At 61.1% G+C, this 56268-nt stretch carries 55 protein-coding genes and 8 pseudogenes; 29 read left to right on the top strand and 34 right to left on the bottom strand.

The features are described from left to right. Positions 1 to 27 precede the first annotated feature (27 nt). Positions 28 to 420: a hypothetical protein gene (locus NKI72_RS22465; RefSeq protein WP_353016357.1), complete on the top strand. Its 393-nt coding sequence runs from the start codon at positions 28 to 30 to the stop codon at positions 418 to 420. Between the two features lie 626 nt (positions 421 to 1046). On the opposite strand, the gene NKI72_RS22460 is transcribed toward NKI72_RS22465, so the two are convergent. Continuing rightward, positions 1047 to 1265 carry a hypothetical protein gene (locus tag NKI72_RS22460; RefSeq protein WP_352474340.1) on the bottom strand — a complete coding sequence of 73 codons (219 nt, stop codon included), beginning with the start codon at positions 1263 to 1265 and terminating at the stop codon, positions 1047 to 1049. A gap of 98 nt (positions 1266 to 1363) precedes the next feature. Continuing rightward, positions 1364 to 1489 (bottom strand): annotated as a pseudogene (locus NKI72_RS22455) (major capsid family protein); the annotation flags it as partial. Between the two features lie 417 nt (positions 1490 to 1906). On the opposite strand from NKI72_RS22455, the gene NKI72_RS22450 reads away from it, so the two are divergent. From NKI72_RS22450 to NKI72_RS22415, 8 genes are all read left to right on the top strand, one after another. Then, positions 1907 to 2818, top strand: a complete 912-nt coding sequence (locus tag NKI72_RS22450; protein ID WP_352850933.1) for a carbohydrate ABC transporter permease — start codon at positions 1907 to 1909, stop codon at positions 2816 to 2818. Next, entirely contained in the window at positions 2818 to 3717 is a 900-nt protein-coding gene (locus NKI72_RS22445; RefSeq protein WP_352620264.1) for a carbohydrate ABC transporter permease, read from the top strand. Before NKI72_RS22450 ends, NKI72_RS22445 begins: the two co-directional genes overlap by 1 nt. A 47-nt stretch (positions 3718 to 3764) precedes the next feature. Further along, entirely contained in the window at positions 3765 to 5294 is a 1530-nt protein-coding gene (locus NKI72_RS22440; RefSeq protein ID WP_352474344.1) for an ABC transporter substrate-binding protein, read from the top strand. A gap of 65 nt (positions 5295 to 5359) precedes the next feature. Further along, entirely contained in the window at positions 5360 to 6889 is a 1530-nt protein-coding gene (locus NKI72_RS22435; RefSeq protein ID WP_352850932.1) for a xylulokinase, read from the top strand. After that, on the top strand, positions 6882 to 8207 hold the full coding sequence (locus tag NKI72_RS22430) for an iron-containing alcohol dehydrogenase (RefSeq protein ID WP_352850931.1): 1326 nt from the start codon (positions 6882 to 6884) through the stop codon (positions 8205 to 8207). The genes NKI72_RS22435 and NKI72_RS22430 overlap by 8 nt, the downstream gene beginning before the upstream one ends. Before the next feature lie 77 nt (positions 8208 to 8284). Next, entirely contained in the window at positions 8285 to 9367 is a 1083-nt protein-coding gene (locus NKI72_RS22425; RefSeq protein ID WP_352744618.1) for an ABC transporter ATP-binding protein, read from the top strand. After that, the gene (locus tag NKI72_RS22420) at positions 9368 to 10423 is read left to right on the top strand and encodes a hypothetical protein (protein WP_352850929.1); all 1056 of its coding nucleotides are present in this window, start codon (positions 9368 to 9370) and stop codon (positions 10421 to 10423) included. Between the two features lie 97 nt (positions 10424 to 10520). Next, complete coding sequence (locus tag NKI72_RS22415) at positions 10521 to 11519, top strand: sugar-binding transcriptional regulator (protein WP_352850928.1); 999 nt, start codon at positions 10521 to 10523, stop codon at positions 11517 to 11519. Positions 11520 to 11571: 52 nt separating this feature from the next. Here the strand turns inward: NKI72_RS22415 and NKI72_RS22410 are convergent, their stop codons facing one another. From NKI72_RS22410 to NKI72_RS22390, 5 genes are all read right to left on the bottom strand, one after another. Beyond that, positions 11572 to 12303: an ATP-binding cassette domain-containing protein gene (locus NKI72_RS22410; RefSeq protein ID WP_254819755.1), complete on the bottom strand. Its 732-nt coding sequence runs from the start codon at positions 12301 to 12303 to the stop codon at positions 11572 to 11574. 2 nt (positions 12304 to 12305) lie between these two features. Then, positions 12306 to 13286, bottom strand: a complete 981-nt coding sequence (locus tag NKI72_RS22405) for an ABC transporter permease (RefSeq protein WP_352503300.1) — start codon at positions 13284 to 13286, stop codon at positions 12306 to 12308. 194 nt (positions 13287 to 13480) lie between these two features. Then, positions 13481 to 14464, bottom strand: coding sequence for a sugar ABC transporter substrate-binding protein (locus tag NKI72_RS22400; protein WP_502895713.1), 984 nt, complete (start codon positions 14462 to 14464; stop codon positions 13481 to 13483). A gap of 39 nt (positions 14465 to 14503) precedes the next feature. Then, the gene (locus tag NKI72_RS22395) at positions 14504 to 15709 is read right to left on the bottom strand and encodes a mandelate racemase/muconate lactonizing enzyme family protein (RefSeq protein ID WP_352503248.1); all 1206 of its coding nucleotides are present in this window, start codon (positions 15707 to 15709) and stop codon (positions 14504 to 14506) included. Positions 15710 to 15723: 14 nt separating this feature from the next. Next, entirely contained in the window at positions 15724 to 16443 is a 720-nt protein-coding gene (locus tag NKI72_RS22390; protein WP_352474355.1) for a FadR/GntR family transcriptional regulator, read from the bottom strand. 353 nt (positions 16444 to 16796) lie between these two features. On the opposite strand from NKI72_RS22390, the gene NKI72_RS22385 reads away from it, so the two are divergent. Next, positions 16797 to 17786: a Tim44 domain-containing protein gene (locus tag NKI72_RS22385; protein ID WP_352850944.1), complete on the top strand. Its 990-nt coding sequence runs from the start codon at positions 16797 to 16799 to the stop codon at positions 17784 to 17786. Between the two features lie 86 nt (positions 17787 to 17872). On the opposite strand, the gene NKI72_RS22380 is transcribed toward NKI72_RS22385, so the two are convergent. The 6 genes from NKI72_RS22380 to NKI72_RS22355 all read right to left on the bottom strand — a co-directional run bounded on the left by NKI72_RS22380 (position 17873) and on the right by NKI72_RS22355 (position 22705). Next, the gene (locus NKI72_RS22380) at positions 17873 to 18964 is read right to left on the bottom strand and encodes an AI-2E family transporter (RefSeq protein WP_352850927.1); all 1092 of its coding nucleotides are present in this window, start codon (positions 18962 to 18964) and stop codon (positions 17873 to 17875) included. A 227-nt stretch (positions 18965 to 19191) separates the two neighbouring features. Then, entirely contained in the window at positions 19192 to 19605 is a 414-nt protein-coding gene (locus NKI72_RS22375) for a type II toxin-antitoxin system VapC family toxin (RefSeq protein WP_352850926.1), read from the bottom strand. Next, positions 19602 to 19850, bottom strand: a complete 249-nt coding sequence (locus NKI72_RS22370) for a plasmid stabilization protein (protein WP_352455498.1) — start codon at positions 19848 to 19850, stop codon at positions 19602 to 19604. The genes NKI72_RS22375 and NKI72_RS22370 overlap by 4 nt, the downstream gene beginning before the upstream one ends. Positions 19851 to 20270: 420 nt before the next feature. Continuing rightward, positions 20271 to 21413, bottom strand: coding sequence for a Fic family protein (locus NKI72_RS22365; protein ID WP_352850924.1), 1143 nt, complete (start codon positions 21411 to 21413; stop codon positions 20271 to 20273). Positions 21414 to 21606: 193 nt separating this feature from the next. Beyond that, on the bottom strand, positions 21607 to 21777 hold the full coding sequence (locus NKI72_RS22360; RefSeq protein ID WP_352850923.1) for a hypothetical protein: 171 nt from the start codon (positions 21775 to 21777) through the stop codon (positions 21607 to 21609). A 466-nt stretch (positions 21778 to 22243) separates the two neighbouring features. Further along, positions 22244 to 22705, bottom strand: coding sequence for a cupin domain-containing protein (locus tag NKI72_RS22355; protein WP_352771252.1), 462 nt, complete (start codon positions 22703 to 22705; stop codon positions 22244 to 22246). A 159-nt stretch (positions 22706 to 22864) separates the two neighbouring features. Here NKI72_RS22355 and NKI72_RS22350 point away from each other — a divergent pair, with 159 nt between their 5' ends. The 3 genes from NKI72_RS22350 to NKI72_RS22340 all read left to right on the top strand — a co-directional run bounded on the left by NKI72_RS22350 (position 22865) and on the right by NKI72_RS22340 (position 25174). Next, a complete protein-coding gene (locus NKI72_RS22350) occupies positions 22865 to 23077 on the top strand; it encodes a hypothetical protein (protein WP_352831906.1) in 213 nt (70 codons plus the stop codon). Between the two features lies 1 nt (position 23078). Next, complete coding sequence (locus NKI72_RS22345) at positions 23079 to 23342, top strand: hypothetical protein (RefSeq protein WP_352850922.1); 264 nt, start codon at positions 23079 to 23081, stop codon at positions 23340 to 23342. A 605-nt stretch (positions 23343 to 23947) separates the two neighbouring features. Next, positions 23948 to 25174: a pilus assembly protein TadG-related protein gene (locus NKI72_RS22340; protein WP_352831905.1), complete on the top strand. Its 1227-nt coding sequence runs from the start codon at positions 23948 to 23950 to the stop codon at positions 25172 to 25174. A gap of 360 nt (positions 25175 to 25534) precedes the next feature. Here NKI72_RS22340 and NKI72_RS22335 read toward each other — a convergent pair. Both NKI72_RS22335 and NKI72_RS22330 read right to left on the bottom strand, forming a co-directional pair. Further along, positions 25535 to 25615: pseudogene (locus NKI72_RS22335) on the bottom strand (carboxyl transferase domain-containing protein); the annotation flags it as partial. Positions 25616 to 25617: 2 nt separating this feature from the next. Continuing rightward, a pseudogene (locus tag NKI72_RS22330) lies at positions 25618 to 25837 on the bottom strand (aminoglycoside phosphotransferase); the annotation flags it as partial. 540 nt (positions 25838 to 26377) lie between these two features. On the opposite strand from NKI72_RS22330, the gene NKI72_RS22325 reads away from it, so the two are divergent. The 3 genes from NKI72_RS22325 (at position 26378) to xth (ending at position 29498) form a co-directional block, all read left to right on the top strand. Further along, complete coding sequence (locus NKI72_RS22325; RefSeq protein ID WP_352483816.1) at positions 26378 to 26800, top strand: KTSC domain-containing protein; 423 nt, start codon at positions 26378 to 26380, stop codon at positions 26798 to 26800. A 968-nt stretch (positions 26801 to 27768) separates the two neighbouring features. Next, positions 27769 to 28107, top strand: coding sequence for a hypothetical protein (locus NKI72_RS22320; RefSeq protein ID WP_352831902.1), 339 nt, complete (start codon positions 27769 to 27771; stop codon positions 28105 to 28107). Positions 28108 to 28709: 602 nt separating this feature from the next. Next, positions 28710 to 29498 carry an exodeoxyribonuclease III gene (gene xth / locus NKI72_RS22315; protein WP_352771259.1) on the top strand — a complete coding sequence of 263 codons (789 nt, stop codon included), beginning with the start codon at positions 28710 to 28712 and terminating at the stop codon, positions 29496 to 29498. Between the two features lie 73 nt (positions 29499 to 29571). On the opposite strand, the gene ligD is transcribed toward xth, so the two are convergent. After that, positions 29572 to 31350 (bottom strand): DNA ligase D, encoded by a 1779-nt coding sequence (ligD, locus tag NKI72_RS22310; RefSeq protein ID WP_352850921.1) that lies wholly within the window; start codon positions 31348 to 31350, stop codon positions 29572 to 29574. A gap of 384 nt (positions 31351 to 31734) precedes the next feature. Here ligD and NKI72_RS22305 point away from each other — a divergent pair, with 384 nt between their 5' ends. Beyond that, positions 31735 to 31896 carry a hypothetical protein gene (locus tag NKI72_RS22305; protein ID WP_352850920.1) on the top strand — a complete coding sequence of 54 codons (162 nt, stop codon included), beginning with the start codon at positions 31735 to 31737 and terminating at the stop codon, positions 31894 to 31896. Between the two features lie 102 nt (positions 31897 to 31998). On the opposite strand, the gene NKI72_RS22300 is transcribed toward NKI72_RS22305, so the two are convergent. The 5 genes from NKI72_RS22300 to NKI72_RS22275 form a co-directional block, all read right to left on the bottom strand. Then, a complete protein-coding gene (locus NKI72_RS22300; protein WP_352850919.1) occupies positions 31999 to 32211 on the bottom strand; it encodes a hypothetical protein in 213 nt (70 codons plus the stop codon). After that, positions 32204 to 32491, bottom strand: coding sequence for a PilZ domain-containing protein (locus tag NKI72_RS22295; RefSeq protein ID WP_352474370.1), 288 nt, complete (start codon positions 32489 to 32491; stop codon positions 32204 to 32206). The genes NKI72_RS22300 and NKI72_RS22295 overlap by 8 nt, the downstream gene beginning before the upstream one ends. 629 nt (positions 32492 to 33120) lie before the next feature. Continuing rightward, positions 33121 to 33525 carry a TadE/TadG family type IV pilus assembly protein gene (locus NKI72_RS35485; protein WP_502898563.1) on the bottom strand — a complete coding sequence of 135 codons (405 nt, stop codon included), beginning with the start codon at positions 33523 to 33525 and terminating at the stop codon, positions 33121 to 33123. Next, positions 33515 to 33934: a TadE/TadG family type IV pilus assembly protein gene (locus tag NKI72_RS22280; RefSeq protein ID WP_352474371.1), complete on the bottom strand. Its 420-nt coding sequence runs from the start codon at positions 33932 to 33934 to the stop codon at positions 33515 to 33517. Before NKI72_RS22280 ends, NKI72_RS35485 begins: the two co-directional genes overlap by 11 nt. 26 nt (positions 33935 to 33960) lie before the next feature. Further along, entirely contained in the window at positions 33961 to 35196 is a 1236-nt protein-coding gene (locus tag NKI72_RS22275) for a pilus assembly protein TadG-related protein (RefSeq protein ID WP_352850918.1), read from the bottom strand. Positions 35197 to 35802: 606 nt separating this feature from the next. On the opposite strand from NKI72_RS22275, the gene NKI72_RS22270 reads away from it, so the two are divergent. The 3 genes from NKI72_RS22270 (at position 35803) to NKI72_RS22260 (ending at position 37145) form a co-directional block, all read left to right on the top strand. Further along, positions 35803 to 36048 carry a type II toxin-antitoxin system VapB family antitoxin gene (locus NKI72_RS22270; protein ID WP_352850916.1) on the top strand — a complete coding sequence of 82 codons (246 nt, stop codon included), beginning with the start codon at positions 35803 to 35805 and terminating at the stop codon, positions 36046 to 36048. Continuing rightward, positions 36048 to 36476, top strand: coding sequence for a type II toxin-antitoxin system VapC family toxin (locus tag NKI72_RS22265; protein WP_352685439.1), 429 nt, complete (start codon positions 36048 to 36050; stop codon positions 36474 to 36476). The genes NKI72_RS22270 and NKI72_RS22265 overlap by 1 nt, the downstream gene beginning before the upstream one ends. Positions 36477 to 36659: 183 nt before the next feature. After that, entirely contained in the window at positions 36660 to 37145 is a 486-nt protein-coding gene (locus NKI72_RS22260) for a sensor histidine kinase (protein ID WP_352850915.1), read from the top strand. Between the two features lie 5 nt (positions 37146 to 37150). Here the strand turns inward: NKI72_RS22260 and NKI72_RS22255 are convergent, their stop codons facing one another. The 8 genes from NKI72_RS22255 to NKI72_RS22220 form a co-directional block, all read right to left on the bottom strand. After that, entirely contained in the window at positions 37151 to 37486 is a 336-nt protein-coding gene (locus NKI72_RS22255) for a hypothetical protein (RefSeq protein ID WP_352693916.1), read from the bottom strand. Positions 37487 to 37618: 132 nt separating this feature from the next. Then, positions 37619 to 38734 carry an ABC transporter substrate-binding protein gene (locus NKI72_RS22250; protein WP_352450614.1) on the bottom strand — a complete coding sequence of 372 codons (1116 nt, stop codon included), beginning with the start codon at positions 38732 to 38734 and terminating at the stop codon, positions 37619 to 37621. A gap of 73 nt (positions 38735 to 38807) precedes the next feature. Then, the gene (locus NKI72_RS22245; RefSeq protein ID WP_352850914.1) at positions 38808 to 39743 is read right to left on the bottom strand and encodes an SMP-30/gluconolactonase/LRE family protein; all 936 of its coding nucleotides are present in this window, start codon (positions 39741 to 39743) and stop codon (positions 38808 to 38810) included. A gap of 29 nt (positions 39744 to 39772) precedes the next feature. Further along, a complete protein-coding gene (locus NKI72_RS22240) occupies positions 39773 to 40828 on the bottom strand; it encodes an ABC transporter permease (protein WP_352450612.1) in 1056 nt (351 codons plus the stop codon). 19 nt (positions 40829 to 40847) lie between these two features. Next, on the bottom strand, positions 40848 to 42389 hold the full coding sequence (locus NKI72_RS22235) for a sugar ABC transporter ATP-binding protein (RefSeq protein ID WP_502908985.1): 1542 nt from the start codon (positions 42387 to 42389) through the stop codon (positions 40848 to 40850). A gap of 37 nt (positions 42390 to 42426) precedes the next feature. Further along, positions 42427 to 43311, bottom strand: a complete 885-nt coding sequence (locus NKI72_RS22230; RefSeq protein ID WP_352450610.1) for an NAD(P)-dependent oxidoreductase — start codon at positions 43309 to 43311, stop codon at positions 42427 to 42429. Beyond that, a complete protein-coding gene (locus NKI72_RS22225) occupies positions 43308 to 43883 on the bottom strand; it encodes a gluconokinase (protein ID WP_352693926.1) in 576 nt (191 codons plus the stop codon). Before NKI72_RS22225 ends, NKI72_RS22230 begins: the two co-directional genes overlap by 4 nt. Further along, positions 43852 to 44589 (bottom strand): SDR family oxidoreductase, encoded by a 738-nt coding sequence (locus tag NKI72_RS22220; protein WP_352850943.1) that lies wholly within the window; start codon positions 44587 to 44589, stop codon positions 43852 to 43854. The genes NKI72_RS22225 and NKI72_RS22220 overlap by 32 nt, the downstream gene beginning before the upstream one ends. A 172-nt stretch (positions 44590 to 44761) precedes the next feature. On the opposite strand from NKI72_RS22220, the gene NKI72_RS22215 reads away from it, so the two are divergent. Next, positions 44762 to 45682 (top strand): 2-hydroxyacid dehydrogenase, encoded by a 921-nt coding sequence (locus NKI72_RS22215; protein WP_352850941.1) that lies wholly within the window; start codon positions 44762 to 44764, stop codon positions 45680 to 45682. 14 nt (positions 45683 to 45696) lie between these two features. Next, the gene (locus NKI72_RS22210; RefSeq protein WP_352850911.1) at positions 45697 to 46728 is read left to right on the top strand and encodes an L-idonate 5-dehydrogenase; all 1032 of its coding nucleotides are present in this window, start codon (positions 45697 to 45699) and stop codon (positions 46726 to 46728) included. A 40-nt stretch (positions 46729 to 46768) separates the two neighbouring features. Here the strand turns inward: NKI72_RS22210 and NKI72_RS22205 are convergent, their stop codons facing one another. Continuing rightward, a complete protein-coding gene (locus tag NKI72_RS22205; RefSeq protein WP_352850910.1) occupies positions 46769 to 47083 on the bottom strand; it encodes a heme-binding protein in 315 nt (104 codons plus the stop codon). A 132-nt stretch (positions 47084 to 47215) separates the two neighbouring features. Further along, positions 47216 to 48208 (bottom strand): LacI family DNA-binding transcriptional regulator, encoded by a 993-nt coding sequence (locus tag NKI72_RS22200; protein WP_352850940.1) that lies wholly within the window; start codon positions 48206 to 48208, stop codon positions 47216 to 47218. A gap of 579 nt (positions 48209 to 48787) precedes the next feature. Here NKI72_RS22200 and NKI72_RS22195 point away from each other — a divergent pair. The 4 genes and pseudogenes from NKI72_RS22195 to NKI72_RS22175 all read left to right on the top strand — a co-directional run. Then, positions 48788 to 49090 carry a BrnT family toxin gene (locus NKI72_RS22195; RefSeq protein WP_352474884.1) on the top strand — a complete coding sequence of 101 codons (303 nt, stop codon included), beginning with the start codon at positions 48788 to 48790 and terminating at the stop codon, positions 49088 to 49090. Beyond that, on the top strand, positions 49074 to 49346 hold the full coding sequence (locus NKI72_RS22190; protein WP_352474883.1) for a BrnA antitoxin family protein: 273 nt from the start codon (positions 49074 to 49076) through the stop codon (positions 49344 to 49346). Before NKI72_RS22195 ends, NKI72_RS22190 begins: the two co-directional genes overlap by 17 nt. Before the next feature lie 237 nt (positions 49347 to 49583). Beyond that, positions 49584 to 51142, top strand: a pseudogene (locus tag NKI72_RS35480) (MFS transporter). 139 nt (positions 51143 to 51281) lie between these two features. Next, positions 51282 to 51732 (top strand): annotated as a pseudogene (locus NKI72_RS22175) (GyrI-like domain-containing protein); the annotation flags it as partial. 12 nt (positions 51733 to 51744) lie between these two features. Here the strand turns inward: NKI72_RS22175 and NKI72_RS22170 are convergent. After that, positions 51745 to 51912 (bottom strand): annotated as a pseudogene (locus NKI72_RS22170) (MarR family transcriptional regulator); the annotation flags it as partial. 74 nt (positions 51913 to 51986) lie between these two features. Here NKI72_RS22170 and NKI72_RS22165 point away from each other — a divergent pair. The 3 genes and pseudogenes from NKI72_RS22165 (at position 51987) to NKI72_RS22155 (ending at position 53306) form a co-directional block, all read left to right on the top strand. Continuing rightward, positions 51987 to 52160, top strand: a complete 174-nt coding sequence (locus tag NKI72_RS22165) for a hypothetical protein (protein ID WP_352850906.1) — start codon at positions 51987 to 51989, stop codon at positions 52158 to 52160. Positions 52161 to 52202: 42 nt separating this feature from the next. Beyond that, positions 52203 to 52977 (top strand): annotated as a pseudogene (locus NKI72_RS22160) (DUF2130 domain-containing protein); the annotation flags it as partial. A 125-nt stretch (positions 52978 to 53102) separates the two neighbouring features. After that, positions 53103 to 53306, top strand: a complete 204-nt coding sequence (locus tag NKI72_RS22155; protein ID WP_352478587.1) for a CsbD family protein — start codon at positions 53103 to 53105, stop codon at positions 53304 to 53306. Between the two features lie 96 nt (positions 53307 to 53402). Here NKI72_RS22155 and NKI72_RS22150 read toward each other — a convergent pair. Further along, positions 53403 to 53675 (bottom strand): annotated as a pseudogene (locus tag NKI72_RS22150) (hypothetical protein); the annotation flags it as partial. 762 nt (positions 53676 to 54437) lie between these two features. Next, positions 54438 to 55571, bottom strand: a complete 1134-nt coding sequence (locus NKI72_RS22140; protein ID WP_352618874.1) for a coiled-coil domain-containing protein — start codon at positions 55569 to 55571, stop codon at positions 54438 to 54440. Positions 55572 to 56268 lie beyond the last annotated feature (697 nt).

The raw sequence follows: 56268 nt of genomic DNA, 5'->3' as shown, positions 1-56268 counted from the left end.
TTGGGCCTGTGCGCCCATAGTCACGGCATGAAGGCGGAGTATGTTGAACTGGTTTTGCTGGAGCAATCACTTGCCAATACAGGCGGTATGAATCGGGCGTTTTCCGACCGAGTGGATGACATCGCGGAGAAAACTGGCGGATCCGTCTTGTTCGACGTTCGCGTGGACGGCGATTCTCGCATTCAGAGGATGGCGGCGATTGGGTACGGCGCAAACGACACCGTGGTAGCAATCATGATGGATAAAAACGGACAACTTAGATCCGCGCCGGTGGACGCAGACAACGACTTTCTGGTGGCCGAACTAACCGTGTGGAGTTCGCTGCCGATGGCCGAGCAGGCCTCTGCCAACTACCACGGCGCGGCAGAGAGCTTGCTTGCGAAGCTTCGCAAATCGGGCCGTTTCGACCGGTCTACCTGATCTTTCTCAAAGTCGGATGGCGGTGGCGTGATGGCGAGACACACGGTAGCGCGTCGTGTGGGTCATGTCCCACGAGTCTGAATGTCCCACGAGTCTGAACCAAAAAGAATGTTTGATATCAAGCTCTTTACCGCGTCGGTGGCCCGCAAGGGCGAATTGGGACCTACGAGTTCAGCAATGATGGGCAAATTGTCCGCGTCGGTCTGAACTACCATTTCTAATCACTCTCAGAAATATCAGACCGGCTTTTCTTCTTTAGGGCCGATCTGAACGCTGCCTTCGGCACCGTCGATGGTGGGCTTGATTGTGGCACGGTAGTTGCCGCCCACAAGGATTTTGACGGTGACTGTCCTGGCCGTTCCTTTCGAGTTGCTATTTGAGAGATTGCCCGGAACCGCCGGGCGCGGGTTGCTAAGGCGCTTCCGGGGTCAGCGGCGTCAGCGTTGCCGGCGCCGGAACGATGTCGAAATAGACGGTCGGCGCGGTCACCTCGATCGGGAAGGCCAGCTTCTGCACGCAGGTGTAGGTGAAGCGCGCCTCTTAATGCGCCCGGCCGAGCGCGGTCGCCAGCGGGATGGTGATGGAGCGCTGATAGGTCTCGCGGCCCTCCGGCGGATAGCAATCGATCAGCGGCCGCGCAACTTCGCGTCAACGAGTTCCTTAAGCTTGTCGGTCGGGACGTTCTTGCCATGGTCGATGCCGAGCTGATTCGCCTGCTTGGTGAGGTCCTCGCGTTCCGTGTCGGTGCCCTTGCCTTGGAGGAATTCGTCGGATTGGGACGAATTCTTACCGGCAAAGGGGAACCAGCCGGTTGCCTTGGCAACTTCCACTTCGGCTGCGCTCACGTCGACATCGGCGGTCTGGCCGGATCGAGGAAAACCGGACCGCTGGTGGTGTTGATACCGCGGGCCTGCCTGGTTGTTGGTGTTTCATCATCGCCTCCTTAGATGCCGTCGAGATAGCGGATCGACTTCGGCCGGCGGATATCGACCACGCCGAGACGGAAGATGCCGGGCACGTCGAACTTGATCGGGTCTGCCATGCGGGCCAGGAACCGGAAGGGCGTCGGTGAGTTGTCCGCGGACAACTAAGCTCGAAACGGCATCAGGGTTAAGCATTTGTAAATTCGTAAGAAAAAGGGTCTTATTGTAACTGCGCAGTTTATCGCATCTTAGCGCTAATTGCGCAGTTCGAGGGCCAAGGATGTTGCAGCCAAAATTGGCGGCGGCCCTGAGCGCGGTTGAGGCTGGTGCACGGCATTTGCCGGCGGCGTTTCCTCCAAAACGACTCCATACCCGGCGATCACGGCATCCTCTGGGACCACGAGCAAATCCCTTGAGCGCTGACGGAACCGACTTGACAATTCGGCGGCCGTCCGACACGTTCTTAACAAAAGGCACAACAAACTTACAAAAGTTCAAGTTGGCACAATCTGGCCGATAGGGAGAAGGCCGATGCGTCTGTGTGACCGAGCGGAGATTTGCGCGTGAGCACGGTGACCGTGACCCGCGAAGCGCCCAGATGGGCCCTTCCCCGGTTCATGACGGCCGAGCATCCTTTCCCCTGGCTCGCGCCGATCACGGTGATGCTTCTCGTTTTCGGCATCTATCCCCTCGCCTATTCGGTCTGGCTGTCGCTTCACAAACGCAATGTCGTCTCCCGGCAGCTCGACTTCGCCGGGCTCCACCAATGGACGCGCGCCTTCTCGGATGCGCGTATGTGGCATTCGCTGGAAACCACGCTGATCTATACCTTCGTCGCGCTTGCGGTTCAGCTTGCGCTCGGCATCCTCATCGCAATTCTGCTTGACACCGATCGCAAAGGTTACGGGGTGCTGCGGGCGCTGATGACACTGCCGCTGGTGGTGCCGCCTGCGGTGACCGGAATGATGTTCCTGCTGATGCAGGACGGCTCTTTCGGCGTCCTGTCGTTCTACCTGTATGCCCTCGACCTGATCTCGCCGGCACAGCCGATCCTGACGCAGCCCGGAACCGCATTGGCGGCGATCCTGCTGGCGGACATATGGCAATGGACGCCGTTCATGGTGCTCATCATCCTGGCAGGGCTCAGGGCGCTGCCGAAGGAACCTTTCGAGGCAGCCGCGATCGACGGTGCCAACGGCATCCAGACGTTCTTGCGGCTCACATTGCCGATGCTGCGCAAGGTGATAGCGGTCGCGGTGCTGATCCGCGGCGTCGATCTCTTTCGCATCTACGACTACGTCTACATCATCACCGCCGGCGGGCCAGGCACGGCCACCGAGACGCTTTCGTTCTACGCTGGCCGTATCTACTTCACCGGAGACTTCCCCTATGCCGCAACCCTGTCGCTGATCGTGCTCGTCGTCTTGATCGTCGTGTCGAACCTCTTCGTCAGGCTGTTCAAGGTGAGGTTCTGATGGAGTCGTCGCGCGCCCAAACGATCGCCCGCGACGTGCTCGCCGTCCTGGTGGTGGCGATCTTCATGTTCCCCATCGCGTGGTGGGCCCTGTCGTCTATCAAACCCTATTCGGCGATCTTCGACCGCAGCGGACCGGTCTACACCGGTTTCACGCCGACGCCGGACAATTACCGCGTGACGTTGCTTGGCGTCTCACGCGTCGACATCGGCATGGAACAGGGCGGCGAGGCGGCCGGGGTGATCAAGGGGGGCGCCAGCTCCTACGATTCGCGCCAGTCGTTGCTCGACAGCGCCATCATAGCCGTCGGATCGACTGCGCTGACGCTGCTGCTGGCCACGCTGGCCGCCTATTGCCTGTCGCGAATGCAGTTCAGCGGCCAGCAGTCCTTCCTGTTCTGGATTCTGTCGCAGCGCTTCATGCCGCCAATCGCGATCGTCATTCCGATCGTTTTCATGTTCCGCGATCTCGGCTTGCGCGATACCTATACGGGCCTCGTCCTCGTTCACAGTTTGATCAACCTGCCGCTGGCGGTTCTGCTTTTGAAGTCGTTCTTCGACGATGTTCCGCGCGAGGTTGACGAGGCGGCGCTTATTGACGGCGCGACGCGCTGGCAGACGTTCCGACGCGTGGTCCTTCCCATGGTCAAGGGCGGCATCGCTGCGACGGCGGTGCTGTGTTTCATCTTTTCGTGGACCGAGTTCCTGCTCTCACTGTTCCTGACAACGTCGATCCGCACTGTGCCGGTGAAGATCTCGACCTTTGTCACCTCGACCGCGACCGAGTGGGGCTACATCACAGCGCTCGGCACGTCCGCGATCATACCCAGCTTCATCTTTATCCTGCTGGTTCAACGGCATCTGGTCCGCGGCCTCACCCTCGGATCGCTGAAGGAGTGAGGCGCAGACGAGAAGAACGACGACAGAAACGCAATGGAGGAACGATCATGAGCTTCAGTGAACACGACAAGAAGACATTCGTCGCCGATACCTGCAATGACTTTACGGCGCGCCGGATAACCAAACGCGACTTCATGAGGAAGATGGCGCTCGCCGGTGTCGGCTTTTCCGCCTTCGGATCGGCCATGCTAGGTGGTGGCCGCACCAATCGGGGGATGCTGGGCCTCGGGGTTGAAGAAGCCCGCGCCCAGGACGCCGATATGCTGAAGTGGCTGGCCGACGTCGGCAAACCATATGCCGGCACCAAAATCCGCTACACTTCGGAAGCGACGCCGCCAACGATTGTTGCCAACCAGCTTGTCGCGGGTGAATTCACCAAGGCAACGGGCATTGAGGTTGAAGTCGAGATCGTGCCGCTGGAGCAGGTTCTCGCCAAGGCGACGCAAGACGTACAGGGCCAGCTTGGCACCTACGACGTCTACTATCTCGACCAGTCCTGGATGGCGACATTTGCCCAGGATGTCGTCGATCCGCGCGAGTATTACGACCAGAACAAAGAACTGGCGATGCCCAACTTCGACTGGGACGATTTCTCCAAGCCGCTGGTCGAGGGCATCGCCATGTACAACGGCAAGCAGTGCGGAATTCCATTCGATATTCCGATCTTCATCCTGATGTACCGCAAGGATCTTTTCGACAAACACAACATTGCGCTGCCGACAGACCTCGACGCCTACCTCAAGGCCGTGCAGGCGCTCACAGAGGCAGAAAAAAGCAACGGCATCTTCGGCACCGCGTGCCAGGCGAAGTCCGGCCACTATTCGCTGGAATGCGACTGGACCTTCGCATTGTGGGGCCATGGCGGTTCTGTCTTCAACAAGGACAAGAAGTTTGTCGGCAATGACGAGCGCGGCGTGGCCGGGCTCAAATTCTATCAGGAGCTGGTCAAGAACTCGCCGCCGTCGGCGACGACTTGGACCTGGGACGGCCAAGGACAGGCCCTGACACAGGGACAAGCCGCCATGGCAATCACCTGGGGCGAGGATTTCCCCGGCTTCGATGCCAACGATTCCAAGGTCAAAGGCCTGTTCGAGGCCCTGCCCGCGCCCAAGGAAGTTCCTGGCCGTCGCGCCGCTGCCGATTGCGGCTTCAACGAAATCCCGGCCGTCGGCCACCAGGGCGGCTCGACGATCTCGCTGTCGCAATATTCCAAGAACAAGGAAGCGGCATGGCTGTTCATGCAGTGGGTCTGCTCGAAGGATGTCATGGCGCGGGTATCGACGCTCGGCGGCGGCGCCTCGCCGATGCGCAATTCCTCTTTTACAGATCCTCGGGTCAAGGCGAAGGCCGTTGTCGGCCCCGGAACAACACGCCATTTCGACGCGATCAAATACACGATCGACAATCAGATGGGATCTGAGCCGGACATGCCGATCTGGGCGGATCTGTCGAACAACGACATTCCGGTTGAGCTCGGCAAGTTGCTTACGGGCCAAGACTATGGCGGCGATGCCAAGGCGTGCCTCGATGCCATTGCCGGCATTGTCGACGGCAAAGTCAAGGACGCCGGTCTTTAGCGGCTAGTCGGTGATTTGGGCGAAGGCGGCTTCGGCCGCCCTCGCCGTTTGGCAACGTGGCGGCAATGGTTCCTGATCTCGTCATCGGCATTGATTCCTCGACCTCGGCAACCAAGGCGATCGCCTGGGACCGCAATGGTCTGGCCGTGACCGAAGGTCGTGCACCGCTTGCAATGTCCAACCCGCGTTCGGGCTATTTCGAGCAGGATCCGGCCGAGTGGTGGACCTCGACGGTCGCAGCGCTGCGCGCTGTGACGTCAACGGTTTCGCCGGCACGCATTGCCGCCCTTGCGATTGCCAACCAACGCGAAAGCTTCGGCCTTTTCGACGAGCAAGGCCAGGCGGTCGGGCCGGCAACGCTCTGGCTCGATGAGCGCGCCCGTGGGAAAGCACGCCGCTTCGGCGAGAGTTTCGGCGCGGCACGCGTCCACGCAATATCCGGCAAGCCGCTGGACGTCATTCCTTGCCTTTACCGCATGATCTGGTTCCGCGAGCAAGAGCCCGAGATTTTTGCCCGGGTGGAGCGGATGGCCGAAGTCCACGGCTATCTGGTCTTTCGCTTGAGCGGCCGGTGGGTGACGTCCACCGCATCCGCCGACCCGATGGGCATACTCGATATGCGGGCTATGGACTGGTCGAACGATATACTGGAGGCAGCGGGCGTCGCCCGGCGCATGATGCCAGAAGTGGCGCGGCCCGGCACCGTTCTGGGCCAACTAACTTCGGAAGCGGCCATTTCGACGGGCCTGCGCGAGGGCACGCCGATCGTCGCCGGCGGCGGCGACGGTCAATGCGCCGGCACGGGCGCTGGTGTGTTGCAGCCGCGATGCGCTTACATCAACCTCGGCACGGCGGTCGTCTCCGGCAGCTTCGGCACGGACTACGTCCACGACCAGGCCTTCCGCACCGAAACGGCGGTCGCCGATAATGGCTACATCTACGAGACGTGCCTTCGCGCCGGCACTTTTCTTGTCGACTGGATGGCGCGCGAGATGCTTGGCGTCGATCTGCATGGCGCAAGCGATGCCCTGGAGGCGCTCGAGGCCGAAGCCGCTGCCAGCCCGATCGGCGCAGGCGGCATAATGCTCCTGCCCTACTGGCAGGGCGTCATGGACCCACACTGGGACAGTGCGGCCCGTGGTGTGATTGCCGGGCTTTCGGGCTCGAGCCGCCGCGGCGACATCTATCGCGCCGTGCTGGAAGGCATAGCGCTGCATCAGGCCGCGACAAGTCAGCGGGCGGCTGCGGCTGCCGCCCAGACTATCGACCAGTTCATAGCCATCGGCGGAGGAGCGAAGTCCGACCTGTGGATGCAGATTCTGGCGGATGCACTCGGCCGTCCCGTAAAACGTTCGACGACCGTCGAAGCCTCCTCGCTAGGCGCGGCGATGGCGGCGGCAAAGGGGATGGGCTGGTTTTCCACCATCGCCGAAGCGTCGCTCGCAATGGCCAGCGAGCCGGCCAAAACCTTCGAACCGGACACGAAACGGGCCGCGCTCTACGCCGAACTTCTTGCGATCCATGCCGATCTTTGGCCAACGCTTGCAGCCTGGAACCAGCGCCTCGCGGCCTTCATGGAGGCCGATCATGGCTGAAACGACCAACTGGAACGCGTTGATCGAGGACGTTGTAGCTGGACGCTGGACAGATCCCAAGACAGGCGCGGCCGCGGTCTTGCCGTTCCAGACGATCGAATTGCTGGAGACGACGGAAGGCCGCGAGGCGGATCTCGTTGCGCCGCTGAAGCTAGGCAGCCGCATCGCCGTGGTCTCCGATATCAACACCGTCGATGTGATGGGCAGGCGCGTCGCGAAGGCGCTGCGTGCCATCGCCGACATCGATGAAATCGTGCTGCCTGACGGCCTCGACTGTGATGAGGCGACGATCCAGGTGGTCAGGGAGAAGACACGTCACGCCGAAGGGGTCGTGGCCGTCGGGTCGGGCGTCCTCAATGACAGCTGCAAGCATGCAACCTTCCTCGACGAGCGACCCTATGCCGTCTTCGGCACGGCCGCCTCGATGAATGGCTACGGCGCCTCGACAGCGTCGGTGACCTTGGCCTCCGGGCTCAAGATCTCGCTGCCCTCACACGCCCCCAGGGGCATCTTCCTGGATCTTGGCGTGTCGGCCGCAGCGCCCGCCTGGCTCAGCGCCGCCGGGCTTGGCGACAGCCTCTGCCGCTCCACGGCCCAGATCGACTGGTGGGCTTCGCATCGGCTGTTCGACACTTACTATTCCGAGGTGCCCTACCAGCTGCAGGCGGGCGATGAGGAGCCGATGCTGGCCCATGCGCCTGGCCTTGCCAGGCATGACGTCACCGCTGTCGGGCATCTCCAGCGCGTCCTGACGCTGTGCTCGATGGGCGTGTGCTTTGCCGGCGTTTCCCATCCCGGGTCCATGGGAGAGCACCAGATTTCCCATTGGGTCGACATGTTCGCGGGAGAGCGTCATCCCGGCACCACGCACGGCCAGCAGGTGGGGGTTGCCTCGTTGGTCATGGCGCGGCTGCAAGCGCGGCTGCTGGACATGGAAAAGCCGCCGCAGGTGAAGCCGACCGCCATCGACGAGGCGGCGATGCTGGCCCGTTATGGCGCGCAACTTGGACCACTTTGCATTGCCGAGATGAAGAAGACGGCACTCGACGCCAGCCAGTCGGAAATCTTCAACCGCAGGCTTGCGGAAATCTGGCCGGCGCTGCGCCAGGAGGTTCGGCCGATGGCAATGCCGGTCGCCCGCATGGAGGCAGCACTCAAGGCTGCGGGAGGGCCGGTCACCGGCGCGGAACTAGACCTGCCGCGCGCGCTTTGGCACGACGCCATTCGCTATTCGCGAGAAATCCGCGGCCGATGGTCCTTTGTCAACCTGGCCGCCGATGCGGGACTCTTGGAAGAGTTTCTGGAGAGCGAATGGTGAGAGCGCATCCGATCGCCAATCGCTCGCATGGCGAAAATGAGATCCAACCGGCAAGGGCAATCGAAGGGTAGCAATTTATGGCGTCTGTCACCATCAGCAACATAAAGAAGGACTATGGCGCCCTCTCGATTATCGATGGACTCGATCTCTCGATCGAGGATGGCCAGTTCGTCGTTCTGCTGGGGCCGTCCGGCTGCGGCAAGTCCACTCTGTTGCGCATGATAGCCGGTCTCGAGCCCATCACGTCCGGTGAGATCGCCATAGGCGACAGGGTCGTCAACATGCTCCATCCCAAAGACCGCAATATCGCGATGGTCTTCCAGAATTACGCGCTTTACGCGCACATGACCGTCTTCGACAACATGGCCTTTTCCATGCAGTTGAAGAAGCGCCCCAACGAAGAAATCAAACAGAAGGTCGGGTGGGCGGCGTCGATCCTCAACCTGACACCCTATCTGGAACGGTATCCCCGCCAGCTTTCGGGCGGCCAGCGGCAGCGCGTCGCCATGGGTCGCGCCATCGTGCGGGACCCAACTGTGTTCCTGTTCGACGAACCGCTGTCCAATCTCGATGCCAAGCTGCGGGTGCAGATGCGCACCGAAATCAAGGAGCTCCACCAGCGGCTGAAGACCACCACCGTCTATGTCACGCATGACCAGATCGAGGCCATGACCATGGCCGATGTCATCGTCATTATGCGCGACGGCCATATCGAGCAGATCGGGCGCCCGCTCGATGTCTACGATCGCCCGGCAAACCTCTTCGTCGCCTCCTTCATCGGCTCGCCCGCAATGAACATGTTCCATGGCGAGGTGGCTTCCGAGCGCGACGCCTGGGTGGTGCGGACCGACGAGCTATCCCTCCCGCTGCCGCCAGGGGCTGCGGTCCGGCCCGGCCAAAAGGTGATCTACGGCATTCGCCCCGAACATCTTCGACCAGTGGCCGACGGGCGCGGCATTCCGGCGAGGATTACGGTTGTCGAGCCGACTGGCCCCGAAATCCACATCTTTGCCAGCATGGGCAACGCCGCAATCTGCTCGGTGCTGCACGACCGTATGGAAGTCTCTCCTGGAACTGTGATCCATCTGGAGCCGGCGCCTGAGCGAATCCACCTGTTCGACCAGGGCAGTGGCGAGCGGCTGGACAAGGGAAGAAGCTGAATGGCGCGGATCATCATCCTCGGCGCCGGCGTCATGGGCTCTGCCATGACGCTTCCGGCCGCTCACGCTGGTAACCGCATCACTCTTGTCGGGACGCATCTCGATGGGGAGATCGTCGGCTCGGTGGCCAGCACAAGTCATCACCCACGCCTCAACATCGCTCTGCCTGATGTGGTAACCGCCTGTTCCTGGACCGAATTCGCTGCGGCGATGAACGATGGACCCGATCTGCTTGTACTCGGCGTCTCGTCGGCCGGCATTCCTTGGGCGATCGACCGCATTGCAGAAAGCATCAAGTCGCCCGTGCCGATACTGATGATTACGAAAGGGCTTGCGGCAAGCGACGAAGGCGTGGAAATCCTGCCACATCTGCTTGCCCGCGAGATCGAGCAACGCACTGGCTTGTCGGTCCCGGTGATGGCCGTCGGCGGACCGTGCATTGCCGGCGAACTGGCGGCGCAGCGCGACACCTCTGTGATCATGGCCGGGCATGATCCCGACCAGGTCGCCGCGGCGTCCCGCATTCTGCGCGCGCCTTTCTATCATGCGCGATCGTCACCCGATCTCGTTGGGGTCGAGATCTGCGCCGCTTTCAAGAATTTCTACACACTCGCCGTTGGGGCTCCCGTCGGGCTGCTCGAGCGCGACGGCAAGGCGCCCAATGGCGCACTCATGCACAACCTGGCCTCGTCACTTTTCTCGCAGTCCCTCGCCGAGATGGCGATTCTGGTCGAAGCCCTGGGTGGAAAGGTCGAAACAGTGCTGGGGCTGGCCGGCTCCGGCGATCTTTACGTGACCTGCCAGGCGGGCCGTAACGGTCGCATGGGGCGCCTGCTCGGCCGCGGCCTGCCCTATTCCGTGGCGAAGCGCGAACATATGAGTTCAGACACGGTCGAGGGCGCGCAACTGGCGCTGGACCTTGGTCCGACTTTGAAGAATATGATGGCCCGGGGTGTACTTCCCCACGATCGCCTGCCGCTGACGAGCGCCATCATCGACGCAATTTGCCATGATGCTCCGCTGGTTTTGTCCTTCGACCGCTATCATCGAGGCTAGCGGAGCCGGGAAACTCGATTGATGCCTCATATCGATGAGCACATGGCTCCGCCGAGCCGCTCTGGACCCGCTGCCGCGGAGTGGACAGGATGATCTGATGGAGAAACCAGCGCGAAAGAAACGCGATGGCCGCCAAGCCGTAACGAGTTCCGTCACGGCCGATCGCGAGGAAGGGCTGCTCGTACGCGCCGCCTGGCTTGCTTATGTCGGTGACCTGACGCAAGCACAAATCGCCAAGTCTCTTGGCCTGACACGCCTTCGCGTCAACCGGATGCTGGCGCATGCCCGTCAGCGCGGGATCGTTCAGATTCGCATCAATTCCAAGGTGGCGAACTGCATCGAGTTGGAGCACCGGCTGCGGGACGCCTATGGCGTTTCCGACCCAATCGTGGTTCCGACACCGCCCGATCCCGCCCTGGTGCCACAGGTGATCGCAGCCGCTGCCGGTGAAGCCCTGTCGCATAGAATCCGTGACGGGATATCGGTGGGCGTGGGATGGGGACGGACGCTCCAGCTTAGTCTGCGCTCAGTGACCGTACGCCCCGTCAGAGGGATGTCGGTCGTTTCCCTGCTCGGCGGGCTCACGCGTGGATCGGCGATCAACATCTATGAAATCGCCTCGCGGCTCGCGGCGCTTTTCGACGCGGAATGCTTCTACATCGCAGCACCGGTGTTCACGGATACGGAGGCCACGCGCGATCTGCTTATGCGCCAGTCCATTCTGGAAGACGCCTTCACCCATGCCCGCGACGTTGACGCCGCTTTCGTTTCGGTGGGCGCGGTGCACAAGGACGCCACCATCTTTCGGATCGGACTGGTAGGAGACGATGATCTCAGATCGCTCCAAAAAGCCGGAGCCGTCGGCGATATCTGCGGCCACTGGATCGGCGCCGACGGACAACTCGTCGATCACCCGCTAAACAGCCGAGTCATCGGCCTCGCCCCCGAACATCTGCGCGACATCGACACTGTGATCCTGCCCTCCGGCGGCCTCGACAAGGTTCCGGTGCTGCGCGCCGTGTTGCGTCTGGGAGTCGTCGATGTGCTGATCACCGACGAGAAAACCGCCGAGGCGATCCTTGCGGAAAAGCCGTAGCCCAGACTGACCTCTACCAGCCGAGCGGCTCGCGAGTGACCGCTTCTTCGCGTCACAGAACCTCGTGGATTTCCTCGATCGAAGTCTCGCCGATCCGCTTGTCGAGAACGATCTCGCCGCGCGCCATCGCCACGACCCGGTCACAGCATTCGAAAACATGATGCATGTTGTGGCTGATGAAGACGCTGGTGATGTTCTGGGCCTTGAGGGCGCGAACGAAGCCGATCACCTTTCGCGTCTCCTTCACCGAGAGATGATTGGTCGGCTCGTCGAGGATCATGACTTTCGACTTGAAGTGCATGGCCCGGGCGATCGCCACGCCTTGGCGCTGGCCGCCCGACAGTTCGCCGACCAGCGCGTCGGGCGACCTCAGATGCAGATCGACATCGGCGATCGCCTTGACGCTTTCGTCACGCATGCGCTTCTGGTCCAGGATGCCGATGCCGAAAACCGAGCCCTTCACCGGCTCGCGCCCGATGAAGACGTTGCGGGCGATGGTCATGGTCGGGACCATCGAATTGTACTGGTAGATCGTCTCGATGCCGCGATCCATGGCGTCGCGCGGGTTAGAGAATCGGACCGGTTCGCCTTCGATCCTGATCTCGCCGCCGTCGGGCTTTTGGGTGCCTGACAGGATGTTGATCAGCGTCGATTTGCCGGCGCCGTTGTCGCCGACGAGGCCCAGCGCCTCGTCTGGGTAGATGTCGAGAGTGACGTTCTTCAAGGCGTGGACGCCGGAATACCATTTCTGGAGTCCCTTGATCGCGATGATGGGTGCCGCCATGATCAGGTCTCCACCTTCATCGCCCTGCCCCGCTTTCGAAGCCAGGCGTTCACGACGACCGCGAAGATAGTCAGGAAGCCGATTGCCATCTTGAACCAGTTGGCGTCAACCTGGCTCAGCACCAGTCCGTTGTCGATGACGCGGATCAGGGCAGCCCCGATGATGCCGCCGAAGATGGTGCCAATGCCGCCAGTCAGCGAGGCGCCACCGATGACGGCAGCCGACACGGCTTGCAACTCCAGCCCCTCGCCGATCGAAGGCAGCGGCGCGCCAAGCCGCATCACCTGAATGGTGCCGGCAAAGCCGGCGAGCACCGAACATATCATGAAGCAGGCGACCTTCACCCGGGCCGTCGGGATGCCCATCGATTGCGCGGCGGGCAGAAAGCCGCCGGTGGCGCGCACCCAGTTGCCGAAATTCGTGCGCGACAGAAGCACCGTCACCAGGATTGCCACGGCGAGAAACCAGAAGAACGACATGCGAAAGAGGTCGCCCGGCCCCACATAGATCGTAAACAGCCATTTCGGCAGAGCGTTGGCCGGGATGACAGGAGGGAAGCCACCGGAGATTACCACCGTCAGCGAACGCGCGATGAACAGCATGCCAAGCGTGGTGATGAAACTTGGTATCGCGAAACGAATCGTTATGAACCCGTTGAAGAAGCCAATCAGGGCGGCGATCGCGAGCCCGGCGGCAAAGGCCGGCGCGAACGGCACGCCTGCCGCCAGCATCACCGCCATGGTCATCGGGGTCAGCGCAAATACCGAGCCTACCGAAAGATCAAACTCGCCGCATATCATCAGCAGGGTCACGCCGATCGCGACCAGCCCCATTTCGGGCAGCAGCCCGAGCATTCCGCGCACGTTCTGTGTGTTCAGAAATACGCCGTTCGAGCGAATCTGAAAGACGAGGAGGAGGAGGAGCAGGAACACGACCGCCGCAAGCTCCGGCTTCTCCAGATAAATCTTCATCAAGCGCTTCATCATTCGCTCCGGCTTGGGATTGTTTGCGCTGGCTTGTCGCATCGGCAAGGGGATGGCCGCAGTCTGTCTGCTACCGCCCCTGACAAGGGAGATGCCGTTGGAGGATGGGACGGAGCCGACGCCCAAGGCCGTGCTGCCTGGCCCTCCCCTTGCCCTCTCCGCGTAAGAACGAGGAGAGGACGCCGGCTTCGCGCCTACCGCACGCCTTGTGCGGCCAGTTCCTTGAGCTTCGGCACGTCTTCCTTGACGATGATGCCCTTGCCGGTGTCGATGTCTGCCGGCAGCAGACCGACGTTCTTGGCGAGATAAGCTTCCATCACCGGCATGAAGCCCTGCATGTAGGGCTGCTGGTCGACCTGGACCTGGATGTAACCCGCTTCCATCTGTTGCAGGACTTCCGAGACGATGTCGAAGCCGCCCATCAGCACCTTGCCCGGCTCGATGCCGCGATCGATCAGGACCTGGGCCACGTAGGCATGCCAAAGGCCGGTGTCGAAATACACCGTGGTGTCCGGGTGGGCAGACAGATAGGCGCCAACACGATCGGCGACGACGGCGCCATCTGTGCCGGTGTCGAGCCGTTCAATGACCACTTCGCGTCCGGCATTCGCGGCCTTGTATTCCTCAAGGAACTTCATGACGCCGGCAGCGCGCTGTTCCGACCAGTTCTGACCGGGCGCGGAGACGCCGACGAGCGCCCTGATCTTGCCTTCCTTGGGGAAGAACTCGGACATCTTCTTGCCGAGTTCGTAGCCGGCGGGAATGAAGCCCTGGCCGATGAAAGCCTGGCGGGCATTGCCAGCTGCACCCTCGGTGTCGTCGACGTTGGACGCGATGACCGTGACGCCGGCAGCGCGGGCGTCGGCGATGATCTGGTCGAAGGCATTGTTGTCGACGATCGAGGTGATCAGCGCGTCCGGTTTTGCCGCGAGTGCCGCCTGCATGTTGGCCGATTGTTGCTCGATCGAGCCTTCGGTCTGCGTGAAGACCATCTGGCAATTGGCCTGGATCTTGGCGCAGGCGTCGTCAAAGCCCTTCTTCACCGCCTGCCAGAACGGGTTCGACGCCGACGAATGATGCGTGAAGACGATGTTCATCGGCTCCTGTGCGCGTGAGCCGATTGCCGAGCCACCAGCCAGTACTGCTGCCAAGGCTGCCGAGATAAGTAGCTTCTTCATGGTTCTCCTCCTCCGTAGAAAGCTGCTTCAGGTTCATTTTCAGAGAGTAGATGCGTCGCTCACCCGTCGAAGCGCCGTGAAGGCGCGATCGATCTCCGGGTTCAGTTCCATGCCGAGGCCCGGTCCGGGGGGCACGGTGATCATGCCGTTCTTCACCTGCGGCAAAGCGGTCACAAGGTCGCGGTACCAGGTCTTGTAAAAGGCCCTGACACTCTCCTGGACAAGCGCGTTCGGCGCATTCAGCGACAGGTGGGTCGATGCGCCGAGCACCACTGGACCGGTGCAGTCGTGTGGCGCGACCGGCAGGTGCCATGCTTCAGCCATGGCAGCGATCTTGCGCGCCTCCGAGAGCCCGCCGCACCAGCTGATATCAAGCATGATGACACCGGCCGCTCCGGTTTCGAGAAGGTCGCGGAAGGCCCACCGGGAACCGAGCGTTTCCGAAGCCGATATCGGCGCCAGCGAAGCCTCGGCATAGCGTTTCAGGCTGGACAGGCTGTCCATCCTGATTGGATCTTCGTGCCAGAAGGTCTTGTGGGGGGCAAGCTCGCGAGCGATCTGCATGGCCGGCAGCAGCTGCCACATTGAATGGAATTCAACCATGATGTCCATCTTGTCGCCGACCGCATTGCGGATTTTCTCGAACGGCGCCAGCGCGGAATTCAAGTCGGGTTGCGATATATACTGGCCGCGCGTTTTCTCGGCGGCCATGTCGAAGGGCCAGATCTTCATGGCCGTGATACCTTCCTCCAACAACGAATGCGCCAGTTCGTCGGCGCGGTGAAGGAAGCCGTTCAGATCATCATAGGCGTCGCCGGGCTTGTCGAGCCCGTAGTTGGCAGTCGTCTGCCCGGTGGCCTTCTTGATGTATTCGGTTCCGGCACAGGTGTTGTAGGTCCTGATCTCGTGCCTGGTGAACCCGCCGAGGAGTTGTGCGATCGGCTGACCCGTCGCCTTTCCGAACAGATCCCAAAGCGCGATATCGAAAGCGGAATTGCCCCTGACTTCCGCGCCCGTCGATCGGAAACCGAGATAGCCGACGAGGTCGGCGGCAAGCAGGTCGATCTGCAAGGGGTCGCGCCCGATCACGCACGGCGCGACATATTCGTGCAGATAGGTCTCGACGGTTTCAGCCATGAAAAAGGTCTCGCCGAGTCCGACGAGGCCTTCGTCCGTGTGAACCAGGACCCACAGAAGGTTCGGCCGCTCCTTCAGCCGCAGCGTTTCCAGTTTCGTGATCTTCATTGCGCCCCTGCTCCTCAGGCGATGCCGGCCGCCAGCAGGGCCTTGACGCTCTCGTCAAAATGCCTCGCCATCAGGTCACGCGCCGACTGGGGATCACCGGTCTCGATTGCTTCGGCGAGGTCGATATGGATCTGGATCATCGCCAACTGCTCGGCATCCGAAGGGCGGGTCCGCCAGCCGATCGGCCAGGTCTGGCGCGATACGCGCTCGAACGCGCCGACGATGAGGCTGAAAACCGGATTCTTCGCAGCCTTGGCGATTTCGAGGTGAAAGGCGAGATCGTGCTCCATGACCTGTTCCGGCCGCTGGAAATTCTCGCGCATGGCGAGCGCGTGCGTCCTGATCCTTTCCACTTCGTCGGCGGTTCTGCGCAAGGCCGCCAGCATGGCAGTGCGGGTCTCAATCGTGCGGCGCACGTCGTAGATTTGCTGCACCGTGATCTGCTCGGTGTGGACGCCATGCTCGATCACCAGTGACATGGCGCCATAATCCAGCTCGGCGACGGTAGCCCGTCTGCCCGCCCTCAGGTCGATAAGCCGCATGGCGGCGAGCGAGCTGAAGGCCTCGCGAACCACGGTACGCGAGACGCTCAATTGTCTCGAAAGCGCGGCCTCGCTGGGCAGCCGGTCGCCGGGCCCGAGCTCATGCGCGCGGATATGGCGCGTGATCTCGCCGATCGTATTGCTGACCAGGCTCGCTGCGTCGGAATGTTTTGCGGATACGGCCGTGCTCACGCAATCTCCAGTTCAGGAGTGGGCAAACCTGTATGGCAGGTTTTCCAGATATGTTGATAGTACACAGGAAAGCTGTAAGTCAATCGAGTCTTCGCCGGGAGACCCTCGGCATCATCGCCGGGGAGATCGATGACCACAGGCTTGCATGAGCGATGCTGTTGACTCGACCGGGTGCGGGAGCCTGCGTGGTCGAACAGCGATCATCGCGCTTGGGTAGGGCAGACATTCTCGTCGTGAACACTGGCGGGCGGCCGACCATGCCGCCCGAAAATATCTCGACGGACGATTCACTGCTATTTCGATCGACGCACCCCATATGAGCGGAAAGAGTGTCACTTGAGGACTTGCCTATGCTGATTTCGCGTTGGGGACGGTTTGCAGTTTTGTTTGCGGGGTTGTTCCTGGCATTTTCCCTGGTCGCTGTGGATCACGCCGATGCGCGCCGTGGCGGCAGCTTCGGCAGTCGCGGCATGCGCACTTTCCAGCCGGTCCCGCCGACCAGAGTTGCGCCGCAACCGGCCGCACCGGTCGAGCGCTCGATGTCGCCCAATGCGGCCGCGAACAATGCGGCCCGTCAGCCGCAGGCATTCCAGCGCCCGGGCCTCTTCAACGGCCTCGGCGGATCGATGATGCGTGGGCTGCTTCTCGGCGGTTTGATCGGCGTTCTTCTGGGTCATGGGTTCGGCGGCTTGGCCGGCATGTTGGGTCTTTTGCTCCAAGTACTGCTGTTCGGCGGCGCGATCATGCTGGCGATCCGTTTTTTCCGCTCGCAGGCGGCGCAAAGCCCAGCGTCCGTTACGGCTGGTGCCTCGCGGGGCACCGGGACCTTTGCGCGAAACGCAGCAGCGCGGCACGAGCCGAGCAACGGCCCGACTTCCTCCATTACCGGCATCGGGTCAGGATTTGGCGGAACGAGCCAAGCCAACGCTTCCGATGAGATCACACTCACCCAAACCGACCTCGACACGTTCCAGCAACGGCTGACGGAAGTTCAGGAGGCATTCGGGCGCGAAGATCATGCTGCATTGCGCCGGTTGGTGACACCCGAGATGGTGTCCTATCTGTCCGAGGAACTTGCCGACAATGCCAAAAAGGGCGTCAGGAACGACGTGTCGGACGTCAGCCTGCTGGAGGCCGATATTGCGGAAAGTTGGCGGGAGGGTGATCGCGACTACGCGACGGCTGCTTTGCGCTATGAGTCTCGCGACGTGACCCGCGACCGCATCAGCGGCAAGATCGTTGAGAGCGGGGCCGATCAGCCGACGGAGACGGCCGAACTGTGGACCTTTACGCGGCAGAACGGCGGTGACTGGAAGCTTGCCGCAATACAGCAGCCTGGCTGATGTGCTTGCCTTCGTTGAGATCTCTGCCCAGAGGTTGTTCAGGCTTCGCGCTACCACTCGAAGACCAGCGCCCTTTCCGCGCTTGATCAATCCGTCACGGACTGATGCGGTAGCTCACCAGCGCGCGCCGGCGTCGGCCGGTCGGTCAATCGAGTCTTTAGCACGTCGATGAGGCTGATTGTGATGGCGATCACCGCAGGTCCGAGGACAAGGCCGGATGCTCCGAACAAGACGATGCCGCCGACCGCGCCGATAAAGGCCACCACCGTGTGGAGGCGCAACCGATTCCCGACAAGCATCGGATAGAGCAGATTGTCGATGCCGCCGACGATGACGCCGCCCCAGACGGTCAATATCGCCGCGCTGGCCCAAGCTCCCTCCAGTGCGAGATAGACCGCTGCGGGCACCCAGATCACAAACGCCCCGAGCACGGGCACGATGGCAAGAAGTCCCATGACAAGGCCCCAAAAGACTGGCGTCGGCAGGCCGAGCCACCAGAACATCAGGCCACCCAATGTTCCCTGGACGGCGGCGACGAACACGGTGCCGAGCAGTGTTGCATGGACGGTCTCCGCAAAGCGAGACAAGATGTAGGCTTTCTCCGGAGCGCGCAGGGGCGAAAGGCCCGCGACGGCTTGCAGGCCATGTTGGCGGTCGAGCAGAAAATAGAACAGAAGATAAAATGTCAGGCCGAACATCGCGACTTGATAGATGGAGCCACGCAATAGCGATGTGCTTTGTCCCGTCAGCCATTGCACGAATGCGGCGACTGAGCCGGCCGGATCGAATTGGTTCTCGATCCATTGGGCAATGGCCGAAAGCGTGGGATAGCCAGACATGAAGCCGACTGCGTCCCAACCGCGGATGACCTCCTCCAGATAAGTCGCTCCGTTTACCGCCTCGCGAACGAGCTGTTGTGCGACGAGCGCCAGCGGCAGGCCGACGGCGATCGCCGCGACGCTTACCGATATCAGCGCTGCCAGGTTTCGATTTCCGACCCGTCTCTCAACCCACCGGTGAGCCGGAGACAGAATAATTGCCAGGACGAGCGCCCAGGTCAATGCCGGCAAAAAAGGCCACGCCAGCAGATAACAGACATATAGACCGATCGCCGTCGCTGCCAGGACGCCGAGCAATTTCAATTGTTTCACATCCGGCATCTGTTTCAGATCGGGCATCTCTCGCTGTCTCACAAGCCCAGCGAGCCTAATGGTTTTCCCGAAGAAAAGGCCGGTTGCCGTACCCTTACGGTCAGGCTGCCGCTGAGGCGCTTCGAGTGACCTTCAGGGGATTTTGACGGCATGCAAATCGAACCTGATATCGCTCGCCTGCGCTTTGACGGCCTTTCAGCCCGTCTTTGACAGGCAGATGGGGGCTTGAACAAAAGCGACGACAGGAAAACGCTTCAGAATTCCCACGGAGATGTCAGAACGAGTCCTGCCGTCTCGAAGTCAGTCAGATTGCGCGTGGCGAGGCGGCCCCCGTTTACTCGAGCGATCGCCGCGATCATGCCATCGGGTGCCGACATGCCGCGTCCCTGGCGAGCAGCAGCATCCATAATTTCCCCATAAACCAGCGCAGCCTCTTCTGTCAGACCGAAGATGCGGTCTGCGAAACGCCGGCGCCAGTCCGACAACCCTTGCTCCAGCCGTTCGGCACGTTGATCCGGTCTTATCTTCTGGATGCCGAACGCGATCTCGGCAATCGTCACGGTTGGAAGCGCGAGTTCGGCATCGTATCGGATCAGCCAGGCAATGACTGCCTCGTCTGGGGTCTTTTTCAACGTTTCGGAAACGACGTTCGTATCGACAAAGATCAAAGCTCGACGCCTCGATTCGGCCGGCGACTCTCACGGATCACCGCCTCAAGGTCGATGTCTGTGCCGGATTGCGCTGAAAGCCGCGGGTAGAAGGCAGAAGCAGGCTCACGACCGGCCTCGCGGACCTCGTAAGATTCGAGGGCGCGCTCGACCACCTCCGCAATCGAGCGGTTTTCACGACGGGCAAGCCGGTGTGCAAGATCACGCGCCTTGGCGCTGCGGACTGAGAGTTGTGGCTCGGCCATATCGGACTCCTTGGCACCCATGTATAGGCTCATTTCGCCTGCTAGCAAGATGGCATCTGATGGCTTGATGTCAAAACCGATGTTGCAGCGAGTTGCGGCTGCGCAGAAATAGGAGATAAAATGTCAGGCCCAGCGTCGGTTGCCGTACGGGTTGTGGTGCTGTCAGGATGGCGAAACCAGAAGGCGTTGGGTGCCTAGGCAAAGCCAAAGCGCGATTCAGGGGTTTTGCAGCCTATCAAACCGCTCGCTGGGGCTTCAATGGCGGCTATCAAGGCGGAAAGTTCGTCAATGACTGGCCCTAACGGCTTGCGACCGAACCCGATGGACCAGTGCCGAGCGACAAACGGCATAGACGCATTCTCCGAACCAATCGAGCGGGCCACATGCTTTGGGCGCGCGCTGTTGGCTCGCGCTCCTGTTTCAACGATGTCGCCGAGGCGCGCGATCCGGCCCGTCATCCAAACCTGCCAGCGAATAGCTCGTGCTTCGCCCGCCGGCTTCATCTCTCACGAGTATCCCTTGCGCCAGGAGATCATTGATATCGCGCAAGGCCGTGTCAGGTGAGGTCTTGGTCAGCACTGCCCATTTCGAGGAGGTGAGCTTGCCTTCGAAGCCGTCCAGGAGCCGATTGACGACGTTGCGCTGGCGTTCGCTTAGAGGTCGTTGGACCATCTCCTCCCAAAAACGGGCCTTTCGCAGCACATTGGCCAAAATCTCCTCGGCCCCGCTGAAGGCGCGGTCGAGACAGCTTAGAAACCATTGCAGCCAAGGGGTGATGTCGAGAGTGCCCTTCTGCGTCCGTTCAAGGATGGCGTAGTAGTCCTTCCGCTCCGCCCGGATTTGCGCGGACATGCTATAGAACCGCTGAGCGCTGCCCTCCGATCGCGCCAACATCATGTCGGCGATCGCGCGGGCGATACGGCCGTTGCCATCCTCGAAGGGATGGATGGTGACGAACCATAGATGGGCGACCCCCGCCTTCAGAACGGGATCAAGCGGCGCGTAACCGTTGAACCAGTCGATGAACGCGGCCATTTCAAGCTTAAGCCGGGCCGCTGCTGGAGCTTCATAGTGGACTTTCTCCCGACCGGTGGGACCTGAGACGACCTGCATCGGACCAGAGGCTTCATGCCGCCACGCACCGACGATAATCTTCGTCATGCCGCTGCGACCCGTCGGAAACAGGGCCGCATGCCAGGCGAACAACCGCTCATCCGTAAGTAGCGCCTGATAGTTCTGAGTTGCGTCGAGCATCATCTCGACCACGCCCTCGACATCGCGGTCGACCCGCGCCAGTGCGCCAATATCCATGCCCAGTCGGCGGGCGATGGAAGACCGCACCTGTTCCTTGTCGAGAATTTCACCCTCTATTTCGCTGGATTTGAGAACGTCCTCCGTTAGGGTCTGAAGCACCGCCTCGGCACGCAATTCGAAGCCTAGCGCCTCCATCCGTCCCAGCAGCCGGCCCTGCCGATGGCGCACCGTCGCCAGTTGATCGGCAAGGTCCTGGCTGCGCCACTCGAACTGCGGCCAGTTTTCAAGCTCATAGATATAGGTCGCCATATTCTCCGCACTCGTTGCGTCGAATATGGGCTCCAATCGTCGTATATGCAAGATCATTTGCCGCAATTTCTGCGGTGAATAGACCACCTAAACACCGCATGGTCACGGCTTATTATTCCCCATTGTCAGCTTCTTCTCTCAAAGACCTCCCATTTTGACGCTATATCTCGTCAGGTTATGAGGCATTTTGCGATTAGGCAGTGAGAATGGCACTGGTCCAGTACTCCGACAATGGCTTCTTCGCTCCGCGCACGATTGCCGATCCTTTCGCACGACGAGCGACGAACCCGGCCGAACTGCCGGGCTGGGCAAGGATGCCGACCAGCACAAGCTGCGCGTCCGGTCGGGCAAGACCCGGTGCCATCTTCGGCTAAACCCATGGCTCACAGCGGGGGCCGCCAAGGCCAATTCACGCTCCAGGGCAGCGTTGGCGACAAGAAGCGCCTTTGCTGCTTCTCTGGCCCACCACGGGCCGCGAGGGCTTCGTCCGCCGCAAGCTCCCAGTCGGCTGCAGGATCAAGTTGCTGTTGCTGCGACCTATCGATTTGGTCGCCCATGGCTATCAGCCCAACACTACCGGCGTGTCGTCATAGCTGTTGGCGACACCGGTCAGGCCGGGAACAGGGATGACCGTGCCATGTCGAAGGCATCATAGTCTGCAAAGCAGATTGGGACCCAGTTCGCAACCCCATCAGGGCCAGCAGCGTCGAATGGCTGCATCTACAGGCCGGACAGACGACTGCACCCGACCAACGCGCCACAACAGAGGACATCGCAGGTGCCGACGCCATGAGCGGCGCTGCGCCATCACCCGACATCGCAAATCGACCTTAGGCTCTTGTTGTCAAGGTAGAGAGCTGGTCAGTGTCGTAACGGTTCCGCAAGTCTGCAAGCGCTTTCGGATTCGGAGGGCCGTGCGCAGCGAGCCTGGCAAGCTCTTCAAAATAGTGTTCGTGTCCAGGCGGAGAGACGGTCATCAGCACCCGCGCCAGCTCTTCGCTGACATTGGTGATGTTGTGCGGAATGCCCGGTGGAATGAACAGGTAGGTGCCCCCGGTCGCGCGGATCGTCTTGTCCCCAACATGCCAGACGCATTCGCCCTCAAGAAGGTAGAAGGTTTCCTCCTGCACGCGATGAACATGAAGGCCGGTAGCGAACCCGCTCGGGATCGTCCAGTCGAACATGCTCGTGTGTTTCGTATCCTTGCCGGTGACAAGGAACACCATCGGATAGCCACGTAGCATGACCCCCTTATTCTGGTCGGGCATGCGAATGACGGGAGCGACGCTCATCTGATCCTCCATTGGCTCGGCGCTTCTTCCGCAAGCACCGGCTCAGGTTGCCCTCGCCATTTCGACAAGTCGTGAAGCGGCTCCGAAATCGTTGCGAAAAATTCACAAACGGTATCTTCTTCGGGAATGGCGACAACTCTTGCGTTTGGCGCGCATAACTTGACCATCGCTCCGGTGGCTAACCATTACGTCGCTGCAGATAGCGATACCCTGGCCCGCAGCGACCGCGTCGACCGCATGCGGTTCCTCGCGAAAGCTCAGATTGTTGCTGTCCCGGATGTCGAGATCGATAGAGCGGGCAACGCCAGATATCGCGACCAGGTTGGCGCCGCGCGATCACGGTTTATCCAATCAAAATGGATGAGCGGCTAGCTTGGATGCTTTCGGAACGATCCGTGGTCGTGTCGGCTATGCCTTCGACCGCTGGCTACCGTACGTCCGCTGGCGTTGCGATGGGGAAGTGAAGATTGATGAGCACATCTTTGGAGCGAGCGAGAGCAAGTTTCAGACATGCTATGCAGCCCCGCGCACGGCCGATTGCGACCGCGCGCCTGACGGCGGCGGGATGATGAAGCTGTCGACCTCGTCCCCGGAAGGCATGCCGGAAATGTCCATGGCGAACTCAATGAGAAATTAAGCGCTGTGTAAGGGCATCCGTCATTTTCATCTGTGGCCCGGCCCCGCCCAAGCACACGAGGCGTGCCAACTCGAAGCCTTGGCAATCAATTGCTTCGACCAAACGTTGCGAATACCTGACGCCCGATTTCCTTCTTCTAGTTTGGCGTTTTCCGGGCAGAACTCTACCGGGCGCAGGCGTTTTTCACCATGAGCGCCGTCAGGTGCGAGCATCTCGACTGCGGCAAGGATGCCGGATGGGGATTTGCCAAGTCCAGACAGCCATCGCATTGGTCCTGTTTTGAATACCGCGCCGACGGCGATGCATATCTCTGAGGAGCAATTCGAAAATGATCAGTCCGCCAAGGCGACATGGCGAGTACGCGACCGCGAGACGCCATCCCGCTCGCGATGATGCGCGCGGGCCGGCCTTGACGATCGCCAGACCGGCGCCAGACGGCGGGGCGTGGTCGCCGGCGCTCGGCGGCGTCATCGTGGTGAATTTGAGACGCTGTTTCAGCTGCTCCCCGCAAACTGATTTGCGATCGAGACAACTTTACCCGCTGGCGAAACGGACCCTCAATATGCTGCCTCTAGGTTAGTCCCAGCTAAATGAAGGGGGCTTTCATGCGGGTGACCGAACGATTTTGGCGTTCAGAACGCGGCAACCTCGCCGTGGTGTTTGCGTTGGTCTTGCCGGTCGTGCTGTTGGGCGTCGGAGTGGCGATAGACTTTGCGCGCGTGAGCCGAACTGCCCAACAGTTGCAGGAGGGAGCCGACTCCACGGCCCTTCAGTTAGCCGTGGCAAGCGCGAACAGCAGCGATATGACGTCGGAGCAGCGTCAGCAGAACGTTGATACTTTCGCCAGCCCCACCTTTGTGGCCACGCGAAGTCCCTATAGTGGTGACGCCCACCAGACGGTTGGTTCAACCAATCCCACAATTGTCACGGTTCTATTGCACCAACCCCAGGAATTGGCCTTCTCGGCAATCCTTGGCGTCGCTAAACTTGATATTAGCCGAAGCGCAACCGCGATTGCCTATCCGCGATACCCAGTCTGTCTTCTCGTGCTAGATCGGTCCGCCTCGAACGCATGGTCGAATTCGGGGTCTTCGTCGATAAATGGCCAGAAATGCGTTGCGCAGGTGAATTCAAGATCGGGGTCTGCGCTAGCCACGAATGGCGCATCGTCCATCAGAACATTGGTGACGTCAGTCGTCGGCCCCTCCGGGCCGTCTGCCGGCTTCAACCCTCAACCGCTTTTCGATCAGAAAGAGTTGGCAGATCCCATTATCTCCCGAGTGGTCTGGCCAACAGACAATGTCTGCACCTACAATAACCTGGTGATCAAAAACGCCACCGCAAATCTCGTTCCCGGCACTTTTTGTGGAGGGCTCATCCTGTCGGTCGGAGCGGTGGTCAATCTTGCTGCGGGAACGTATGTCATCAGGACGGGAGGGCTTTCGCTCTCCTCTGGCGCGGTTCTCGATGCAGCTGACGGTACCACCATCGTTCTACTCGACGATCAGGCCACCACTACAATGCAGGCCGGCGCCAAGCTACGCCTGACGGCGCCGACCAGCGGTCCGTGGATGGGGATCGCGCTAGCTCAAAAACCCCAAGGCGTGGAGAGAACCTCCACGCTCATTGGCGGTGGCGATACAGATCTAGGCGGTATAGTCTATCTGCCGTCACAAAAGCTTTTTCTTACAGGTGGGGGTGCATTGTCGACGGACAGTAAGCCTCGCATCTTTGTGGTCAACCGGATCGAGATGAACGGCAATGGCTCAATTTATCTTGCTGGCGCAAGTGACTTATTGACAACGAATTCTGCAACGAGACTGATGAATTGAACTTAGCTATAGCCGGCGCGGTGTTGTGGTACAGACTCATTTGAAGTTCGCTTGCTTCCGTGTTGGACGGAGCGGATATCGAAGGCAACGCGGGACCTCGAGTGGTAACGAATTTAGTCAATCAGCGGATTGTATCGGTTGCTTGATTGACCCGCAGCGAAGCGGCTCGTCAGTCCCTGCCTGGTAGTGAAGCACTGTGCCGATCCCGCTGAGTAGACCGTATGTACGAGGTGATGCGCTTGGGACAGCCCGGACCGGGCGATTGGCGCCCGGAGGTCGAGCGGGCTTTCGCCCACGCTGGCGAGAGACGCCGAAGCGCGTTCTCGACGCCGCTCCGGGATGTGGGCCCGAATGCCCGGTTGCAATCTCGGCTGTCGGCCACGCGTAGTTGACGTCCGCGCCGATATGCTTGGGAGCCATGACGTCATATGCCCCGCCATAGTGGCGGCTGACGCCTGAGCGGCAATGTCATGGTCGGTTTCTTCGAGACCAGCCGCATTGTTAGGGTCGCCATGAACAACACATGTCCCTGTGCGCGACGAGCCGCGACCACGCTGCCCTACATCGGGCAACGCCGTCGGGCGGCTTCGCGGCAAGGTCGATCCCGGTTCCGGTCTCGGCTTGCAGGAGGTCAATTGACGACGCCAGCCTTGTCGTACGTGGGGTTCGTGAGAAAGCTTAGCTACGTCAGCGACATTGACATCGAAAATGCGATCACCGAGCGAAACGTGCAAATGTCGCTCCGCTGACGCTTCAAAGCCAAGCCCGCGCGCGTCACCGATAAGAGCTTTAGCTATCGCGTTGGCGGCATCGTCGCGGTGCCTTCGGAACGTCGAATAGCCGCCCACCCATGGCGCTTGCAATCGATCTCGGCGCGGGTTTTCCCTTGTCTCATCGCCTGTCAGCGCCTTGCAAATGAGCGAGACCAAGCTGTCGCGCGCTCGCTCGTGGAGTGCCGCCTTTCGGCCGCCATGCAAGGAAATCATCAACGCTCATCCAATCAGCCGGGTTTGTATCGGCGTCTGGCTGGCTGAATTCCACATACATCCACATACAGATGCAGTTCGTTCGTCAGGAAGACGACCCCTCCACGAGCCTTTGATGTCATTGGCAAGGTTGTAGGCGAGGATGGTCATAGCGGGGCACTCCTTTCGCCGTGGAGCGTGCCTGTCTCACGGGAAAATTCCATCACCAGAAGCAGTATTGACGCTCGCGCTTTCTCACAAATCCAACGTCCACGTGATGCCGAAAGGTGCAGCTAGCTTTTTGTGCATCTCGATGGAACACGGGATCGCCGCGAAAGTTCGGTGCACGCAGCGAATCCTCCCCCTCCAGGTATTGCTGCAGATCGGTATTCCGATCGGCCCGCGCTCCCCGCAAGGCGCGGGCCCTGGGGCTGTGGTGCTCATGCCATCTACTTCGATCCGCAAGATGGAATATGATCGGGATAGAAGAACCCTCTCGGTGTGGTTCGTCGCCAGCGGCAAGCGGTACGAGTTTGAGGGGGTACCGCCAGAAACCTTTGCCGCGTTCCGGGCGGCGTTCGCCAAGGGCCGCTATTTCAACGACCACATCCGCAACAATTTCCGCTACCGTCTGGTTGCGAGCGATAGCGACCCGGGATGACCTGACCTGCCGGCGGCTCAGTCGTCCTATCGCTCCAACCGGCGGTTGGTGGACGCGTTTCCGCTGTGGCGCTTAGGGTTGGTTACGGTCCGCGCTCACCTGGCAAGCCCAACCCCCCGCATCCCCCCGCCTGGTGCAAAGCGTTTGATCGGTCCCGCCGTTCTGGCAGTGCGGCGGGACTTTTTTGCGGTCCAGGTGGAGCATCGGCGCGCGGGGAAGGCGCGGTGCACGCAGCACCTTTTCTCATCCAACGTACGCGGTGGCGCGCTGAAGGGTCTCGACGTCGGTCTGCCGCCGGAGCTCAACTAGCTGGACTATTGCTCGACCGGAAGCGGCTCGTGCTGGGACTCAGCGTGGTGGAAGACCTGTCCAAGATCGCGCGCGTCGAACGTTTGGCCGCAGACTGGGCAGTAGACCAAGTGCTTCGACTCGTCCTCTACCGGCCCGTCATGCGGCCTGCCCTCATAGCCCGTCGCGATGTTGTCGGTTCTAATCCGGGGCAACGACAAGTGCCTTTCGTCGGTTTGGCGGCCTATATTTCTCTACCAACCGGACCTTGTCACGGTCGACCGTGACCAGCGGCCCGAGGTCGATCGTCACGGTGTCCTCGTCGATGCGCGTGACCTCGCCTTTTAGGTCGATTTGCTGGCCTCGGTTCACCTTGGTGTGGTCGATGATGGATGTGGGAAGTCGTCACCTGGGATAGAGACGGCTTACGCAGTCCTCTGTTATCCGCCTTCGAGCCGTGGCAGCACTCGCCACCTGGTCACCAATGCCTATTTCGCGAGCCATGCCATGGATTCTGGTGCGGGCACCGTCTTCTTCAAGAGGCTTCTAATATACGCCCGTCATCCTGAGGCTGACCTAGGACCAGAGTTACAAAAGTTGAACTTCATCGGGGAACACTCCTTCTGTCTGCCTGTTCGATTTGCCAGGCGCATCCCGCGCATTCAGACAGGAGAAAGAACATGAAACGCATCCTTTTGGCTTCGGCCGTACTGGCGGTGTCGGCCGGGCTTTCCTTTGCCCAGACGACCAGCGGAACTTCGAGCGGAACCTCGACCACGACAACCATGCCCAGCACGACGGATCAGGGCACCGGCACGACGAGCGGCGGCACCAACATGTCCGGCGATCAAGGCACCGACACGACCACGACCAGCGGCACCACAAATGCGAACTCGGCCAGAGACTGCGCGCCCGGCCAGCAGACTGGCAGCGCTCAGCAGGCGGCGCCAGGTCAGCAGGACACGACAGCCAAGACCGCCGCGCCGGGCCAGGTGAAAAAGACCGACGAAGGTTGCTGATTGGCACATCGGCAAAGGTTGGAATCACCAGCGTGTGGCTGGCCGGTCTCCCCCGACCACCGGCCAAAATCACTCGGCTGGCGATCAAATTGCCGCCAGCCGAGCATCAGTTGAGGAACCTTTGCGCTTGCTTGTGCTTTCAGTGGGCACGCCGGGCTTCTGTTTGCTTTCGGTCAGATAGATATCCATCTGCTCGCGCATCTTGCCTGAAGGGAGCTGCGGCCGCGCTCAGAGATACGAACCCCTACATCGGACAACGTAGGTGGGGGCTGATCGTTGCGGCCGGTGACGTTGCCCCCAGTTTCTATCCAGTTTTGAGTTCGTTTCCGGCGTGGGTTGTGCCCTGCTGGGCGGGTGAAGCGGCGGGCGCTGGCGCGGGCCTGCGCGTCGCCGAGGTGTCGATGCTGAAGGTCGCCGAAGTGGTAGCGAGCGCATTGCCACGGAAAGGTCGAGGAGCGCTCCTCGCCCATGCGGATCAGTTTATGTCGTGGTATCACCGGCCTAGAAAGACGACTGACAAGGCCTCCCTTTGCCGGCATGATGCAAGCATCAACATCTGAGCCTTCCATGCTCGAATCGCCAAGGGATGTTGAGAATTTCGGATGACCCGTATCGCAACCTTTAACGTCAACGGCGTGAACGGTCGCCTGCCCTTGCTCATCAAGTGGCTGGGTCAGACCGACTATGACATCGTGTGCCTTCAAGAATTGAAGACTTCGGATGAGAAATTTCCCGCGGAGGCCGTCAGGAACGCCGGTTATGGCGCGATCTGGCACGGGCAAAAGTCCTACAACGGTGTAGCTATACTCGCACGGGGAAAGAAGCCCCTGGAGCGTCGACGCGGCCTGCCGGGTGACCCTGACGACACTCACAGCCGGTATATCGAGGCAGAGGTGGATGGGATCGTCGTGGGGTGCATCTACCTGCCCAACGGCAATCCAGCGCCCGGCCCGAAATTCGACTATAAGCTCCGCTGGTTCGACCGTCTGATCAGCTACGGCCAGCTACTGGTCAAGGAGGGGATCACAAGCGTTCTGTGCGGCGATTACAACGTCGTGCCAACGCCGATCGATGCCGTGGTACCGAGACGTTGGACGGGCGACGCAGTCTACTTTCCGGAGAGCAGGCAGGCCTACGCCGAAATGCTAGACAGTGGGTGGGTGGATGCCGTCCGCTGCATTCATCCGGAGAAAGGCATCTACACGTACTGGAACTTCTCCTACCGAGGCGCTTATGATCGGAGTTCCGGCCTTCGGATGGACCACCTCCTCGTCAGCCCATCACTTTCGAACAGGTTACGTGACGCGGGCGTGGACGCTGACCTGCGAGGCTGGGAAAAGCCGAGTGATCATGTGCCCGCCTGGATAGAGATCGACCCGTCCGGCAAGTAGTTGACATGATCGAATGTTCGGCGGAATCGCTGGGCGTCTTCGCCCACTGCTAATAGATGCGCTGCGAGATTGCTCACGCTGCTTTTCTGGCAGCCGCCCTAAACGGACGGTCAATGGTGAACGCATCTGGACGGATGGCTGCCTCAACCTGGCTCCAGGTCACGGGACGGGCGATTGGGAACCCGGGTCGCGCCCGTGGGGAGAAGGCGCCGACCGCCGTGTTGCCGCGCCCATTGCGAAGGTAGTCGATGAAGATGCGGCCCTTTCGGGCTGCCGGCGCGGCGGAGAGCAGATAGCGATCAGGATGAGCTTCAGCGAGGCGCTTAGCGAACGATCGGGCAAGGAGCCGGGCATTGTCATGCGTGATCTTCGTCCCAAGTGGGGCCATCAGGTGAATTCCCTTGCCGCCCGTCACCTTCGGCCAGCTCTGCAGACCTTCCGCTTCCATGATGTCGCGAAGCGTTAGCGCGGTCTCGATGACTTCATCCCACTCGACCCCCTCGCCCGGATCAAGGTCCAGAACTATGCGGTCGGCATGCTCGATGTCGTCAACGGTGGCATTCCAAGGGTGCAGCTCTACCGCATCCATCTCGACCAGCCCCAGCAAACCGGCAAGGTCGTCCACCCACACGCGCACACCTTCGCCACCCTCACGCTTCTGGAGTCGCAACTGATGCACGGCGGCCGGGATCTTCGGCAACGCGCCCTTGTGATAGAAGGTTGCGCCGAGTGCGTGGCGGACCAGCTTCAGCGGTCGGTGGCCGAGATGGACGAGTGCGTGATCGGCAACCCTCTGCCAATAGCGCGCAAGTTCGTCCTTGGAGGGCGAGACCGCGTCAGGCAGCAATTGCAGGATGTTCTCGCTGGGAGCGCCATGTTTCCGGGCTGGCCCACGCCGCTTTGATGGCGCCGGAGGCTTGGCCGGGATCGGCACGAGGTCTTCGCGCAGACCCTTGACTACTGCCTCGCGCAACACGCCGCGATCAGTGACGCCGCTGAACTGTACCTCGGCCAGCACCTCTGGCCTGACCCACGTCGCCTTCGGCTTCACGATGGGCTCTGACAGAGGCGACTTGCTGATGATCAGCGGGTCGAGCCGCTCTCGAACCAGGTGCGCAGCGCTCAAGGTGTAGCCGCTGCGAGCCTTCCCGGCATAGAGCAGTCGGTCGCCCTCGCGGCGACCGATGTAGAGGGATGCGATGCGGCGCGGGTGAGCGCCCAGCTTCTCGACAAATGCCACGATGGGGAAAGTGTCGCTCTTGATGCACTTCACCTTGAGCCAACTGGTCTGGACCCCTGAGCGGTAGGTGGCATTGGTGCGCTTGGAGACGATGCCCTCCAACCCCATACGGCAGGCATGTTCAAACACGTCCGTGCCGCCCACTTCCAAATGTTCGGCGTAGGTCAATGTCGGCGCTGAGTTCTTCAGCAACTTCTGAAGGGCTGCCTTGCGCTTCACCAGCGGCTGCTGCCGCAGATCGCGCCCGTTGAGGTGCAGCAGATCGAATGCATAGAAGATGAGCCTCGCCGAGTCTGGACTGCCCAACTCCCGTTCCAACGCTTGGTAATCCGGCAGGCCAGTGTCGCCGAGAACGACAGCCTCACCGTCGATGATCGCCGCTTTCACCGGCAAATCCGCCGCCGCTTGAACAATTCGTCGGTATCGGTGCGACCAGTCGTAGCCACGGCGCGTGAAGGCTCGCGCTTTGCCGCCCTCAATGATCAGTTCGGTGCGGTAGCCATCGTACTTGATCTCATGAAGCCATTCGCTGTCCTCAGGCGCGTTCTCGACCAGCGTGGGCGACTGAAACTCAATGAAAGAGAGCCGACCATCCCCAGTTTTGGAACTCATCGCACACTCCTGACCTCCACCCCAACTTTGGTCCCGCTGAATAGGTTCCGGAACAGAGCTGGCCGAGGAGTAGGGTCCCGAGCCGGTTTACCCGATCCTTGCTCGAACCGGGCGTGGTTGAGGGAACTCTTAGTTAAGCCATCTCTTATCTACGAATGTCGCTTGCGCTGGCATTGCCTATCAATGCAACAACGTCGAAGGTCTTGTTGGTGTTTACGAGCCCGGCCCGGGACCGCGCCCGCGGCCTGCCAACTGATCGGCCGTTGGCGGACGCGACGACCTGAGCGAGCGCCCTTGTACTCGTCGGCGGATGGACGACCGCTCTTTTCATCACCGATGCCGTCACGTTCGAGGATGTCAGGGCAACTGACGACGTCGACCTAATTGTCGATCTACTTCGATGCAAGGCTTTCCGGCACGCCCGGCGCGAAATGGATTGCCGAGTACGGGGCAGGCGCCAGCATTGTGCTGGTCAATCGCGTGATGGCCGACATGGCCGCGGCGGCCGTGGCGGGCCCGGCCTCGCGGTGCTGGCCCGCATCATAGGATAGCGACCCGGGGTTGCGGCGCTTGACCGGGAAATTCTGGGGCGGCAGAGCCTCTCGGTCGTCTACCGCCGCGAGCCCGCGCTGGCGAGTTCGGTTCCAATCATTGTCCGTTCCCGATGAACGTGATGCGGCGACATTTTGGCGCGATGCCGCGCTGAGCGGTCAGAACCTGAAGGTCGACGAGACAATCGACGGCTTGTGTGAGTTGAGCCTTTGCCCATGGCAGTACGGCGGCTTCCCTTGCTGTGTTGAAGGTCAGTGCCAACTGTTGCTGCCGGTGGTGCTCGGCTGGTGCAACGAGAACTTCAGCCATAGTGAAGGCGCGGTTTGGGCACTGTTTCGGTGAACTGCACACCGACACGGTCGTTCCTGCGCCAGCGCAACACAGACCGATAGGCAACGCCATCGGTCGGCACGTAGAGAAGGAAATGCTCCGGCACCAGGGCTTCGACCGGCACCTTGAGTTCGGCTCCGCCGACGTTCTGGTTTCGAATGGTGCAGGTGATTTCGGAGTTGTTGATGCCGTTAATGATCGCGGCACCCTTCAGGACGCGCTGTCTCCGTTCGCGGCGGTTGTCGCCTTCTTCAACCATTGTGACCTCCGTTAGGCACCCCACTTGTATATCAGAACCGCCCACGCGCGAGCCGGATTAAATCGCGGAGCGTTGTTACCCGCGTCGAGCTGCGATGGCTGTCCAGTCGGGTCAAAAAGGGTTTCCATATGCCTCGGCCCCTTGCCTCGGCCTGGATACAGCGCCCTGTCAGGATTCTTGAGCTGCCCTTCCGGGTAGCCGATGGGTCCGCCCGGAAGGGGGTGCCAACGTCCGCCTTCAGACGTTGCGCCAAGTTCTTCGTCGCCAGGCCGGTGCCGACCGCCGTCAAGCGATAGCGCCCGCTGTGCATGGACTTTCCGCTGGCGAGATCGTGAGCGAGCGCGGAGCCGGCGGCCGGGATTATCTTCGTCAGGGAGTCTCTGCCGTCGGTCCGCGCTGTGCAGCACGCGGGCGATGGCGTTAGGCAGGGAATAGCGGCCGAGGTGAGGGACGGCAAGCCGCGCATTGCCGGGGCAAAGGCCGTGATCATACATGCCGTCCCCGATCTAGGATGAAGGCCCGCGCCGAAGCCTACGTTCTGGCTGGTGGCGGTGAAGCAGACCTGAACGCAAGCAAAGAAGAACAAGCCGATCACTGCGCATGTTGCGTAAGGAGACTATTGGGTGCGCTCATGACGCAACCAACGGAACTGTGACAGTTGTCGCATAATTTATCGAGTATCGGTCGAAGTACGGAAACTCGATCGCGAACGCATATTTGGCGGTCAGATGGGCCATTCGAAAGCCGCCGCTGGGGGCGTCGATTGCTATTGTTACGTCGACGTCGGTTAATCCCAAACTCAGCAATTTTGCCGTGGCGATCGCTTTTATCTCGGCTTCGGTCAGCGAATTCTTCATTTGCAGCGCTCGTGAGGACGTTTCCAGAGTATAGCGAACACTTGACATGGCATTCAGAGCCCAGCCGAATGCGAAGATGCCGATCAAAAGCATTATCAGAATAGGCGCGATCAGCGCGAACTCCAGTGCGGCTCCGCCTGATGCCCCACGTATGAAGGCTCTCCCTTTAGCGAACACGTATCACCTGTTTGTGGCTGAGCTCGCGCGAGAGGGAAAACTCGCCGAAACTGAAGGGCGGCGACCAGGTGGCCGTCGCCTGTATTTCAACGAAAACCGCGGAAGCTTTCAAACTGTCGCACAGCACAGATGGATCGACCACGGTGATCCCGCACATATGTTTCCGGCTCAGCGTCACCTGCGCGTCATCGGGATGATTTTCCCAGCTCGAAAGGGCGACGGTCTGGGTAGCCGCGTCGTCGGCTGCCCCTTGCATCACGAGATTGGCCGCCGTTTTCACGCCCGCACGCATCGACAACGCGCTTGATACAAAAGACCAGCCGTCAATGATGGCAAGAAGTACCAGGCAAAGGATCGGCACAACCAGCGCAAACTCCACCGAGGCAATACCCGAATCGCTCCCGAACATTCGGGCTGGTAACCGTGCCACGAAGATTACTCGACAAGCTTTATCGATTGCGTGGCCGGAATGTCTCGCATTCCAAGGCTCGTGCAATCCTGATTGACGTTCGCATTGCCGGACCACTGCACGGAACTGGCGACGATCTGAGTGCAACCACCTTTGCCCGAGAAATTGCCGAGGTAATTGACATCCTGTGTTGGAAAATACAAAGCGCCGGTCAAAAGCGAATCTGCCGTGCCATTAAACGTGTTCGATCCCGTCCGGTTAGCTTTGTCGCCGTAAAACAGCACCCCCGAATAGGTGCCTGACGTCGGTGCGCTGAGCTTGACGGTGGCCGTGCCGTTCATGCTGACGCCCGCGCTGCCGGCCAGATAGATGATGACTCCCTCGCCTGAAATATTTGCATTCGAGTTCGCTTTGAAATCTCCTCCCTGAATGACGTATACCCCGGCCGAGAGCGTCACATTGCCGCTCAAGCTGAGCCCCCTGCAGTATGTTCCAGGTTGCAACGTCGACTGGTTGCTGTTTTGACAGGGGTTCGTGGCCGGTGGCGCCGGCAAGTCGGCAAAAGGATCGGCAGCGGGCAACGCCTGGGTTATCGGGCTGGCGCAGACGGTCGTCACGGGGTTGCTCAACGAAACACCGCCTGCCGATATTAGGCAATCGACCTGAAGGCTTGCCGATCCCTGAAGCTTGATGGCGTCCGCGGCTATCGAATTCGACATTATGACGCAGCCGGTCAGTTTGAGGTTGGAACTGCCGGAAAACAGCGCCGCTTTCGAAGCGGAAGGATCGAGCGCCGTAAGGCAGGCCTTTGAAGCAGCCGTGATAAGAGCCACCGCTCTTGCCCGTGCGCCGACCGGGTTTTGCGTGAATATCGATGTAAAAAACCGATCGAGGTTCTGATGGACGATGACCTCGACGGCCTTTTGGGCGACATTCGGGCCAGAGGACGGGGGCGTGAAGATTTCGATTGTGCCTGTTGACGGGTCCCAGCCGTTCGTCGTCGCTGACAGTGTCGCGGCGGAGACAATCGTTGGCTTGTCAGATCCCGAAACCTTTTCCAAAGCGCCAGCATAGGCCGCCGCATCCGCCACCGCCTGTAATTTCAGGCTGCTAAAATACCAGTAGGAGGTCTCGATACCGAGACCCGCTGCGCCGACGACAATCGGCAACGACAGGGCAAAAATAGTAGCAATGTTGCCGCTCTCGCCTGTTTGTCGCTGACGGCTAACAAACCGCCTCAAGATACGGCCACCCCATTCCATGGAAGTATTAAAGCCGGGATGAATGAAGGAACGGCTAAGGATTTCACTCCATTTTACGGGTACGCTCCTTGGGCGGCCGGCACGAGCTCCGGGGCAACTGCTCGACAACGCGGGCCTCTGCTATTGATGGTAATGCAGATTTGCATTTCTAATCGTGCGGATCAGTTGGAGCTGCGATCGACCATCAGGCCGAGCCACTCGTCGCGACTTAGGTCGCCAGCACTGTCCTGCTCGGCAAGCTCCCGCAGGCGGCCGCCATGCCGGCGAACCCGAGGGCATGCATCTGATCAAGTGTTGGGGTTTCAGCATTCTTTCTTCCTTTCCTTCACTGGTCATAGTTACTGCCGCGGATGTTGGGATGCGCATGCGTCGGCGCACGCAGCGTCGATACGCCTTGGGCATGTGGGCGTTGACAGTGACATGGCCGGAGCGACGTGTTTCAGACGCCGAGCAATTCCAAGGACTGAGCACCAGAACCGAACCTCCCGACGGATTTTCGCGAGCTGCATTCCTCCCTCCCCTCCTTATCAAAACCGCCGCTCGCGAATTCGCTGGCGAGTATATCTCCGGCATGATATACATATATCACTCACGAGGATATACAAAATGCCGCTCTTCATTCGCGATCCCGACGTCGACGCCATGGCCGTCGAGCTGCAGCAGATTACCAAGGCGCGCAGCAAGACCGAGGCCGTCAGAACCGCCTTACGCCATGAGATCGAGCGCAACCGCAGCAGCGTCCCGCTGCGCGAGAGACTTGCCAAAGTCAAGGAAATGGCGCGGCGGATCGGGCCAGCCAACCCTGATTTCGATATGAAGAAATTCACCGACCAAATGTGGAGCGACGACTGATGTTCGTCGATGCCTCGGTGATCGTTGCCATCCTGAACGAGGAACCTGGCGCGGAAGAACTGGAAAAGCGGCTCGCGGCCGCGACCAAGCCGCTGTATATCTCCCCGCTCGTCCGGTTCGAGGCAGTCCAGGGACTCGCGCGAGCGTCGGCCGAAGCCATCAAAAAGAACGCCAAGCCCACGGCCAACATGCTGGCGCAAGCCCGTGATACCGTCGACGCCTTTTTGATCGAGATCGCCGGCAAGGAAATCACGATATCCGGCGACATCGGCGACCGGGCGATCGAAGCCAGCATGAAATACGGCAAAGCAGTCGGGCACAAAGCCGATCTCAATTTCGGCGATTGTTTTGCCTACGCCTGCGCGAAGGCTCATCGGCTTGCCCTGCTTTACAAGGGCAATGACTTTTCACAAACTGATCTGGCGTAGGGCTTTCCGGGCCTTGCATCGCGGCGCGAGAGCCGATGGGCCCCTTTTGCATGCTTTGGGCGAATCGTCGTCTTTCATGGCTAAACGCAACAAGATCGTAGGTGCACTGGTCGTCAGGCGCCACAAGCCAGGTGCCTTCCATGAGCAAGTTGTCCATCTGCTGGAGACCTTCGCAGCCCAATCGTGCTCGCGATCCAGAATGCCAAGCTGTTCCGCGAGATCGAGGAGAAAGGCCGGGAGCTGGAGGCAGCTAGCCGCCACAAGTCCCAGTTCCTCGCGAATATGAGCCACGAGCTCAGGATACCGCTCAATTTAGTCTTGGGCTTCACAGAACTGCTGGTCGACGGCATCTACGGCGAACTCCCGGACAAGGCGAAGACGACCGTCGCGCGCGTGCAGGCAAACGGCCGCCACCTCCTCGGGCTCATCAACGACGTACTCGACCTTTCCAAGATCGAAGCCGGCCAGCTCACGCTGGCGATCGAGGACTACTCCGTCGCGCAGATTGTTCGATTGACCGTTACGGCTGTCGAGCCGCTGGCACGAGCGAAAAGGCGGCGAGTTCTGGCAGCCCTGGGGACTGGTCCACCACCGACGGTGAATCCGTCTAAGAAGCCGTTGGTGTCCAGTTTTGGACGCGTCGGCGATTGTCGTGTGGCGCTTTTTTGATCATCCTATCGAGCGGTTGGATACTCGTTGGCCTCGAAAACATGGTGATGCACACGGCCGGTGAACATCTTGAGCAGCTCTCCGGTCACATCGCGGCTCTGAAAGCGAACGTCGGACTGCAGCGCCTTGTTGCAGGCGTCCATGTCGGGATAACGGATGGCGAGCGCCATGGCATAGACGGGGGCGCCCTCATCCCGTGCCGTGCCATCCAGAACGCGCACCTCCTCGGCTCCAGGAAATTGCGTCCACAACGGCACCAGCCTCGCCTTGACGAAGCGCCGGAATTCGCTCTCGCGTCCGGGGTGGATCTCGCCTTCGAACAGGGCGTAGCGAATGATCATAGCGAGGGGTTTCCTGATTTTCTGCGCTGGGATGGCCGCCGGCCGGCAAGGGCAGGTCGCGGTGCAATTCGTGGATTTGTCGTGCGAATGCGATGCGGGCGCATCGCGTATTGCGCCCGCATCGCCGGGCTCCTATTTGCCCCAGATCTTCTTGTATGCGTCGCGGTAGCCATTGCCGGGGTCGAATGCGTTATTCGGCCCACCGTCGAACTCGACATTGTCGGCCGTCACCACATGCAGCGGCGACAGATAGCCCGACCATTTTTCGCCAGCGATGGCGCGGTTCAGCTCGTCGACCAATTGCCAGCCCTGCAAGTTGAGCGGTTCGGCGACGGTCACCTTCTGGAACTGACCGGCGCGAATGCGCTGATAGGCCGATTCCGAACCGTCGCCGGCGGCGACATTGATCGGCGCGTCGGTACCGGCTTTGCCGGCGGCGGCAAGCGAGGGTCCCATGAAGTCGAAATAGAGATCGTTGATCGCCAGCGAATGCGTCCAGGCATCGCCGTATTTCTGCAGCAGCGAAGTGGTCAGCTGCGGCATGCGCTGCGAAGTCTCGGCGATCGGCGTGTCGACATATTCGAGCACCTTGCCGCCCAGCCGCTCGATCTCCGCCTTCATCTTGTCGGCTTTGGCGATGGCGATGGCATAGGTCGAATCGGTGAAGATGACGACGCCGGGCTTGCCCTTGGCATCGGCGTAGGCCCAGTCGGCCGCGGCCGTGGAGACTTGCATGGCATCCGTCGACACGTTGGCGAACACGCCGCTTTTCTCGTCGGGCCCGATCACCGGTCCGGCATGCCAGGAGACCAACGGGATACCTGCGGCCTTGGCCTGTTCCAGCGCCGGCGCCTGCTCGACCGCGTCAAAACCGTTGATGACGATCCCATTCGGCTTCAACGCCATGGCTTGGCCGAAGGCAGCGGTGCGGCCGCCGATCGAGCCGGCGCCGTCAATCACCTTGACGTCCCAGCCGATCGCCTTGGCTGCTTCCTCGACGCCGTTGGTGACGCCCAGGATGCCGCCGTTCTTGAGATCGCCGGCGAGCACGACGATCGTCTTGCCTTGCTGCGCCTTCGGACCGGTGGTCGGGCCATCCCAGGCCGTGACCTTCTGCGCATATTTCTGGACCACCGCCATGGCGTCGGCTGTGGCGTCCGCCCGTGCCTGGCCGGCGAACAGGACAGGAGCAGCGATTGTCATGGCCATCAAGGCGACGGATGATTTCAGGAATGTTCTGCGTTGCATGTTGGTACCTCCCTTGGTTTCAAGAAATTGCATGGTCTTTCAAACTCGGCTTTCGATTGGAGTTGGCGACATGTCACCGGCTGATGTCGCCCGCCACCGGACCAACACCGGCCGGATGTGCGTTGACGTAGATGGCGTAGAGGGATGTCTGCGCGGTGATGTAGAGGCGGTTGCGCTTGGGACCGCCGAAACAGACATTGGAAACGAGCTCGGGAACCAGGATACGGCCGATCAGGGTTCCGTCCGGTGCATGGACGCGCACCGAGTCGGCGCTGGAGGCCCAGATGTTGCCGTCGCGATCGACGCGAAAACCATCGAAGAGGCCAGCCCCGCACTCGGCGAAGATGCCGCCTGCAAGCGCCGAGCGGCCATCGGCGGCAAGGTCATAGGCCTTGATCGCGCGCGGCAGGCCGGGCACATGGCTGGCGCCGCTGTCCGAGACATAGAGGATCGTCTCGTCGGGCGAAAAAGCCAGGCCGTTCGGCTGCACCATATCTGTGACAACGGCGCTCACCTCGCCCGAAAGCTCATCGAACCGGTAGACATGGGAGCCGCCGATCTCCGCTCTGGCGATCTTGCCCTCGTAGTGGCTTTCGATGCCGTAGACCGGGTCGGTGAACCAGATCGTACCGTCGGATTTGACCACCACGTCATTGGGTGAATTGAACCGCTTGCCTGCAACGGTTTCGACAAGCGTCTGCCAACGCCCGTCATGCTCGAGCCGGGAGACACGGCGCCCGCCATGCTCGCAAGCAACGACGCGGCCTTCGCGGTCGAGTGTGTGGCCGTTCTGGTAGTTACAATGGGCCTCGAAGATGCTGACGGAACCATCGCTTTCGTCGTAGCGCAGCAGCCGATCGTTCGGGATGTCCGACCACAGCAAATGCCTTGCGGCGGGGACATACACCGGTCCTTCCGCCCAACGGCTACCGGTCCATAGCCGTTCGAGCTTGGCATGCCCGATCATCAGCTTGCCGAACCGATCGTCGAGAACCTCGTAGTCGTTCATTCCATGATCCACGGGTTTGGCTCGATTTGTCACTTCGAGGGCTGCGCGACGGTCTTGGTCCTGTTTCTTTGCGCTGCGCCGCGCTTGCGCTGGGCGTAGCCGGCAATGCCTATGGCGACAAGCAGCGTGACGCCGTTGAACAATGGCTCGACGAAGAACGAGCCGCCGAACTGCTGAATGCCGGAAATACCGACCGCCAGGATGATGACGCCCGTCATCGTGCCCCAGACGTTGACTCGTCCAGGCTTGATCGTGGTCGAGCCGAGAAAGGCGCCGACGAGAGCCGGCAGCAGATACTCCAGTCCGACGCTGGCTTGGCCAATGCGCAGCTTGGAGGCGAGCAACACGCCTGTCAGCGCCGTCAGGAAGCCCGAGGAGATGAACGCCCCAATGACGAAGCGGCGCACCGGAATGCCATTGAGAGCAGCCGCCTTCGGGTTGGCGCCGATGGCATAAACGTAGCGGCCGATCGGCAGATATTCGAGAATGATCCACAGTGCGACGGCGATGCCAAGCACGTAGAGGCCGGTGATCGGCAGCCCGAACACCATCGTGCCGTTGAGCGCGTAGAAGCCGTTGGGCAACACGCCGACAACCTGCCGGCCGCCAGTGTGCCAAAGCGCCAAGGAATAGAGCACGGTGCCGGTGCCCAGCGTGGCGATGAAAGAGTCGATGCGGGCGACTTCGACCAGCAGGCCGTTGAGGAAGCCGGTCGCGGCGCCGAGAACCAGCACTATCATCACTGCCAGCGGCCACGGAATGCCGAACATGGTCTGCAGACTGATGGCCAGGATGTGCCACAGCACAATGCCGTAGCCGACGGTGAGGTCGATGCGTCCCGACGCCATTGGGATCATCGCCGCCAGCGACAACAGCGCAATAATCGCCTTGTCGGAGATGATCGAGCGCAGGTTAAGCAGCGTCGGGAACGTGTTCGGCAGCAGGATCGAAAACAACAGGATCAGCAACACCGTCAGGATAACCAGCCCGTAGACCGGCAGCAGCCGGATGACCTTCTGCCCCATGGACAAATCAGCCATCTCGCCGCGGGTCGGTTCGAGGGCGCTGGATTCGATCGATTGCATGAGTTCGCTCCCAGAAAGATCAGGCGGCTTCGGAAGCCGATGCCGCGGTGATCACGGCGGATGTGGTGAGGTCTTTGCCGGTGAGTTCGCGAACGATCTGTCCTCGCGAAAACACCAAAGCGCGGTGGCAGATGTGGGCAATCTCCTCGAAATCGGTCGACACCACGACGACGGCGAGGCCGGCTTCAAGCGCGCGGCCGATCAGCCGGTAGACCTCAGCCTTGGCGCCGACATCGACGCCGGCCGTCGGATCCTCGGCGATCAGCAGCGTACGCCCGGTGTGCAGCCAGCGCCCGACGACCACCTTTTGCTGGTTGCCACCCGACAGCGCCTCTATCGGCAGGTTCGGATCGTTGGGGCGCAGCCCGACGGAACTGCCGATCGCCTGCGCCAGCGCAGCCTCCCTGTGAGGCGCAAGGAAGGAAAACAGGCCGCGCTTGCCGGCGCCGGGATTGAGGAAACTGTTCTCACGGATCGACAAGGATCCAGCGATTGATTCTTCGGTCCTGTCACGCGCGATCAGGCCGATGCCGGACGACATCGCCGCGATCGGGCTGGACAGGTCCGGCACAGCCCCGCGGATCGTCACCGTGCCGGAAAAGGCCTGGCAGCCAAACAGCGCCCGGCCAACCAGTTCCTGCCCGGCGCCGCGCAGGCCGACCAGGCCGAGCAACTGACCCTTGCGTACGTCGAAAGACACCGGGCCGGCACCGGCGCAGACAAGGTCGCGGACAGCACAGATCGTCTCGCCGGCCTGCGTTTGCGCCTTGCTGAAAACCTGGCTGACCGGACGGCCGACGATCATCTCGACCAGTTCGTCCGGTTTTGTATCGGCGACTTTCTTCTCGCCGACCAGCCTGCCGTCGCGCAGCACGGCGACGCGATCGGCGATGCGGAAAATTTCATCCAGGCGGTGCGAGACATAGATCATGCCGACGCCGCGCTGCTTGAGCGGACGGATGGCGTCGAACAGCCGCTCGACCTCGTCGGCGGGAAGGCTGGCGGTCGGCTCGTCGAGCACCAGCACATCGGCCTCGGTAGCCAAGGCGCGAGCGATGGCGACCAGCGATTTTTCTGTACGCGTCAGATCCTGAACGCGTGTCGTCGGGTCGAAGTCACAGCCGACCAGCTTTAACGCCTCATGCGCCCTCGCCTCGGTCGATCGCCAGTCGATGAGCCCGGAGCGCAGCGAAAAGCCTTGGGCCAGGCCGACATTCTCGCCGACCGTCATCCATTCGATAAGACCGAGATCCTGGTGAATGAAGGCGACGGGCTGGCGCTGGTTCGGCCGCGGCGGGCGATGATGGTAGGGCTCGCCACGAAACAGGATTCGGCCGCCATCCGGCCCATAGATGCCGGCGAGCGTCTTGATCAGCGTCGACTTGCCGGCGCCATTCTCGCCGAGCAGCGCCAGGATCTCGCCCTTGTGCAGATCAAGCGTCACGTCGGAGAGCGCGCGGGTGCCGCCGAACTCCTTCGTAATTGACTTGAACTCGATCAGTTTTTGCTCGGTCACAATGCGTTCCTCCCGAGATCGCCCAAATGATGTTATCGATAACATTTCTAGGCGTCAAGCATCAAAGAATAAGGCCAACGGATCAGCTGGTCTTGCCGTCGAGCAGACGCATCATCTCGGCCGAATCGTTCGGCCCCAATCCAGCGGCGCAGAGCAGGCGATGGATCTCGACCACCTGCCCGGTCATCGGCATCGGCGTCTTGGTTTTCAGCGCGAAGGCCTGCAGCGAATCCAGATCCTTCAGCATGTTGTCGATGCGGCCGGTGGCCGAAAAATCCCGGGCAGCGAATTTTGCCATGAATTCCTGCATGATGCTGGAATCGGCCCGCCCGCCCTTGAGTGCCGCGGGGATTGCCTTCGGGTCTACGCCGCCGGCTTCGGCAAGCTTCACGGCTTCGGCGACAGCCTGGAACAGTACGGCGCAGAACAGCTGGTTGATCAGCTTTGTCGTCTGCCCTGCCCCACTCGGCCCCATCAGTGTGTAGTTGGTGCAGAGATGCCGCATCACCGTGCGCGCCTGTTCGAAGTCTTCAGCCTCGCCACCCGCCATGACGGTCAGCCTGCCGGCCAGCGCGCCGGGAACGCCGCCCGAAAGCGGGCAGTCGAGCCATTTCATGCCGGTCTCGGCAGACAGCTTCCCGGCCATCCCAGCGGTGTCGGCCGGATCGATAGACGACATGTCGATCAGCAGCTTTTCGGGCGACGCAGCGGCCGCAACACCGGCGTCCCCGAACACCACCGAACGCACGATATCGGCATGGTTGAGACTGAGGATGACGAAGCTGCTCGCCCGCGTTGCTTCGGCAACCGATGCGGCGGCAGCCGCACCCTTGGCGGTCAGGGCGGCGACCTTGGCCTTGTCCAGATCGAATACCGTTACGGCTTGCCCAGTCTCGATCAGGCGGGTGGCTATCGCCGACCCCATGATGCCGGCACCGACAACGGCGACTTTTGTTGGTTGCGTCATTTCAACGTGCCTCTCTTTGATCTGGCAGGGCCGACCCCAAATGCACCAAGACCCTGCAACACTTTATCGGCAATCGTGTCGACAGGCGCGTCGATGTCCACTGTGACCACCAGCGGTTCGTCGCCGGGATGCTCCAGCGTAGCGAACTGGCTGTCGAGCAGCGCCGGCGGGAAGAAGTGGCCGCGGCGCTCGGCGAGCCTGGCTTGCAGCACCGCACGTGAACCGTCCAAAAATACGAAAAGCACCGGCCCGATAGCACCATGGCGAAGGCGATCGCGATAGGATTTCTTCAGCGCCGAGCAACTCGCGACGAGCCCGCGTCCTTGCTCATGTGCATGGCGCAAGGCTGCGCCCAACAGGTCCAGCCAAGGCCAACGATCCTCGTCGGTAAGCGGTATGCCCGCCGACATTTTCTCGACATTCCCGCGCGGGTGCAGCGCGTCGCCTTCGACAAAAGCGAGCCCTAGACGAGCCGCGATCGCGATGCCAATGCTGGTCTTGCCGCAGCCGCTGACACCCATTACGACGATGGACCAGGACTCAGAGGCAGGTTGTGATGCCGCCATCGACATAGAGCGTGTGTCCATTGACAAAGGATGAGGCCCGTCCAGCCAGAAAGATCGCCGCGCCGACCAGTTCGCCGACATCGCCCCAACGACCCGCCGGTGTGCGGTTGGTCAGCCAGGCTGAAAACTCGGGATTGTCGACCAGCGCCTGGTTGAGCGGCGTCTTGAAGTAACCCGGCGCGATGGAATTGACCTGCAAGCCATGCTTCGCCCAATCGGCACACATGCCGCGCGTCAGGTTGCGCACAGCGCCTTTCGTGGCCGTATAGGGCGCGATGTTTGTCCGGGCCAGTTCGCTCTGCACCGAGGCGATATTGATGATCTTGCCGCGCCGCCGCGGGATCATGTGCCGCGCCACCGCTTGTCCCACGAAGAACACGCTGGAGATGTTGGTGCGCAAGAGTTCCTCCCATTTGTCGGCGGGGAAATCCTCGAGCGGCATTCGGAACTGCATGCCGGCATTGTTGATAAGGACATCGATGGCGCCGATCGTCGCCTCGATCTCCGCGACGCCGTTCGCCACCGCTGCATGATCGGTGACGTCGAAGACGGCGCTATGGACCTTGTATCCCTTCGCTGTCAGTGCATCCGCAGCCGTTTTCATTTTTTCGGCGCTGCGTCCGTTGAGCACGATCTCGGCGCCGTGCTGCGCCAACCCCTCGGCCAGCGCCAGGCCGATCCCCTGTCCCGAACCGGTGACCAGCGCCCGCATGCCGGTCAAATCAAACAACGAACTGCCCAAATGCTCCTCCTGAGCAATGTTTCCTGAGCGCCCACGATTTGCAGCGCAGCGCCGCCAGTCCCTATTGACATGGATGTTATCGATAACATAGTCAATGGAAAAATAAATCCGCACAGGAGATGATGCCGTGACCGACATTTTGATGACAGGTCCCTATCCCGATTGGGACATGGCAGATCTTGAGGCGAAGTATCGCGTCCACAAACTTTGGCAGTCCGAGGACAAGGACGCGTTGCTCTCAAGCCACGCCGGCGCGGTCCGCGCCATCGCTACGCGCGGCGAGCTTGGCGCAAGTGCTGCGCTGATGGGAAAGCTGCCGCAGCTCGAGATCGTTTCCTGCTACGGCGTGGGCACCGACGCCATCGACCTTGCCTATGCCAGGGCGAACGGCATTCGTGTCACCAATACACCTGATGTGCTGACCGAGGACGTAGCCGATATCGGGATCGGGCTGCTGCTCGCCGTGGCGCGAAAAATCCCGCAGGCCGACGCCTATGTACGCGATGGAAGCTGGCGCAAGGGCAATATGGGGCTGGTCACGCGTGTCTGTGGAAAAAGGCTGGGCATTGTCGGCATGGGCCGCGTCGGTGCGGCGGTGGCGAAGCGCGCCGCTGCATTCGACTGCACGATTTCCTATTTCGACAACCGCAAGCGCGACGATCTTCCTTATGCTTTTGTCGGCGATCTGGTCGAACTGGCGCGCGACAGCGAATTTCTGATCGTAACGCTCGCCGGCGGCGAAAGCACAAAACACATCATTAATGCGTCGATCCTGGCAGCGCTCGGAGCAGACGGTATCGTCATAAATATTTCGCGCGGCAGCACGATCGACGAGACCGCGTTGCTCGCGGCCCTGGAATCCAGTGCCATCAAGGGTGCCGGGCTCGACGTGTTCTGGAACGAGCCAACCATCGACGAGCGCTTCCTGAAGCTTACCAACGTCGTGCTGCAACCGCACCACGCCAGCGGCACGGTGGAAACCCGCAAGGCCATGGGTCAGCTCGTTCGCGATAATCTCGCGGCCCATTTCGGCGGACAGACCTTGCTGACACCGGTCGTCTGAGAAGGGATCACATCATGAAGTCGATCGTCATCCACGCGGCAAAAGACCTGCGGATCGAGGAGACCGATCCGGGCTCCCCTGGCGCCGGACAGGTCGAGATCGCGGTCGAGGCTGGCGGCATCTGCGGCTCGGACCTGCATTATTACAACCATGGCGGCTTCGGCGCGATCCGCCTTCGTGAACCCATGATTCTTGGCCATGAGGTTGCGGGCACGGTGCGGGCCCTCGGCGACGGCATCTCCACACTTGCGGTCGGCGATCGCGTGGCGATCTCGCCCAGCCGAGCCTGCAATGCCTGTCGCTACTGCCTGCAAGGCATGCAGAACCAGTGCCTCGACATGCGCTTCTATGGCAGCGCCATGCCGATGCCGCACATCCAGGGCGCCTTCCGCCAGTGCCTGATCGCCGAGGCGTGGCAGTGCCACAGAATAGCCGACCACATCTCCATCAACGAAGCCGCTTTCGCCGAGCCCTTCGCGGTGACGCTGCATGCCATGAACCGCGCCGGCTCGCTGCTCGGCAAGCGGGTTCTGGTCACCGGCTGCGGGCCGATCGGCGCGCTATGCATCCTCGCCGCACGAGCCCACGGCGCGCGCGAGATCGTCGCCACCGATGTCATGGAGGGCGTGCTGGCGAAGGCCCTGGAGATCGGTGCCGACCGGACGATCAATGTCGCGACAAACAGCGAAGAGCTCGCCGCCTACAATGTCGACAAGGGTAGTTTCGACGTGATGTTCGAGGCCTCCGGCAATGAACGCGCGGTGCGTGCAGGGCTCGATGTTCTGAAGCCGCGCGGCGTGCTCGTGCAGCTCGGTCTCGGCGGCGATCTGTCGATCCCGCAGAACCTCGTCGTCGCGAAAGAGATCGAGATGCGGGGCACTTTCCGTTTCCACGAGGAGTTTGGGATCGCCGTCGACCTGATCAATCGCCGTGGGGTGGATGTCAAACCGCTACTGACGGGCATCTATCCTCTCGACGAGGCGGTCGCGGCTTTCGACATCGCCGGTGACCGAAACAAATCCATGAAGGTTCAGATCGCGTTCTGAAGATCCTTCGGTTGCGCTGGAGGCGCATCGGCACATCGCATCAAATCACGTCGGCGCCAACCGCCGCCAAGGCGGCGTGTGCCACATCGAAATCCTGCTCGCCAGTTCCCGACCCGACGCCGATGCCGCCCGCAAGGCGTCCGCCGAAGCGGATCGGCAAGCCCCCGGGCAAATTGGTCACGCCGCCCTGCGATGCGATACCGGCTGAGAGCGCCGCTTCGAACGCCATGCCGCCAGTAGCGGCGTTTATTGACGCTGCGGTGCGCGCCTTCGCCTGCGCCGTACGCATGCTGAGGAACCGCGCGCCATCCATGCGCAGACTGGCGAGGACTTCGCCGCTCGCATGGACGACCACGAGACATTGCGACGCCCATCGTGACGGCGCGCGCTGCTCCGGCTTTCAAGGCACCGTCATGCGTGAGGGTGATGGTCTCGCGAAACATCGCTGCTGGGCTGCCCTTCGCTGCGTTTGAATCGATGCAGGAGCTCAGGTGCTTTCGCGCTCGACGACGCGATAGCTTGTGAGGACGATTTCTTCGCCGTGTCGTTTCTCGTCGCCTCGGATCACCTGGATCAATCTGCGGGCGGCCTGTTGCCCGATGCCGTAGCAGTCGACATTCACGGTGGTGATGCCGGGATGGCAAAAGGCGGCTACCTCGTAGTCGCCGAAGCCGCCAATGGCGATGTCCTGCGGGATCCGCATGCCCCGGCGCTTGCATTCCATCAGTGCGCCGAAGGCCGAAAGGTCCGAAACGCAGAGTACGGCTTGCGTGTCCGGCCAGCGCTCCAGCATGCTGACGACGGCCTGGCCTCCCTGCTCGATGGATATCGGCGGCACGCCAAAGGAAACGAGGCGCCCGGTTGGCAGGCCGAGCTCCTCAATGGCTCTGACAAAGCCTTCGCGCCGTTGGCTGCCGCGCGTGTCGCGCGAGGTCGTGCCACCGATGTAACCGAATTTATTGTAGCCTTTTCTGGCCAGCGTCTTGACGAGAAGCCCCATCGCCTCTTCGTTGGAGAATCCGACCACCTGATCGATGGGTTTCGCCGGCAACTCCCAGGTTTCGACTACAGGGATGCCCGCGTTTTTAAGAAGCCGGCGGGCGCGCTCCGTATGGGCGCCGCCGGTCAGAATGATGCCTTCGGGCCGCCGACGGAGCATCGCTTCGATCAGCTTTTCCTCCTTCTCGACCGTATAGTCGGTGTAGCCGAGCAGAAGCTGGAGTCCCGTGCTCTCCAGTTCATCCGTTATGCCGCGCGCCGTATCGGCGAAGTTGGAATTGTTGAGTGATGGAACCATCGCGGCAACAAATCCAGTCTTGCGCGAGGACAGGCTGCCGGCCGATTGGTCGAGCACGTAGCCGAGGTCGTTGACCGCGACCATGATCTTTTCCCGCGTCGCCTTGGAAACGAGGCTGCCCTCTTTCAGGGCGCGTGAAACCGTCATGGTGGACACACCTGCCCGCCGCGCCACGTCGACCATGGTCGGGGCGTGGCTCTCGCCCGGTCTCGATGAGGCTGCCTTGGCCATCATGCCGCTCCACCAGCCGGCAGCGATGTGCCCAAGCAAAACGCTGGACACTCGGGCACAAGGTCTCTGCGGCGTCCGGCATCGCTCATGAACCACCCGTTGGAATCAACTTCACGCAAGGCATGTTATCGATACCATATCAAAAGACAACAGCCACATACGGCCCAAGCGTAAACATGGTCATGAGCACCGGTTTGGTTCGCGATCACACTTTGGCTCTACTGCCGACGACGATTGCCGAATGAGGTCCGCCCGACACCATCACCCGGCCCGCGGAGCGGGCGGGCCGGTGCAACTGCCTGGTGAGCTTCCCTGCCCGGCAGGCCAAGCGGGGCTTTCAGCCCTGCGCCGGACGACGCGGCCGGGATTGCGAGGCTGGCGGTTGAGCGTCAGCGCCACCGGTCCGACCGATCAGCGACCGGGTTTTCCTTGCCCCCCATTTTCCTCTCCCCACGCTGTCCAAATCTGCTGGGCGGAGCGCTCACGCCTGACGGAGCTTGAAATCCGTGTATATTATGGCAATATACACTGATGATCGAATGGGAACGGATTGCCGGCTTCGACTGGGATGCGGGCAACGCCCGCAAGAGCATCGACAAGCACGACGTCAGCCAGGCCGAGGCGGAACAGGTGTTCTTCAACGAGCCGTTGCTGACCGTTCCCGACGCAAAGCACAGCGCCATCGAGCAACGAATTCATGCTCTGGGGCGCACCGATGATGGAAGGCTGCTGCACATCACCTTCACGCTTCGGGACAAGGACACCAAGATCCGGGTGATTTCCGCCCGGGATATGAGCCGCAAGGAGCGAGGCTACTATGACCAAGACAGCTAAGCCGGTTCCGACCTTTGCATCGGAGGCCGAGGAGCGCGCCTTCTGGGAGTCCAACGACTCCAGTGAGCATGTCGATTGGAGCAAGGCAGAGCGGGTCCGCCTGCCCAACCTCAAGCCGTCGTCGACCTCGATCTCGTTGCGGCTGCCCAATAGCCTGCTCGAACGGATCAAGGTCGCGGCGAACAAGCGCGACGTGCCCTATCAGTCCCTTATCAAGACCTGGCTGTCCGAGAAGATTGACGCCTCTCGAGGCTAAGGAGGAAAGCCGCTCAAGCAGGCGAAAATCCTCTCCGACTGCCGGGCGGCTCTGCAACTCGAGGCGGGACTGAAGGAGATCATTTTCGCTACAACCGCGGACGACGATACCCATGCGACCGATGCGGCGGTCGCCGTCGAGAAAGCCCTCCAGGAAGAGAGGCACGACCTGATGCGTTCGCGGGCCGGCCCGCGCCGGCGCTCTCCTAAACTAAGCTCGGATCGCGAGGGGACGTAGATGCTCACTCAGCAAGATGCCCAGAACGCGAGCGTCAAGGCGACCCATCGCGAGTGGGTTGGTCTCGCGGTGCTCGCCTTGCCCTGCGTCCTCTACGCGATGGACCTCACGGTGCTGAACCTGGCGATCCCGTCACTCACGACGGATCTGAAACCGACGGCGGCGAAACTTCTGTGGATCGTTGACATCTACGGATTTCTCGCTGCCGGCGCGCTTCTGATCATGGGAGCTCTGGGCGACCGTATCGGCCGCCGAAGGCTCCTGCTGATCGGATCGGCCGCCTTCGCCGTCGTGTCTCTCCTGGCGGCGTTCTCGAAGAGCGCAGCGATGCTGATCGTGGCGCGCGGCCTCCTCGGAATCGCTGGTGCAACCATGGCGCCATCGACGCTCTCGCTCATCGGCAACATGTTTCAGAACGAGCGTGAGAAGACGTTCGCCGTGAGCGTTTGGGTGTCGAGCTTCTCCTTCGGCGGGGCGATCGGGCCCGTCGTGGGCGGCATGCTCATCGCTCGCTTCTGGTGGGGCGCGGTCTTCCTGGCTCCTGTCCCGATCATGGCGCTGTTGCTGATCCTTGGCCCAAGGCTGCTGCCCGAGCATCGCAGCGAGAAGGCGGGGCGCATCGATATCGTTAGTGCGATTTTGACTTTGGCGACGTGCTGCCAATCATCTTCGCCATCAAGCACATCGCGGAGGGAGGTGACGCTCAGCTTGGGGGGCTCGCCGCCGCCGTCGGCCTAATCTGCGGGGGCGTGTTCGTGCGCCGCCAAATGAAGCTGGAAGTCCCGTTGCTCGACCTGCGCCTCTTCAGGCTACCGGCGCTATCAGTGGCGTTGAGCGTCAATGCACTCGATTTCCTGGTGGGTTTCGGGATTCTGGTGGTGGTAGCGCAGTATCTCCAGCTCGTGCTGGGGCTCTCGCCGGTCGATGCCGGGCTGTGGGGCGTTCCTGCGGGACTCGGCTTCGTGGTGGGGTCTCTTCTGACCTCGGCTCTCCTGAGGGTGCTCCGGCCAGCGTATGCGTTGGGCAGCGGCCTGATGTTGGGCGCCGTCGGTCTCGCGTTGATGGCCTATGCGATCGGGGTGCACAGCCTGATCTTGATCACCCTCGGGAACACGCTGTTCGCCGTGGGTTCCGCGCCGGGGACCACGGTGGTCGCCGATCTCGTCGTGAGCTCCGCTCCAAAAGATCAGTCAGGTTCGGCGTCGGCGCTATCAGAGACTTGCTCGGAGTTCGGTGGCGCGCTTGGCATTGCCTTGCTGGGCAGTCTGGTGACGTTCATCTATCGGCAGATGCTTGCCGTGGCGCTGCCTGCGGGCGTGCCCGCTCCCGCCGCTGAGACCGCTTTGCGTGGTATCGGTGCTGCGAGGGCGGCCGCGCAGACCTGGAACGATGGGGCCGCGTTGCTGGAAGCGGCTAAGCACGCCTACACGAGCGCCGCCGGCATCGCCCTCCTGGCGAGCGCGGCCATTACTGTCCTGACGGCCATCCTGGCGGTGACAATGTTCAAATCCCGAGCTTCCATCGAAGGCGGTGTCGCCGTAGACGTTGAGCCGCCCTGACAGGTATTGAACGACATGGTTCCGCAATCGATCAGTTCCGCACTTCCAGGTTCTCAAATTAAGTGCCAATCCTGACCGAAACGACTGCATTCTTACGGTTAACTGCCAAGCGATACCTGATGGACCAACCCCTTCTTGCCAACCACCCCGCTTCGAGACCAGCCGGCGTTCCTGATTGCCGGTCTTAGCGAGCGCTACAGCTGCGAAACCAGTGCCGCCATTCCGATGCAATGGCAGCTCTTCGGCCCCTATATCGGCAACATCCGGGGCGAGACCGGCGACGTCGCCTACGGCGTCTTTGTCAATGGGACGATGCCGGCAATTTCGACTACATCGCCGGTGTCGAAGTGAGCGACTTTTCCGACCTCCCCAGGGAGCTCAGCCGGGTGCGCATACCGGCCCAGAAATATGCTGTGTTTTCGCATCGAGAGCACATCTCGACCATTCGCCGGACCGTCAACACGATCTGGAACAAATGGCTGCCGGCCTCCGGGCACGAGATAGCGGACGCGCCCGAGTTCGAGCGCTATGGTCCGGAGTTCGATCCGCGCAGCGGCAATGGCGGGCTGGAAATCTGGATTCCGGTCAGGCTTGATCAGCGACAGGTCAAGATCCCGGTTCTGGCCAACCAGAGCCTTGCCGAAAGAATGGTGAGGCTCTTCCTCGATCAGTTTGAAGCAGGCCGCCTGGCAGATGGGCCGGGCGGCAGTTAGAATGTCGTTGGTCCACAAGGTCAGCGTCTTATAGCGCTTCGAGCGGGCAAAGCCGATGCTGGCTGTGAAGCCCCACAGTGTAATGGTGTATCATCGAACCTGAGGCGTCCGATGAGGATGCCCTGTGGCAAGTGTTCTTCACGGCAGAGCCCGGACCACGCTGCGTCTTCGAGGAGATCAGGGTCGAGTCTGAAGGGATCGACGGCCTCCTGGCTGTTCCAGATGGTGCGCTCGGGATCGTGATCCTGGCTCACGGCGGCGACAGCGGGCGTTTCAGCCCGCGCAACAATGTTGCGGCGGCTTAGAGGCAGGCAGGTTTGGCGACGCTTCTGCTCGACCGGCTGAAAAAGCTTGAGCGTGCCGGAATCGCGGGCGAGGAAGCCCGCAAGGCAAAATTGCTGCTTTCGGTAGATTTGGAGGACAAGGATAAGAAGCTTGCCGAGCTGGAGGCGGCGTTGAAGGCGCGCGACGAAAAGCTCACCGAGGCCCAGCAGCAACAGGCGGAATTCCTGAAAAAGCAGCGTGCGCTCGACGACGAAAAGCGCGAGATGGCGCTGACCATCGAAAGGAAGATCCGGGAAGGACTGGACGCCGTTCGCGTCAAGGCGAGGTCGGAAGCCGAAGACGGCCTTAAGATGAAGGTTGCGGAAAAGAAGAACAGATCGCCGGCATGCAGCGTCAGATTGAGGAGCTGAAGCGCCGTGCGGAACAGGGTTCCCAGCAGCTCCAGGGCGAGGTGCCGGAGCTCGAGCTGGAAGCCCTCATTGCCAGCCGGTTCCCGATGGACGTCATTGAACCGGTTGCCACGGGTGAGTTCGGCGGAGATGTCCTGCACCGCGTGGTCGGACCGGCCGGCCAGCCATGCGGCGCCATTTTATGGGAGTCGAAACGCACCAAGAACTGGAGCCAGGGTTGGCTGGGGAAGCTCAGGGCGGATCAGCGGGCCGCAAAGGCCATATTGCGTTGATGATCTCGGAAGCGCTGCCTCCCGGGGTGGAAACCTTCGATCTTCTGGACGGGGTCTATGTCGCCCATCCGAAATGCGCGATGCCGATCGCAATCATGCTGCGAGTTATCGAGCTGGCGAATTCCCGCCTCGCCCAGGACGGCCAAGCCACCAAAAATGGAGCAGGTCTAATTGGCGCCGTCACCTTCCCAACTGGAAACGTGAACATCAGAGGTCTTCGTCCCGGAACTCCCAGGCCGGACGACCGTTTCGCCTTATGTAAAACAATGGAGGATATGTCATGGACTGGAATCGGGTCGAAGGAAACTGGAAGCAGGTCAAGGGTAAGATCAAGGAACAGTGGGGCAAACTTACCGATGATGATCTTGATCGCATCGCTGGCAATCGCGATCAGCTCGAAGGCAAGATCCAGGAACGATATGGTATCGAAAAGGACCGTGTTCGGCAGGATATTGACGACTGGTATGACCGGCAAGTCTGGTAGGATCGCATTAGGCAGCCATTTACAAGAAGAGGCGCTGCTTACTTAACGGCGCTCATTGGTGGGCTGGCAGTCGCAAAGCCATAGCCAGCCTGTGCGGTCTGACCCACTGTTGCGCGTAAGCGCAGACGGACCGGCGCCTGGCCACCTTTTGCCGAGCGCGCCGCCACCGCCCGCCGCACCGTAGGACCGTCACTTCTCGAGCGCGGCGTAAGTGGCGCACGGTACCTCCGCAATACGTCTCGGAGGCGCCGAAGGCGAGGTCGCCCGAAATTCCGCAAACCGATATGGGACGAGGGCGACCATGAAGGTTAGCGTGCCCTCACCTCCGCCATCGCCGAAGAAGGCCGCCTTGTAGATGGAAAAGCGGATCGTGCCGCTGTCGGTGTGCTTGGCGCTATATTATTGCAGTGACCCTGCCCGACGCATCGAGACGACAACTGACTTGCGCCTGCCGGACTTCGATGCCGCCTTTTCTTGCATAGTCTATTCGCACCTCGATCGGCGCCGTGAGTGCACCCCGACGTTGATCCAAGGCGCCTGCGCTTGCCGCGTGGACACGGACGGCCCCAAGCGGCATCGCAGCGGCCATGATCGCCGCGCGGCAGGCTCGCACGATCAGAATCGGCGTACCGGGTTTCGCTGTCAGTAGTCCCAAAGATACAAAGGGATATCCCTTGGAGGAGTCACGGTCACCGGCTTTGGAAGGCCTGAGGACGGGTGGCAGGACGATGGATTGCTCAGCGGTCTTGGCAGAAGCAGGGGCCGTCGCTGCAGTCGAACTGTCGGGTGCGGTTGCCGCTTCGTTTTCGGCGGACGGATCGTCGCCCACACTGGTACTTGTGCTTGTGTCGCCAACGTTGCCGCTGGCACCAACGCCTGCGTCGACTGGTCCGTCATCTGCACCGACCGAAGCTCCAACATTTGCTCCGCCTACGCCGTCGACGCTCGTGCCCGCCCCCACAGATACGCCTTGCGAACCGGCGCTCACTCCAGCACCGACCCCGACACCGCCCGCCCTACCGCCCACGCCTGCTTCAAGAGCTGAGGCAGGCCCAACTGTGATCCCGATCGTCAAAGCGGCTGCGACATATGTCTTCATTCTCGTCTCTCCTGCGGCATACATTTCGCTCACTAGTTTTCACTGGCGCGGCTCGAGCTTTTTGATGGCCGTGTTGGAAGCAATGCTGCGGGAAGAGGTATGGTTGCCAGCAGAACGGTTTGCGGCGGCTTTTGGACCTTCACTTTCTGTTTTTCCAAGCCCGGTTTACGGGCTGGTTGGGCGCCCGAACGCGATAACCTACTTGCAAGTGCACTCGCGGGGGTACGTCTTTTTGGCGCGCGCTCCACAGCCGCAGTGTGACGCTTACCCTTGGCAATATCAATTGCCTCACGCGCGGCACTGAGGCTGCGGGCTAGACCGATAGCCCTTTCACGCTCTTGGTCGAGCGCCGCACTCAATTCTACCGAGTTCTGCTTTAAAGCATCGCGTTCCTGGCGAACAATATCGAGGTCACGTACAGCTGAATCTGCTCGTTCGAGTCCCAGCTCGAGTGTTTCTCGAGCCTGCTTTAGAGCGGCCTCGGCCACCTGTCGCTCCCTTATGGCGTTGGCCTGCTCGACGGCTGCCAGATTTGCGCCTGTCTTGAGAGCATCGATAGTTTGGCGAGCCGTAGCAAGTTCTTGCTCCAAGAGCTCGACCTTGTGCCGCTCGTCATCAAGCGTTCGCTTCGCAGCAAGCTGGGAGGCGTCCTTAGAGGGGAGTGCTCCAGGCGCGGCAGCCTCTTCGCTGTTCCAGAGACTGGCTTCGGCCCTGTAGCTTTCGATAACGCGCTGCGCCGTCTCCAGATCGAGCCCGAGCGCTTCCTCTGTTCGCTGCTGCTCTTTTAGGGCTTGCGCTTGCTCAGCCACCGTGTCTGCCAGCACGTGTGCTTGGGCGCTAAGATCACGTACGCCGCGCTGCATAACGTCTAGCTCCGCTCGTGCTGCGGCCAATTCGCGGCGCAAAGCCACTTCATGCTCGCCGAGCGGCGTTTGCGCGCCCTTGTTGAGTGCCTGTGTTTCGCTGAGCACCATCTCACTAGATTTACGGGATCCGAGCGTGCTCGGTTGTTGCTTGCCAGGTTCTTTGCCGACCTCGGTGTGTTCGGAGACCACGACCGACGAGCTGTCGTTAGCCGTGGCAACCGCTGGCGCTTCGGGCACGAACTGAGCATTTGCCGGAGATGTCAACAGCAGAACGAGGCATAGCGGGATGAGGGATGGCATGGCGTTACACCCCCTGCCGCGTATCTCGTGAAGTAAAATCAAGGGCTGTCGTTTAATAAAGGCGAAGTCACAGCGGAGACATTTTGACGTGGTGCCCTGCACACGATTCATCACTGAACCTCGCCGATCGCGGCGCTCACCGCTATTGCACTCTCCACTTACTGCATGCAGCAGCGCCGGGGTGCCGCACCAAAAAGATCAATGCCAGTGAAGCACCCTCGGCAAGGCCAAAGCACGGAATAACGCGCGAAGGCTGTCCCCTGTTTCCTAAGTTGTCATCGTTCGAACGAACGGGACTTTCGTTCATTTACTCTGGAACTTGTCTGAAACTCCGGAAGGCTGCCCTGCTCATGCTGCATGCTCCCCTGTCTGGTCACTCCAGACCCTCCAAGGCCCAGCCGCGGCGCTCGCATTCGACCGAGTGTCGTTCCTCACCGCGCCTAGGAACGCGACGGCCTCTCCGCTCGTTGATTGCTTTTCGAATCGAACCGCCGTCATGCCGTCCACCTCGATACGCAAAACGGAATACGATCCGATACCCTCCGGCGAAGGCCGCCTTGCGAGAGGACGGCACGGTAGCGAGGCTGCGCTCTTAAGGTCGCCCTTACGAGCGAAGTTAGCAGCACAGCATGAGCCATGTGACGTTATTGACCGGGCCTGAGCGTCGTCGTCGTTGGCGTGAAGAGGATCAGTGCCG

Origin of the sequence: Mesorhizobium sp. M0437, from assembly GCF_040321335.1 — a bacterium.
In the GTDB taxonomy this organism is placed as follows: Bacteria; Pseudomonadota; Alphaproteobacteria; order Rhizobiales; family Rhizobiaceae; genus Mesorhizobium.
This window is presented reverse-complemented; position numbering and strand designations above follow the sequence as displayed.

Excerpts from the sequence above, each read along its gene's own strand:
- NKI72_RS22360 (WP_352850923.1), bottom strand. The coding sequence starts at position 21,777 with ATGGCACCGGGTCTTGCCCGACCGGACGCGCAGCTTGTGCTGGTCGGC.
- ligD (WP_352850921.1), bottom strand. The coding sequence starts at position 31,350 with ATGAGTTCCAAAACTGGGGATGGTCGGCTCTCTTTCATTGAGTTTCAG.
- NKI72_RS22430 (WP_352850931.1), top strand. The coding sequence starts at position 6,882 with ATGGCTGAAACGACCAACTGGAACGCGTTGATCGAGGACGTTGTAGCT.
- NKI72_RS22395 (WP_352503248.1), bottom strand. The coding sequence starts at position 15,709 with ATGAAGATCACGAAACTGGAAACGCTGCGGCTGAAGGAGCGGCCGAAC.
- NKI72_RS22420 (WP_352850929.1), top strand. The coding sequence starts at position 9,368 with ATGGCGCGGATCATCATCCTCGGCGCCGGCGTCATGGGCTCTGCCATG.
- NKI72_RS22280 (WP_352474371.1), bottom strand. The coding sequence starts at position 33,934 with ATGTTCGGGAGCGATTCGGGTATTGCCTCGGTGGAGTTTGCGCTGGTT.
- NKI72_RS22440 (WP_352474344.1), top strand. The coding sequence starts at position 3,765 with ATGAGCTTCAGTGAACACGACAAGAAGACATTCGTCGCCGATACCTGC.
- NKI72_RS22220 (WP_352850943.1), bottom strand. The coding sequence starts at position 44,589 with ATGCGGGCGCTGGTCACCGGTTCGGGACAGGGGATCGGCCTGGCGCTG.
- NKI72_RS22320 (WP_352831902.1), top strand. The coding sequence starts at position 27,769 with ATGAAACGCATCCTTTTGGCTTCGGCCGTACTGGCGGTGTCGGCCGGG.
- NKI72_RS22210 (WP_352850911.1), top strand. The coding sequence starts at position 45,697 with ATGAAGTCGATCGTCATCCACGCGGCAAAAGACCTGCGGATCGAGGAG.
- NKI72_RS22445 (WP_352620264.1), top strand. The coding sequence starts at position 2,818 with ATGGAGTCGTCGCGCGCCCAAACGATCGCCCGCGACGTGCTCGCCGTC.
- NKI72_RS22435 (WP_352850932.1), top strand. The coding sequence starts at position 5,360 with ATGGTTCCTGATCTCGTCATCGGCATTGATTCCTCGACCTCGGCAACC.
- NKI72_RS22190 (WP_352474883.1), top strand. The coding sequence starts at position 49,074 with ATGACCAAGACAGCTAAGCCGGTTCCGACCTTTGCATCGGAGGCCGAG.
- NKI72_RS22155 (WP_352478587.1), top strand. The coding sequence starts at position 53,103 with ATGGACTGGAATCGGGTCGAAGGAAACTGGAAGCAGGTCAAGGGTAAG.
- NKI72_RS22400 (WP_502895713.1), bottom strand. The coding sequence starts at position 14,464 with ATGAAGAAGCTACTTATCTCGGCAGCCTTGGCAGCAGTACTGGCTGGT.
- NKI72_RS22380 (WP_352850927.1), bottom strand. The coding sequence starts at position 18,964 with ATGCCCGATCTGAAACAGATGCCGGATGTGAAACAATTGAAATTGCTC.
- NKI72_RS22200 (WP_352850940.1), bottom strand. The coding sequence starts at position 48,208 with ATGGTCGACGTGGCGCGGCGGGCAGGTGTGTCCACCATGACGGTTTCA.
- NKI72_RS22410 (WP_254819755.1), bottom strand. The coding sequence starts at position 12,303 with ATGGCGGCACCCATCATCGCGATCAAGGGACTCCAGAAATGGTATTCC.
- NKI72_RS22295 (WP_352474370.1), bottom strand. The coding sequence starts at position 32,491 with ATGGTTGAAGAAGGCGACAACCGCCGCGAACGGAGACAGCGCGTCCTG.
- NKI72_RS22235 (WP_502908985.1), bottom strand. The coding sequence starts at position 42,389 with ATGTTATCGATAACATCATTTGGGCGATCTCGGGAGGAACGCATTGTG.
- NKI72_RS22225 (WP_352693926.1), bottom strand. The coding sequence starts at position 43,883 with ATGTCGATGGCGGCATCACAACCTGCCTCTGAGTCCTGGTCCATCGTC.
- NKI72_RS22250 (WP_352450614.1), bottom strand. The coding sequence starts at position 38,734 with ATGCAACGCAGAACATTCCTGAAATCATCCGTCGCCTTGATGGCCATG.
- NKI72_RS22270 (WP_352850916.1), top strand. The coding sequence starts at position 35,803 with ATGCCGCTCTTCATTCGCGATCCCGACGTCGACGCCATGGCCGTCGAG.
- NKI72_RS22415 (WP_352850928.1), top strand. The coding sequence starts at position 10,521 with ATGGAGAAACCAGCGCGAAAGAAACGCGATGGCCGCCAAGCCGTAACG.
- NKI72_RS22300 (WP_352850919.1), bottom strand. The coding sequence starts at position 32,211 with ATGGCTGAAGTTCTCGTTGCACCAGCCGAGCACCACCGGCAGCAACAG.
- NKI72_RS22265 (WP_352685439.1), top strand. The coding sequence starts at position 36,048 with ATGTTCGTCGATGCCTCGGTGATCGTTGCCATCCTGAACGAGGAACCT.
- xth (WP_352771259.1), top strand. The coding sequence starts at position 28,710 with ATGACCCGTATCGCAACCTTTAACGTCAACGGCGTGAACGGTCGCCTG.
- NKI72_RS22255 (WP_352693916.1), bottom strand. The coding sequence starts at position 37,486 with ATGATCATTCGCTACGCCCTGTTCGAAGGCGAGATCCACCCCGGACGC.
- NKI72_RS22355 (WP_352771252.1), bottom strand. The coding sequence starts at position 22,705 with ATGAGCGTCGCTCCCGTCATTCGCATGCCCGACCAGAATAAGGGGGTC.
- NKI72_RS22365 (WP_352850924.1), bottom strand. The coding sequence starts at position 21,413 with ATGGCGACCTATATCTATGAGCTTGAAAACTGGCCGCAGTTCGAGTGG.
- NKI72_RS22425 (WP_352744618.1), top strand. The coding sequence starts at position 8,285 with ATGGCGTCTGTCACCATCAGCAACATAAAGAAGGACTATGGCGCCCTC.
- NKI72_RS22370 (WP_352455498.1), bottom strand. The coding sequence starts at position 19,850 with ATGGCCGAGCCACAACTCTCAGTCCGCAGCGCCAAGGCGCGTGATCTT.
- NKI72_RS22140 (WP_352618874.1), bottom strand. The coding sequence starts at position 55,571 with ATGCCATCCCTCATCCCGCTATGCCTCGTTCTGCTGTTGACATCTCCG.
- NKI72_RS22215 (WP_352850941.1), top strand. The coding sequence starts at position 44,762 with ATGACAGGTCCCTATCCCGATTGGGACATGGCAGATCTTGAGGCGAAG.
- NKI72_RS22245 (WP_352850914.1), bottom strand. The coding sequence starts at position 39,743 with ATGAACGACTACGAGGTTCTCGACGATCGGTTCGGCAAGCTGATGATC.
- NKI72_RS22230 (WP_352450610.1), bottom strand. The coding sequence starts at position 43,311 with ATGACGCAACCAACAAAAGTCGCCGTTGTCGGTGCCGGCATCATGGGG.
- NKI72_RS22275 (WP_352850918.1), bottom strand. The coding sequence starts at position 35,196 with ATGGAATGGGGTGGCCGTATCTTGAGGCGGTTTGTTAGCCGTCAGCGA.
- NKI72_RS22240 (WP_352450612.1), bottom strand. The coding sequence starts at position 40,828 with ATGCAATCGATCGAATCCAGCGCCCTCGAACCGACCCGCGGCGAGATG.
- NKI72_RS22465 (WP_353016357.1), top strand. The coding sequence starts at position 28 with ATGAAGGCGGAGTATGTTGAACTGGTTTTGCTGGAGCAATCACTTGCC.
- NKI72_RS22195 (WP_352474884.1), top strand. The coding sequence starts at position 48,788 with ATGATCGAATGGGAACGGATTGCCGGCTTCGACTGGGATGCGGGCAAC.
- NKI72_RS22405 (WP_352503300.1), bottom strand. The coding sequence starts at position 13,286 with ATGAAGCGCTTGATGAAGATTTATCTGGAGAAGCCGGAGCTTGCGGCG.
- NKI72_RS22340 (WP_352831905.1), top strand. The coding sequence starts at position 23,948 with ATGCGGGTGACCGAACGATTTTGGCGTTCAGAACGCGGCAACCTCGCC.